59 protein-coding genes and 1 tRNA gene (2 of these 60 only partly in view) are annotated in these 56,107 nt (G+C 65.1%); 37 read left to right on the top strand and 23 right to left on the bottom strand.

What is annotated here, in order from left to right; genetic code table 11:
- Positions 1–1,051: the 5' portion of an acyltransferase family protein gene (locus A9D12_RS13400; RefSeq protein ID WP_068352666.1), read on the bottom strand. Its footprint begins 872 nt before the window's first position; the window shows 1,051 of its 1,923 coding nt (coding positions 1–1,051); it begins with the start codon at positions 1,049–1,051; its stop codon lies off the left edge, out of view.
- A gap of 3 nt (positions 1,052–1,054) precedes the next feature.
- Entirely contained in the window at positions 1,055–1,789 is a 735-nt protein-coding gene (radC, locus tag A9D12_RS13395) for a RadC family protein (protein ID WP_068354548.1), read from the bottom strand.
- Positions 1,790–1,863: 74 nt separating this feature from the next.
- On the opposite strand from radC, the gene A9D12_RS13390 reads away from it, so the two are divergent.
- The 8 genes from A9D12_RS13390 to A9D12_RS13355 all read left to right on the top strand — a co-directional run bounded on the left by A9D12_RS13390 (position 1,864) and on the right by A9D12_RS13355 (position 8,551).
- On the top strand, positions 1,864–5,064 hold the full coding sequence (locus A9D12_RS13390) for an intermembrane phospholipid transport protein YdbH family protein (RefSeq protein WP_068352664.1): 3,201 nt from the start codon (positions 1,864–1,866) through the stop codon (positions 5,062–5,064).
- 125 nt (positions 5,065–5,189) lie between these two features.
- Positions 5,190–5,363 (top strand): YnbE family lipoprotein, encoded by a 174-nt coding sequence (locus tag A9D12_RS13385; RefSeq protein ID WP_068354545.1) that lies wholly within the window; start codon positions 5,190–5,192, stop codon positions 5,361–5,363.
- A gap of 28 nt (positions 5,364–5,391) precedes the next feature.
- The gene (locus tag A9D12_RS13380) at positions 5,392–5,778 is read left to right on the top strand and encodes a YdbL family probable chaperone protein (protein WP_082925565.1); all 387 of its coding nucleotides are present in this window, start codon (positions 5,392–5,394) and stop codon (positions 5,776–5,778) included.
- A 160-nt stretch (positions 5,779–5,938) separates the two neighbouring features.
- A complete protein-coding gene (locus tag A9D12_RS13375; protein ID WP_068352663.1) occupies positions 5,939–6,286 on the top strand; it encodes an AtpZ/AtpI family protein in 348 nt (115 codons plus the stop codon).
- Between the two features lie 103 nt (positions 6,287–6,389).
- Positions 6,390–7,151, top strand: coding sequence for a F0F1 ATP synthase subunit A (locus A9D12_RS13370; protein WP_068354540.1), 762 nt, complete (start codon positions 6,390–6,392; stop codon positions 7,149–7,151).
- A 62-nt stretch (positions 7,152–7,213) separates the two neighbouring features.
- Complete coding sequence (locus tag A9D12_RS13365; RefSeq protein ID WP_068352662.1) at positions 7,214–7,438, top strand: F0F1 ATP synthase subunit C; 225 nt, start codon at positions 7,214–7,216, stop codon at positions 7,436–7,438.
- An 89-nt stretch (positions 7,439–7,527) separates the two neighbouring features.
- Positions 7,528–8,022: a F0F1 ATP synthase subunit B family protein gene (locus tag A9D12_RS13360; protein WP_068352660.1), complete on the top strand. Its 495-nt coding sequence runs from the start codon at positions 7,528–7,530 to the stop codon at positions 8,020–8,022.
- Complete coding sequence (locus tag A9D12_RS13355; RefSeq protein WP_068352656.1) at positions 8,015–8,551, top strand: F0F1 ATP synthase subunit B family protein; 537 nt, start codon at positions 8,015–8,017, stop codon at positions 8,549–8,551. The genes A9D12_RS13360 and A9D12_RS13355 overlap by 8 nt, the downstream gene beginning before the upstream one ends.
- 65 nt (positions 8,552–8,616) lie before the next feature.
- Here the strand turns inward: A9D12_RS13355 and A9D12_RS13350 are convergent, their stop codons facing one another.
- The 6 genes from A9D12_RS13350 to aroA all read right to left on the bottom strand — a co-directional run bounded on the left by A9D12_RS13350 (position 8,617) and on the right by aroA (position 14,764).
- Positions 8,617–9,597 (bottom strand): NADPH:quinone oxidoreductase family protein, encoded by a 981-nt coding sequence (locus A9D12_RS13350; protein WP_068352654.1) that lies wholly within the window; start codon positions 9,595–9,597, stop codon positions 8,617–8,619.
- A gap of 4 nt (positions 9,598–9,601) precedes the next feature.
- The gene (gene gloB, locus A9D12_RS13345) at positions 9,602–10,357 is read right to left on the bottom strand and encodes a hydroxyacylglutathione hydrolase (protein ID WP_068352652.1); all 756 of its coding nucleotides are present in this window, start codon (positions 10,355–10,357) and stop codon (positions 9,602–9,604) included.
- Positions 10,358–10,471: 114 nt separating this feature from the next.
- Entirely contained in the window at positions 10,472–12,166 is a 1,695-nt protein-coding gene (rpsA, locus tag A9D12_RS13340) for a 30S ribosomal protein S1 (protein WP_418251564.1), read from the bottom strand.
- Between the two features lie 392 nt (positions 12,167–12,558).
- The gene (locus A9D12_RS13335; RefSeq protein WP_068354537.1) at positions 12,559–13,185 is read right to left on the bottom strand and encodes a (d)CMP kinase; all 627 of its coding nucleotides are present in this window, start codon (positions 13,183–13,185) and stop codon (positions 12,559–12,561) included.
- On the bottom strand, positions 13,182–13,445 hold the full coding sequence (locus A9D12_RS13330; RefSeq protein WP_068352648.1) for a CBU_0592 family membrane protein: 264 nt from the start codon (positions 13,443–13,445) through the stop codon (positions 13,182–13,184). Before A9D12_RS13330 ends, A9D12_RS13335 begins: the two co-directional genes overlap by 4 nt.
- Positions 13,442–14,764 carry a 3-phosphoshikimate 1-carboxyvinyltransferase gene (gene aroA / locus A9D12_RS13325; RefSeq protein WP_068352646.1) on the bottom strand — a complete coding sequence of 441 codons (1,323 nt, stop codon included), beginning with the start codon at positions 14,762–14,764 and terminating at the stop codon, positions 13,442–13,444. Before aroA ends, A9D12_RS13330 begins: the two co-directional genes overlap by 4 nt.
- A gap of 173 nt (positions 14,765–14,937) precedes the next feature.
- On the opposite strand from aroA, the gene A9D12_RS13320 reads away from it, so the two are divergent.
- From A9D12_RS13320 to A9D12_RS13270, 11 genes are all read left to right on the top strand, one after another.
- A complete protein-coding gene (locus tag A9D12_RS13320) occupies positions 14,938–15,282 on the top strand; it encodes a TIGR02300 family protein (protein ID WP_068352641.1) in 345 nt (114 codons plus the stop codon).
- Between the two features lie 89 nt (positions 15,283–15,371).
- Positions 15,372–15,447: transfer RNA gene (locus tag A9D12_RS13315), tRNA-Ala, on the top strand.
- Between the two features lie 132 nt (positions 15,448–15,579).
- The gene (gene ffh, locus A9D12_RS13310) at positions 15,580–17,052 is read left to right on the top strand and encodes a signal recognition particle protein (protein ID WP_068352640.1); all 1,473 of its coding nucleotides are present in this window, start codon (positions 15,580–15,582) and stop codon (positions 17,050–17,052) included.
- A gap of 55 nt (positions 17,053–17,107) precedes the next feature.
- Complete coding sequence (rpsP, locus tag A9D12_RS13305) at positions 17,108–17,551, top strand: 30S ribosomal protein S16 (protein WP_068352638.1); 444 nt, start codon at positions 17,108–17,110, stop codon at positions 17,549–17,551.
- Positions 17,552–17,554: 3 nt separating this feature from the next.
- Positions 17,555–18,058 (top strand): ribosome maturation factor RimM, encoded by a 504-nt coding sequence (rimM, locus tag A9D12_RS13300; RefSeq protein ID WP_068352636.1) that lies wholly within the window; start codon positions 17,555–17,557, stop codon positions 18,056–18,058.
- A 76-nt stretch (positions 18,059–18,134) separates the two neighbouring features.
- On the top strand, positions 18,135–18,440 hold the full coding sequence (locus A9D12_RS13295) for a hypothetical protein (protein ID WP_068352635.1): 306 nt from the start codon (positions 18,135–18,137) through the stop codon (positions 18,438–18,440).
- A complete protein-coding gene (gene trmD, locus A9D12_RS13290; protein ID WP_068352633.1) occupies positions 18,441–19,202 on the top strand; it encodes a tRNA (guanosine(37)-N1)-methyltransferase TrmD in 762 nt (253 codons plus the stop codon).
- Positions 19,180–19,548 carry a 50S ribosomal protein L19 gene (rplS, locus tag A9D12_RS13285; protein WP_068352629.1) on the top strand — a complete coding sequence of 123 codons (369 nt, stop codon included), beginning with the start codon at positions 19,180–19,182 and terminating at the stop codon, positions 19,546–19,548. The genes trmD and rplS overlap by 23 nt, the downstream gene beginning before the upstream one ends.
- A 158-nt stretch (positions 19,549–19,706) precedes the next feature.
- Entirely contained in the window at positions 19,707–22,010 is a 2,304-nt protein-coding gene (locus A9D12_RS13280) for a S9 family peptidase (protein WP_068352628.1), read from the top strand.
- 85 nt (positions 22,011–22,095) lie between these two features.
- The gene (locus A9D12_RS13275) at positions 22,096–23,121 is read left to right on the top strand and encodes an aspartate-semialdehyde dehydrogenase (protein WP_068352627.1); all 1,026 of its coding nucleotides are present in this window, start codon (positions 22,096–22,098) and stop codon (positions 23,119–23,121) included.
- 83 nt (positions 23,122–23,204) lie between these two features.
- Positions 23,205–23,777 carry a hypothetical protein gene (locus tag A9D12_RS13270; protein WP_068352625.1) on the top strand — a complete coding sequence of 191 codons (573 nt, stop codon included), beginning with the start codon at positions 23,205–23,207 and terminating at the stop codon, positions 23,775–23,777.
- A 3-nt stretch (positions 23,778–23,780) separates the two neighbouring features.
- On the opposite strand, the gene A9D12_RS14775 is transcribed toward A9D12_RS13270, so the two are convergent.
- On the bottom strand, positions 23,781–23,996 hold the full coding sequence (locus tag A9D12_RS14775; protein WP_156522889.1) for a hypothetical protein: 216 nt from the start codon (positions 23,994–23,996) through the stop codon (positions 23,781–23,783).
- Between the two features lie 38 nt (positions 23,997–24,034).
- On the opposite strand from A9D12_RS14775, the gene A9D12_RS13265 reads away from it, so the two are divergent.
- From A9D12_RS13265 to rimK, 5 genes are all read left to right on the top strand, one after another.
- Positions 24,035–24,796 carry an alpha/beta fold hydrolase gene (locus tag A9D12_RS13265; RefSeq protein WP_068352623.1) on the top strand — a complete coding sequence of 254 codons (762 nt, stop codon included), beginning with the start codon at positions 24,035–24,037 and terminating at the stop codon, positions 24,794–24,796.
- Positions 24,797–24,862: 66 nt separating this feature from the next.
- Positions 24,863–26,737 carry a M2 family metallopeptidase gene (locus tag A9D12_RS13260; RefSeq protein WP_068352620.1) on the top strand — a complete coding sequence of 625 codons (1,875 nt, stop codon included), beginning with the start codon at positions 24,863–24,865 and terminating at the stop codon, positions 26,735–26,737.
- A gap of 63 nt (positions 26,738–26,800) precedes the next feature.
- Complete coding sequence (locus A9D12_RS13255; protein WP_197489828.1) at positions 26,801–27,274, top strand: YbjN domain-containing protein; 474 nt, start codon at positions 26,801–26,803, stop codon at positions 27,272–27,274.
- A 16-nt stretch (positions 27,275–27,290) separates the two neighbouring features.
- Entirely contained in the window at positions 27,291–27,746 is a 456-nt protein-coding gene (locus A9D12_RS13250) for an ATP-dependent zinc protease family protein (RefSeq protein WP_068352616.1), read from the top strand.
- A 24-nt stretch (positions 27,747–27,770) separates the two neighbouring features.
- A complete protein-coding gene (rimK, locus tag A9D12_RS13245; protein WP_068352615.1) occupies positions 27,771–28,676 on the top strand; it encodes a 30S ribosomal protein S6--L-glutamate ligase in 906 nt (301 codons plus the stop codon).
- A gap of 125 nt (positions 28,677–28,801) precedes the next feature.
- On the opposite strand, the gene A9D12_RS13240 is transcribed toward rimK, so the two are convergent.
- The 5 genes from A9D12_RS13240 to rpsF form a co-directional block, all read right to left on the bottom strand.
- The gene (locus A9D12_RS13240) at positions 28,802–29,560 is read right to left on the bottom strand and encodes an SDR family NAD(P)-dependent oxidoreductase (protein WP_068352614.1); all 759 of its coding nucleotides are present in this window, start codon (positions 29,558–29,560) and stop codon (positions 28,802–28,804) included.
- Entirely contained in the window at positions 29,557–30,993 is a 1,437-nt protein-coding gene (locus A9D12_RS13235; RefSeq protein ID WP_068352612.1) for an AMP nucleosidase, read from the bottom strand. Before A9D12_RS13235 ends, A9D12_RS13240 begins: the two co-directional genes overlap by 4 nt.
- A 175-nt stretch (positions 30,994–31,168) precedes the next feature.
- Entirely contained in the window at positions 31,169–31,774 is a 606-nt protein-coding gene (gene rplI / locus A9D12_RS13230) for a 50S ribosomal protein L9 (protein WP_068352610.1), read from the bottom strand.
- An 11-nt stretch (positions 31,775–31,785) separates the two neighbouring features.
- On the bottom strand, positions 31,786–32,010 hold the full coding sequence (gene rpsR, locus A9D12_RS13225) for a 30S ribosomal protein S18 (protein ID WP_017665523.1): 225 nt from the start codon (positions 32,008–32,010) through the stop codon (positions 31,786–31,788).
- On the bottom strand, positions 32,010–32,375 hold the full coding sequence (gene rpsF / locus A9D12_RS13220; protein WP_068352603.1) for a 30S ribosomal protein S6: 366 nt from the start codon (positions 32,373–32,375) through the stop codon (positions 32,010–32,012). Before rpsF ends, rpsR begins: the two co-directional genes overlap by 1 nt.
- Positions 32,376–32,589: 214 nt before the next feature.
- Between rpsF and A9D12_RS13215 the strand changes: the two genes are divergently transcribed.
- From A9D12_RS13215 to A9D12_RS13205, 3 genes are all read left to right on the top strand, one after another.
- Positions 32,590–33,537 carry a DUF808 domain-containing protein gene (locus A9D12_RS13215; RefSeq protein WP_068352595.1) on the top strand — a complete coding sequence of 316 codons (948 nt, stop codon included), beginning with the start codon at positions 32,590–32,592 and terminating at the stop codon, positions 33,535–33,537.
- A gap of 10 nt (positions 33,538–33,547) precedes the next feature.
- Positions 33,548–34,204, top strand: coding sequence for a glutathione S-transferase family protein (locus A9D12_RS13210; RefSeq protein ID WP_068352593.1), 657 nt, complete (start codon positions 33,548–33,550; stop codon positions 34,202–34,204).
- A gap of 102 nt (positions 34,205–34,306) precedes the next feature.
- The gene (locus A9D12_RS13205) at positions 34,307–35,089 is read left to right on the top strand and encodes a transglutaminase-like domain-containing protein (RefSeq protein ID WP_068352589.1); all 783 of its coding nucleotides are present in this window, start codon (positions 34,307–34,309) and stop codon (positions 35,087–35,089) included.
- Between the two features lie 27 nt (positions 35,090–35,116).
- Here A9D12_RS13205 and A9D12_RS13200 read toward each other — a convergent pair whose 3' ends face one another.
- Complete coding sequence (locus tag A9D12_RS13200; protein ID WP_068352587.1) at positions 35,117–37,444, bottom strand: putative bifunctional diguanylate cyclase/phosphodiesterase; 2,328 nt, start codon at positions 37,442–37,444, stop codon at positions 35,117–35,119.
- Positions 37,441–38,010, bottom strand: coding sequence for a cupredoxin domain-containing protein (locus A9D12_RS13195; RefSeq protein WP_156522888.1), 570 nt, complete (start codon positions 38,008–38,010; stop codon positions 37,441–37,443). Before A9D12_RS13195 ends, A9D12_RS13200 begins: the two co-directional genes overlap by 4 nt.
- 176 nt (positions 38,011–38,186) lie before the next feature.
- On the opposite strand from A9D12_RS13195, the gene A9D12_RS13190 reads away from it, so the two are divergent.
- Complete coding sequence (locus tag A9D12_RS13190) at positions 38,187–39,197, top strand: DUF3034 family protein (RefSeq protein WP_231889635.1); 1,011 nt, start codon at positions 38,187–38,189, stop codon at positions 39,195–39,197.
- 24 nt (positions 39,198–39,221) lie between these two features.
- Positions 39,222–39,758: a group I truncated hemoglobin gene (locus tag A9D12_RS13185; RefSeq protein WP_156522887.1), complete on the top strand. Its 537-nt coding sequence runs from the start codon at positions 39,222–39,224 to the stop codon at positions 39,756–39,758.
- Here A9D12_RS13185 and A9D12_RS13180 read toward each other — a convergent pair.
- Both A9D12_RS13180 and A9D12_RS13175 read right to left on the bottom strand, forming a co-directional pair.
- Positions 39,755–40,033, bottom strand: coding sequence for a hypothetical protein (locus tag A9D12_RS13180; RefSeq protein WP_068352582.1), 279 nt, complete (start codon positions 40,031–40,033; stop codon positions 39,755–39,757). The genes A9D12_RS13185 and A9D12_RS13180 overlap by 4 nt on opposite strands.
- Positions 40,030–41,460 (bottom strand): glutamate ligase domain-containing protein, encoded by a 1,431-nt coding sequence (locus tag A9D12_RS13175; RefSeq protein WP_068352580.1) that lies wholly within the window; start codon positions 41,458–41,460, stop codon positions 40,030–40,032. The genes A9D12_RS13180 and A9D12_RS13175 overlap by 4 nt, the downstream gene beginning before the upstream one ends.
- Positions 41,461–41,516: 56 nt before the next feature.
- Here A9D12_RS13175 and A9D12_RS13170 point away from each other — a divergent pair, with 56 nt between their 5' ends.
- The 6 genes from A9D12_RS13170 (at position 41,517) to A9D12_RS13145 (ending at position 46,863) form a co-directional block, all read left to right on the top strand.
- Complete coding sequence (locus tag A9D12_RS13170) at positions 41,517–42,347, top strand: LD-carboxypeptidase (RefSeq protein WP_068352578.1); 831 nt, start codon at positions 41,517–41,519, stop codon at positions 42,345–42,347.
- A gap of 37 nt (positions 42,348–42,384) precedes the next feature.
- On the top strand, positions 42,385–43,323 hold the full coding sequence (gene fabD / locus A9D12_RS13165; protein ID WP_068352574.1) for an ACP S-malonyltransferase: 939 nt from the start codon (positions 42,385–42,387) through the stop codon (positions 43,321–43,323).
- The gene (gene fabG / locus A9D12_RS13160) at positions 43,323–44,084 is read left to right on the top strand and encodes a 3-oxoacyl-[acyl-carrier-protein] reductase (protein WP_068354530.1); all 762 of its coding nucleotides are present in this window, start codon (positions 43,323–43,325) and stop codon (positions 44,082–44,084) included. Before fabD ends, fabG begins: the two co-directional genes overlap by 1 nt.
- A gap of 173 nt (positions 44,085–44,257) precedes the next feature.
- The gene (gene dnaN / locus A9D12_RS13155; RefSeq protein WP_068352573.1) at positions 44,258–45,385 is read left to right on the top strand and encodes a DNA polymerase III subunit beta; all 1,128 of its coding nucleotides are present in this window, start codon (positions 44,258–44,260) and stop codon (positions 45,383–45,385) included.
- The gene (locus A9D12_RS13150; protein WP_156522886.1) at positions 45,382–45,744 is read left to right on the top strand and encodes a hypothetical protein; all 363 of its coding nucleotides are present in this window, start codon (positions 45,382–45,384) and stop codon (positions 45,742–45,744) included. The genes dnaN and A9D12_RS13150 overlap by 4 nt, the downstream gene beginning before the upstream one ends.
- A gap of 36 nt (positions 45,745–45,780) precedes the next feature.
- Positions 45,781–46,863, top strand: coding sequence for a DUF2855 family protein (locus A9D12_RS13145; protein WP_068352569.1), 1,083 nt, complete (start codon positions 45,781–45,783; stop codon positions 46,861–46,863).
- A 24-nt stretch (positions 46,864–46,887) separates the two neighbouring features.
- Here the strand turns inward: A9D12_RS13145 and A9D12_RS13140 are convergent, their stop codons facing one another.
- The 5 genes from A9D12_RS13140 to A9D12_RS13120 form a co-directional block, all read right to left on the bottom strand.
- A complete protein-coding gene (locus tag A9D12_RS13140) occupies positions 46,888–48,654 on the bottom strand; it encodes an N-acyl-D-amino-acid deacylase family protein (protein ID WP_068352567.1) in 1,767 nt (588 codons plus the stop codon).
- Between the two features lie 84 nt (positions 48,655–48,738).
- On the bottom strand, positions 48,739–49,323 hold the full coding sequence (locus tag A9D12_RS13135; RefSeq protein WP_068352565.1) for a DUF1989 domain-containing protein: 585 nt from the start codon (positions 49,321–49,323) through the stop codon (positions 48,739–48,741).
- Positions 49,320–50,018: a guanitoxin biosynthesis heme-dependent pre-guanitoxin N-hydroxylase GntA gene (gntA, locus tag A9D12_RS13130; protein WP_231889634.1), complete on the bottom strand. Its 699-nt coding sequence runs from the start codon at positions 50,016–50,018 to the stop codon at positions 49,320–49,322. The genes A9D12_RS13135 and gntA overlap by 4 nt, the downstream gene beginning before the upstream one ends.
- A 130-nt stretch (positions 50,019–50,148) precedes the next feature.
- The gene (locus tag A9D12_RS13125) at positions 50,149–51,021 is read right to left on the bottom strand and encodes an alpha/beta fold hydrolase (protein WP_231889633.1); all 873 of its coding nucleotides are present in this window, start codon (positions 51,019–51,021) and stop codon (positions 50,149–50,151) included.
- Between the two features lie 133 nt (positions 51,022–51,154).
- The gene (locus A9D12_RS13120; protein ID WP_068352555.1) at positions 51,155–52,849 is read right to left on the bottom strand and encodes a PHA/PHB synthase family protein; all 1,695 of its coding nucleotides are present in this window, start codon (positions 52,847–52,849) and stop codon (positions 51,155–51,157) included.
- Positions 52,850–53,052: 203 nt separating this feature from the next.
- Between A9D12_RS13120 and A9D12_RS13115 the strand changes: the two genes are divergently transcribed.
- On the top strand, positions 53,053–55,776 hold the full coding sequence (locus A9D12_RS13115) for an EAL domain-containing protein (RefSeq protein ID WP_068352552.1): 2,724 nt from the start codon (positions 53,053–53,055) through the stop codon (positions 55,774–55,776).
- A 131-nt stretch (positions 55,777–55,907) separates the two neighbouring features.
- On the top strand, positions 55,908–56,107 hold the start of the coding sequence (locus A9D12_RS13110; protein WP_231889632.1) for a sensor domain-containing protein. It continues 1,996 nt past the right edge of the window; 200 of the gene's 2,196 nt are visible here — the first part of the coding sequence; its start codon is at positions 55,908–55,910; its stop codon lies off the right edge, out of view.

Genomic DNA, 56,107 nt, shown 5'->3' with positions numbered 1-56,107 from the left:
TCAAGGGCGCGCCGCGTTTGAGAACCTTGCGGCGGCGCACCGGCTGCTCGATCCAGCGATAGGACGCGGCGCCAAGCCCGACCGCCACCACGATCAGCGCGCCGCGCGCGGCAACCGGCAGACCGCCAAACCACAGGTAATCGCCCAGCGCCAGCAGCGGCTGATGCCACAGGTAAGTGCCGAAAGAGACAAGCCCGAGGCCGGCCACCCCGCGCAGTCCCAGCATCCGGCCCGCCAGCGTTCCGCGATGCGCGTGGCGGATCACCAGCACTGCCCCCAGCGTCGGCAGCAGGAACCACGCGCCGGCCGCCGGGGTGCCGGGGCCGATCAGGCCAAAGCCTGCCGCAATCAGCGCCAGACCCAGCGCTGCGATGAGCCCGTGCGGATGCCGCGGCAGCGGGACGAGCGCGCACAGCGCGCCAAGACCAAGCTCCCACATCCGCGTCGGCAGCAGATAGAACGCCCCCAGCGGCCAGCGCGGTGCGTGCCACACTGCCAGCGCGAAACTCGCCAGAGTGATTGCCGCAACCGCCACCACTACGGCGCGCCGCCGCCACCGGAACAGCGCCAGCATCAACACCGGGAACACCAGATAGAACTGTTCTTCCACCCCCAGCGTCCATGTGTGGATCAGCGGCGCATATCCCGCCGCAGTCGCGAAATAATCGACATCGCGGGCGAACAGCAGATTCGGCCCGAACAGCGCGGCCGCCACAAGGCTCTTGGAAAACTGGACGAACTCATTGGGCGTAAGGATCGCCCAGGCGGCGATTGCCGTCACCCACAGCATCACCGCAAGCGCCGGGACGATCCGGCGGATGCGGCGCTGCCAGAATTGCCTAAGGCCGAAGCGCCCCGCCGCAAGCTCGCCCGCAATGATCGCAGTGATCAGATAGCCGCTGATGACGAAGAAGATGTCGACCCCGGCAAACCCGCCCGGCAACCACGCGGGCAAGGCGTGGCCGATCACCACCGAGGCAATCGCGACGGCGCGCAGCCCGTCGATCTCGGGGCGATGATCCAGCCGCGCGGGGCTGGCAAGCCGTGTCATGGGTCAGATCAGTCCCTTGGCGCGCAGGCTGGTGTGGCCTTCGCGTCCGATGATCACATGATCGTGGACCGTCACGCCCATGTGCCGCCCGGCTTCGGCGATGCGCTGGGTGATCTGGATATCGGCGCGACTGGGTTCGGGCGAGCCGCTGGGATGGTTGTGGACCAGGATCATCGCGGTCGCGCCCACGTCCAGCGCACGGCGGATCACTTCGCGCGGATGGATCGCGGCCTCGTCTATGCTGCCGTCGCCGACGTGGTGATCCTCGATCAGGCGGTTTCTGGTGTCGAGATAGAGCACCCGCACGCGTTCAACCGTCAGATGCGCCATGTCGGTGGTGAGATAATCGATCAGTGCCTGCCAACTGGCGAGCACGGGCTTGCCGATAATCTCGCCCCGCGCCATGCGCCGCGCGGCCAGAGCGACCGCCCGCAATCCGGCGGCGGAATTCTCGCCCACGCCCTTGGTGCGTTGCAGCGCCTTGGGATCGGCATTGAGCACGCCGGCAAGGCTGCCGTATTGTGCCAGCAACGCTTTGGCGATCGGCTTGGTGTTGCCGCGCGGGATCGCTGCGAACAGGAGGTATTCGAGCACTTCGTAATCGGCCAGCGCCTCGGCCCCGCCGGTCAACAACCGGGTGCGCAACCGCGCGCGGTGGCCTTCGCCGGCGGCCTTGCCCGCATCCCAATCGGGCACGGCATCATCGAGGAAATCGAAACGGTCTTCAGCTTCCGGCAAGGCGACCTCCGGGAAAGCATTGGCAAAGCACACTCATTGCCTTTGGTCGATGATGCGCGCAAGTGGCGGAGACGATGGGCCCGAGAGATGGCGAGGACTTGGAAGTGTCGCATGGCGGCAATGCGCCCGGCACACGCCGCTGGCGCCGCCGTGTCATGCTCGGGCTGTCGGGTGTCGCACTGATGGCGGTCGCAGGCGCGTGGATCAGCCGCGAACGAATCGCGGGCGATGCGATCGACGATTATCTTGGCGCCCGCGGCGTGCCCGCAGCCTACCGTATCGTCAGCCTGACACCTTCGCGCCAAGTGATCGAAAATCTCGTGGTGGGCGATCCAGCGCGCCCCGATCTGACCGTGCGCCGGATGGTGATCGATATCGGCGTGGGCTGGCAGGGGCCGCATGTGCGCCGGGTGACAGTCGATGGCGCGCGCGCCTTTGCGACGCTGCAGGGCGGGGTGTTCAGCCTCGGCAAGCTCGATCCGCTGCTGTTCACCGGCAGCGATGCAGCGCCCGCTCTGCCGGCACTCGATGTCGTAATCCGCGATGCCCGCGCTCTGGTCGAAAGCGATTACGGCCGGGTCGGGATCAAGCTGGAAGGGGCGGGGCGGCTCGACGATGGCTTTGCCGGAACGCTTGCGGCGAGCGCGCCGGGGATCGGCACGGCGGCCTGCCGCGCGGGGAATGCAACGCTTTATGGCACGTTGACGACGGAGGGCGGCGCGCCGTCGCTCGATGGGCCGCTGCGCCTTGCCGACCTTGCCTGCGGGGGCGCACGGCTGGCGCGCGCGGATGTGGGGACCAGGCTTCGCATCGGTCCCGATCTTGCCGCCGCCGATGCCGATTTCGCGGTGCGCGCAAGCGGCGCGCAGGTTGCCGGCGTGCGCGCGGCAGGGATCGGCGGAAACGCGCAACTCGGCTGGTCGCAAGGGCGGATCGCGCTGGGCCACGAACTCGCGCTGACCGGGATCGCCGCCTCGCAAGGCCGCCTTGCCCGGCTCGCGCTAGATGGCAACTGGCGCGGCGCGCAGGACGGATCGAGCGGGCAGTGGGAGGGCGGTTTTCGCGCCGCCGGATTGGCGCCGGCGAGCGACTTTTCGGCCAGCCTCGCCGCGCTCGAACGCTCGGCCGGCGGCACGCTTGCCGCCCCGCTGCTGGCGCGTGCGCGCACCGCCTTGTCGAGCGCGCTGACCGGCAGCAGCCTGCGCGGCGAGGCGATCATTCGTCACAAGGGTAGCTCTGCCTCGCTGGTGGTGCCGCAAGCCACCCTGTCGAGCCGCCGCGGCGTGCGGGTGCTCGCGCTGTCGCGCCTCAATGCGGCATGGGAAGGCGGCGCGGTCCGCGGGCTTGGTGGCAGCCTGGTGGCAGGCGGGGAAGGGCTGCCCGCGATCAACGGCCGGATTGCGCAAAGCCGCGGCGGGGGATGGACCGCGCGGCTGAGCATGGCCGATTACGCCGCCGGGCCCAATCGCCTCGCAATTCCGCGCCTGACGCTGACCGCAGCGCCCGATGGCGCGATCCGCTTTGCCGGGCAGGCCGCGGCGAGCGGGGTGCTGCCCGGCGGGATGGTGCGCGATCTCGCCTTGCCGCTGGAAGGGCGCTGGTCGCACGATGCGGGCCTGATGCTGGGGACGCGCTGCACCCCGATCCGTTTTGCGCAATTGTCGCTGTCGGGGCTGACGCTGGCGAATGATGCAATCACGCTGTGCCCCGAAGGGCGCGGCCCGATGCTCGCTTACGATTCCGGCCTGCGGCTTGCCGCGCGCAGCGATGCGGTGGAGCTGAACGGCACGCTGGGCGACAGCCCGGCAAGCCTGTCCGCGCGCAGCCTCAGCCTGCGCTATCCTGCGCCCTTCATGCTGGCCGATGTTGCCGCACGGATCGGCACCGGCGACAGCGAGGTGCGGATCTCCGCCGCAAGCCTGACCGGCCGGCTCGGCGCAGTGCCGCAAGGCAGTTTCACCGGCGGCACCGCGCGGCTGGCAGCAGTGCCGTTCGATCTCGATACCATCGCGGGCGGCTGGCGCTTTGCCAATGGCGCCTTGCGAATCGACGATGCCGCCTTCACGTTGTCTGACCGGCCGGCCGAAGGCGAAGCGCGGTTCAAGCCGCTTGCCGCGGATGCTGCGCAGCTGACGCTCGCCGATGGCCGGATCACCGCCGATGCCTTGCTGCGCCACCGCGAATCAGGCCGGCTGGTGGCCGAGGTCGCGATTCGCCACACGCTCGCATCATCCACCGGCGGCGCGCAGCTGACCGTCCCCGGCCTGTTGTTCGACCGCCGCCTGCAGCCCGAGGATCTGTCGGACCTTGCCAAGGGCGTGATCGCCTTTGCCGATGGCACGGTCTCGGGCGAGGGGCGGATCGACTGGGCGGACGGCGCAATCACCAGCAGCGGACGCTTCGCCAGCGACGGGTTCGATTTTGCCGCCGCCTTCGGCCCGGTGCGCGGGGTCAAGGGGACGGTGGTGTTCACCGATCTGCTCAACCTCACCACCGCGCCCGACCAGCGACTTACGATCGGCGCAATCAACCCGGGGATCGAGGTGCTCGACGGCACTGTCCAGTTCGAGCTCGCCGACCGCAACCGATTGACGCTGGAGGATGCGCGCTTCCCCTTCATGGGCGGCACGCTGACGATGCGGCCCTTGGTAATGGATTTCAGCCGCCCGGAAGAGCGCCGCTACGTGTTCGATATCGAAGGGCTCGATGCCGCGACCTTCGTGGCGCAGATGGAGCTTGCCAATCTGTCGGCGACCGGGGTGTTCGACGGGACCGTGCCGATCGTGTTCGATGCCAATGGCAACGGCCGGATCGAAGGCGGGCTGCTGACCGCGCGGCCCGGCGGGGGCAATATCGCCTATCTGGGCGATCTGGCGTATGAGAATCTCGGCGCGATGGGCAATTATGCCTTTTCCGCGCTCCGATCGCTCGACTACCGCGAAATGAACGTGACGCTGGGCGGGGATCTGGCCGGGGAGATCGTCACCAGCTTCAATTTCGACGGCATCCGGCAGGGTGCGGGCACCAGCCAGAACTTCATCACCCGCCGCCTTGCCAAGTTGCCGATCCAGTTCCGGATCAACGTCCGCTCGCAGAATTTCAGCCAGCTGGCGATGATCGCGCGCGGGCTGGGCGGGGCGGAAACCTGGCTCGACCTGTTCGAGGACAGCCAGGTGCGCAGCCAGGTCGAAAAATTGAAAGCCGCGCGCGAACGCGCCCGCGCCGATGCCGCTGCGCCGGCCACGCCCGATCCCAATGCACCCGATGTGCCGTGAACGCGCCGGCACCTTCTCATTCAACCTTCAGAAAGCGATGCTCTGCCATGCCACCAGTCAAATTGACCCCGACCCCCGGCAATGCGAAGACCCGCACAGGTCCGATCGCGCAAAGGGGGAACAGGGTGAAGGCAATCGCTGCATTGGCCGGATTGGCGCTGCTTGCCGGGTGCATCAATGTGACCGCCCCCGACAAGCCGATCGTGATCCAGCTCGATATCAACATCAGGGCCGATGTGGTGCTGGCGTTGGCCGAGGATGCGGCGAACACGATCGAGGACAATCCCGACATCTTCTGATGATGCGCCGGGGACAGGAGTAGGCAAGATGCACAAGACCGCAATGATCGCCCTGACCGGGCTGGCCGCAATCGGGATCGCAGCGGGGCCGGTGCTGGCACAGCAGCAGCGCGACCCCGCCTATGCCGCCGCGCGCGCCGCCGCGCAGGTGGGCGAACAGCCCGATGGTTACCTCGGGATCGTCGGCATCGCGACGCCCGCGCTGCAACGGCTGGTCGACGACATCAATATCAAGCGCCGCGCGACCTATGCCGAACGCGCCAAGGAAAAGAAGCAGACGCTCGAAGCCTATGCGCTGACCGCGGGCTGCGAACTCATCATGCGCACCGAGCCGGGCGAAAAATACCGTGCCCCCGACGGCACGTGGCAGACCCGCACCGGCGCCGCGCCGACCCGCGATCCGCGCTGCCCCTGATCGCCGCGCGGAGCGGGGCGAACGGTGCAAAACAATTCGCACCTGCACAAAACTCTGGGCCGCGTGATGTTGACACCAAACTGCCCCCCTTCTAAGGGGGCGGCGCCCTCGGCGGGCACCTTGTTGCATGTGGCCTGTCCTTGCGTTTAAGGACCAAGCCATGAGTGACGAGAAACCTGCCCGAGAACCCATTCACGAGGATGCGCGGATCGACGCGCTCGAAGCGCGGCTTGCAGTCGCACGCGAGCGCGAAGAGCAACGCAGCCGGTCGCAGGTGAAGGGTGTCGATGCGAATTATCGCAGCGGCAACCGCGCCTTGGCCAGCCTTCTTGGGGGGATTATCGGCGGTCTGGTGATCGGCTTTGCGGTTGACGCATTGTTCGACATTGCGCCCTGGGGCCTGTTGGCAGGGTTGTTCCTCGGAACGGCTTCGGCTTTCAGAACCATTGTTCAGAGCGCGAAAACGCGCCCCGAAGATGCGGCCAGGAGCGATGTCGAGGGGGGTTAGACCCCTTCCAGACCCCCTCCAGACCCGCCTTTCCGGGCGTGTTTCACGTGAAACATTTGAGGATCTTTCGATCGTGGCAGCCGAAGAAGGCAAGGTCGATCCGATGAAGCAGTTCACAATCGAGCCCATCGCGGGCGCCGATTGGCAACTGGCCGACGGATTTGGCATCGCGTTCACCAATTCCGCGCTGTGGATGGCGGTGACCGCTCTCCTGGTGACCCTGTTCGTCGCCGGGGGCATGAAGCGTTCGCTCGTCCCGGGCCGCTGGCAGATGGCGGTCGAAACGATGACCGGGTTCATCGATGACCTGCTCGAAGCCAATGTCGGCAAGGCAGGGCGCAAGTATGTGCCTTATATCTTCACGCTGTTCATGTTCATCCTGTTCGGCAACCTGCTGGGGTTGGTGCCGCTCGGGCTGATCCCGCACGTGCATGCCTTCACCTTCACCAGCCACTTCACCGCCACCGGTGTGCTGGCGATCATGAGCTTCGCGATCGTGCTGATCGTCGGCTTCTGGAAGCATGGTTTCCACTTCTTCTCGCTGTTCTGGCCCTCGAACACGCCGGTGTTTCTGGCAGCGCCGATCAGCCTGATCGAACTCGTGTCCTTCATGGTCCGGCCCTTCAGCCTCGCGCTGCGTCTGTTCGTCGCGATGATGGCCGGGCACGTGCTGCTTAAGGTGCTGGCGAGCTTCGTGATCGCCGGCGGCAGCGCGGGCGCGGGCCTCGGTGTGCTGGTCGGCGTGCCGAGCTTCATCCTGATGGTCGCGATCAGCGCGCTTGAAATCCTCGTTGCAGGCATTCAGGCCTACGTCTTCGCACTGCTTACGTCGCTGTACATCAACGACGCGGAAAACCTTCACTGAGAGCTTCGCGGCTTTCTTCACTACCATCGACAACAATCAGAATTTGAACGGAGTTTAATACCATGGACGCACAAGCTGCAGCTCTTCTCGGTGCCGGTCTCGCGGCGATTGGCGCTGGCCTTGCCGCGCTCGGCGTGGGCAACGTGTTCGCCTCGTTCCTCGAAGGCGCGCTGCGCAATCCGGGTGCTGCCGACGGCCAGCAGGGTCGCCTGTTCATCGGCTTCGCGGCTGCCGAACTTCTCGGCCTGCTGGCCTTCGTGATCGCCGTTCTGCTGATCTTCAACTAAGAAGATCGTACGCCTGCCGGGCAGCGCGGGGGAGTGTTCCCTGCATGTCCGGCAGGTGGGCTCAATGGCGTTCCGGCTAAAGGTTTATCATGCCTCAGATCGAACAAATCTCGGAATTCCTGACCAGTCAGGTGTTCTGGCTGCTGGTGTTCTTCGGCCTCACCTTCGTGGTGGTCGGCCTTGGAATGGTGCCCAAGATCCTCGGCACGGTCGAGATGCGTGACGGCCAGATCGCCGGCGACCTCGCCGCAGCCCAGGCTGCGCGCGACGCTGCCAACAGCGACGAAGACGCCTGGCGCAGCCGCGAAAACGCCAACCGGGCCGCGGCCCAGGGTGTGATCGGGGAAGCCAAGGCCAAGGCAGCAGCGGCCAACGCGGCCAAGCTTGCCGAGGTGCAGGCGCGTCTCGATGCGCGTCTCGCCGAAGCCGAAGCAGGCATCGCTGCGGCCCGCAACAGCGCGATGGCCGAAATCGAAGGCGTTGCCGCCGAAGCCGCACGTGACATCGTCGCGCGCGTGGCCGGCGCCGATGTCGAACCCGCCGCCGCTCAGGCTGCGGTCAAGGAGGTCATGGCGCATGGCTGATATTGTGACCCTGCTTGCTGCGGCCGGTGCCGAAGCGGCGCATGCCGAGCCGAGTGTTTTCGGGATCGACACCTACCAGTGGGTCGCGCTCGCGATGAGCGTGCTGCTCGCCGTGTTCGTGTGGAAGAAGGTTCCCGGGATCATCACCGGCGGGCTCGACAACAAGATCGCGGCAATCCGCGCCGCGCTCGATGAAGCCAAGACGCTCCGCGCCGAAGCCGAAGGCCTGCGCGCGGAATATGCCGCCAAGATCGCTTCGGCCGAGAAAGACGCAGAAGCGATGCTGGCCGGAGCGCGCAACGAGGCCGAAGCGATCCTCGCCAAGGCCGAAGCTGACAGCGATGCGATGGTCGCGCGCCGCCAGAAGATGGCCGAAGACAAGATCGCCGCCGCCGAACGCGCTGCGGTGGCCGAGGTCAAGGCTCGCGCGGTGACCGCTGCGGCGGCCGCGTCCAAGGTGCTGATCGCCCGCTCGCATGACAGCGCTGCCGATCGCCGCCTGGCGGATGAGGTGATCGCCTCGCTCTGATCGGTTCAGATCATCCGACGTACTCAAGAGGGCGGCCTTTCGGGGCCGCCCTTTTTGTTTGCGGATCACGCGCCCGGCACCAGCACGACTTTGCCCACCAGTTCGCGATTGGCCATCGCGCCGAACGCTTCGCGCCAGCGCGAGAGGGGCAGGGTGCGATCGATGGCAGGAGCGATCGCGCCGCTCTCTGCCAATCGGGCAATCGCACGCTGGATCACGCGCCCGCGTTCGGGCAGCCGGCGCGCATACTCGCCCGCGCGAAGGCCGATGATGCTGAACCCCTTGATCAGCGGAATATTGGTGGACACCTCGGCGATCCGCCCGCTGGTGAAACCGACCACGATCAGCTTGCCCGCAAAAGCAACACAGCGGGTCGATTCGTCGAACACATCCCCGCCGACCGGATCGAACACGATGTCCGCAAGCGCGCCGCCGGTGAGATCGGCAACCTGTTCGCGAAATCTTCCCGCTGCTTCGATGACGGCATCAGCCCCGGTCAGCGCGGCGATCCGTTCCGATTTGGCAAGCGATCCGGTCGTCGCGATCACTCTGGCGCCCAAGGCGCGGGCGAGATCGCAGGCCGCCAGACCTACGCCCCCACTTGCCCCGTGGACCAGCACCCATTGGCCTTCCTGCAAAGCGCCCAGTTCGACGAGGCCGGTGAACGCGGTCGAATAGGCGGCACCCAGCGCCGCTGCGGCGGGAAAGTCCATGCCTGCAGGCATTGGCGACAGCTTGCCCGCAGGGACGCTCGCACATTCGGCAAAGGCGCCGGTCTTGTTGCCGCCCATCACGCGGTCACCGGGGGCAAAGCCGCTGTCCGCGTCGGCTTCGATCACCTCACCGGCAAATTCGAGTCCGGAGGTGAAGGGCGCTTGCGGTTTGAACTGATAATCCCCGCGGGTCATCAACAGGTCGGGGAAATTGAGCGATGCGGCGCGCACACGAACCAGAACCTCGCCCGGAGCGCGGGCCGGGGTGGGAATGTCGGCGAGGCTGACGCCTGACAGATCCCCCGACAGATGATCGACCCTCAGCGCCTGCATCGCGTCAGAAACTGTCCTTGGCAGCGCGCAGCGCGGCGAAGGTCTCCTCCGGGGTGTTCCCGCCCCACCGCGCCATCAGCGAAGGCTCATCGGCGCGCAGGAAAGGATTGGTCGCCAGCTCGCGTTCGAGCGTGGTGGGCACGGTCCATTCGCCATTCGCGCGCTTGGCTGCGATATCCGCCGCGTAGGCCTGCAATGCGGCGTTATCGGGATCGGCGTGAAGCGCGAACTTCGCATTCGATGCGGTGTATTCGTGGGCGCAATAAAGCTGCGTTTCGGGCGGGAGCGCCTTGATCCGCGAGAGGCTTGCCCAGAATTGTGCAGGCTCGCCTTCGAACATCCGTCCGCAGCCCAGCGCGAACACTGAATCGCCGACGAAGGCGATGCCCGCGCCGGGAAGGTGGAAGGCGATGTGGCCGTTGGTGTGGCCCGACACGTCGATCACGCGCGCTTCGGCTGCGCCGATTGTCGCGGTGTCGCCGTGGACCACAACCCGGTCGACAGGAAAGCGGCCCTGAACCTCGGCGGGTGCGGTGATCGTGCAGTCGGTCGCGGCCTTGATCGCCGCGTTGCCGCCCGCGTGATCGGGGTGCCAGTGCGTGTTCCAGACTTGCGTGATCCGCCAGCCTTTCAGTTCGGCCTGGCGCAGATACTCGCCGCCATCGGGCGTATCGATTGCCACGGTTTCATGGCTGTCCGTGTCATGGACAAGATAGCCGTAATTGTCGCTGAGGCAGGGGAACTGGTGAACATGGATCATGCCTGCGATCCTACCCACGCTGCTTCCAATAGGAAAGGCCCGCCTGCACGGGGCAGGCGGGCCTTCCTGTCTGGTCGGCGGCGCTCACCGGGAAGGCGAGCGCCCCGCCGATCCTTATTCGCTACCCTTCTTGAGCGCGGCGCCAAGGATGTCGCCGAGCGAGGCGCCCGAATCCGACGAACCGAACTGTGCAACCGCTTCCTTTTCTTCGGCGATCTGACGCGCCTTGATCGAGAAGTTGGGCTTCTTCGAACGGTCGAAGCCGATCACCATCGCGTCGAGCTTGCTGCCGACCTGGAAACGGTCAGGACGCTGCTCGTCACGGTCGCGGCCGAGATCCGAACGCTTGATGAAGCCGGTCGCGCCGTCTTCGCCAACCTGCACTTCGAGGCCGCCATCGCGGACTTCGAGCACGGTGACGGTGACGGTCTGGTTCTTGCGAAGCGAACCGCCGCTGGTCGCGCCTTCAGCCGAAGGTGCACCCTTTTCGAGCTGCTTCATGCCGAGGCTGATGCGCTCCTTGTCGACATCGACATCGAGCACGATCGCCTTGACCATTTCGCCCTTGCGGTGAAGCGCCAGCGCGTCCTCGCCCGAGATGCCCCAGGCGATGTCCGACATGTGGACCATGCCGTCGACGTCGCCATCGAGACCGATGAACAGGCCGAACTCGGTGGCGTTCTTGACTTCGCCTTCGACTTCGGTGCCGACCGGGTGCTTCTCGGCGAACTCGTCCCACGGATTGCGCTGGGCCTGCTTCAAACCGAGGCTGATGCGGCGCTTGTCGCTGTCGACTTCGAGCACCATCACGTCGACTTCCTGCGAGGTCGAGACGATCTTGCCCGGGTGGACGTTCTTCTTGGTCCAGCTCATTTCGCTGACGTGGACGAGGCCTTCGATGCCTGCTTCCAGTTCGACGAAGGCGCCGTATTCGGTGATGTTGGTCACCTGGCCCGTCAGCTTCATGCCGACCGGGTACTTGGCGGCAACGCCATCCCACGGATCGCTTTCAAGCTGCTTCATGCCAAGGCTGATGCGCTGCGTTTCGGCGTTGATGCGGACGATCTGCACCTTCACGGTGTCGCCGATGGCGATCACTTCGCTGGGGTGGTTGACGCGCTTGTAGCTCATGTCGGTGACATGCAGCAGGCCGTCGATGCCGCCGAGGTCGACGAACGCACCGTAGTCGGTGATGTTCTTGACGACGCCGTCGATCACCTGGCCTTCGACCAGATCGTTGATCAGTTCGCTGCGCTGTTCGGCGCGGGTTTCTTCGAGAACCGCACGGCGCGAGACCACGATGTTGCCGCGGCGACGATCCATCTTGAGGATCTGGAAGGGCTGCGGCACGTCCATCAGCGGGGTGACGTCGCGCACGGGGCGGATGTCGACTTGGCTGCCGGGGAGGAACGCGACGGCGCCGTCGAGGTCGACGGTGAAGCCGCCCTTGACGCGGCCGAAGATGCGGCCTTCGACGCGCTTGCCTTCGCCGAATTCGTTTTCGAGCTTGTCCCAAGCAGCTTCGCGGCGGGCGCGGTCACGCGACAGCATGGCTTCGCCGTCGGCGTTTTCGACGCGGTCAACGAAGACTTCGACTTCGCCGCCAACGGTCAGGCCGTGGTCGTCTTCGCCGCGCGAGAATTCCTTGAGGGAGATGCGGCCTTCGCTCTTGAGGCCGACGTCGATCACGGCAAAGCCGTTTTCGATCGCGGTGACGGTGCCCTTGACGACGCGGCCTTCGAAGCCTTCGTCGCCGGCGCCGCCGAGCTGTTCGTTGAGGAGCGCTTCGAAATCAGCGCGGGTGGGCATTTGACTTGCCATAGTGGAACGAGGTCCTGTTTCGTTGTGCTACCGGCCGCCGGTTTTTCCGGGGTCTTTCACCGCTTCCCGTGCACGATTGCGCAGGCTGGCGGGGCAAGAGGCAGACTTCTGCGCGCAGCCCCATGCTGACGTGCAGGTTCTTTCAAACCATGATGATCGGATTGAACCGGGCGCGCCTAGGCGAAAGCGGGGCAAAAGGCAAGGCATTTCGCCCTTTGCGCCCTTCGGTGCGCGCTGTGTTGGAGACACATGAGACAGTGTCCTGAACAGGAAAAGTCTTCCGCCAAACGGGTGCCGTCAAATGGCGCGCAAACGGGGCGGGGGCAGGGGCATTGTTCACGGGCGCAAGTGTTGCGCCATATTAGCGGGTAGGAAAGCAATCAGTGCGCAGCCGCTCGCGCCTCTACCGCTTTGATCGCGGCCTCGATCGCCGCTTCGCGTGCGAAATGGGTGGTGTCGAGCACGAGCGCGTCAGGCGCAGCCTTGAGCGGGGCATCGGCGCGGCCCATGTCGCGCGCATCGCGCGCCGCGATATCGCGTTCGATATCGGCCAGCGCCACATCGAGCCCGCGGCCCGTCATCTCCAGCCAGCGCCGGTGCGCGCGCGCGGCGACGCTGGCGGTTATGTAGAGCTTCACCTCGGCCTCGGGCGCGATCACGGTGCCGATATCGCGCCCGTCGAGCACCGCGCCGCCCGGTTGCAGCGCAAAGGCGCGCTGGCGCTGATAGAGCGCCTCGCGCACTTCGGGATGCACCGACACGCGGCTGGCATAACCGCCCGCTGCCTCGGTGCGCAGGCTGTCGTCATTGAGCAGGGCAGGGGGAAAATTGCACGCGGCAAGTGCGGTTGCCGGATCGTCCGGATTGCCGCCGGCCAGCTCCACCTGGCGCCCGACCGCGCGGTAAAGCAGGCCGGTATCGAGCAGCGGCAGCCCGAAATGCGCCGCAAGCGCCTTGGCGATGGTGCCCTTGCCGCTCGCAGTGGGGCCATCGACCGCGATGATCACGTCGCATCCTTCCCGCGCGTCAGCCACGCGCGCACCAGCCCGGTCAGTGCAATCGCCGCCCAGAAGAATTCGAGCACAAGGCTGGCCCAGTTGGTGTGGTAGATCAGCGATACCGTCAGCAACGCCGCGCCCAAAAGGTTGGTGCTGTGCAGCACATAGGGATTGGTCTGCTTGGCCAGCGTCAGATAGGCATAGGCGGCAATGATGCACGCGGTGCCGGCAAAGCCGACGAGGCTGGGCCAGTCCATCGGGATGGTCATGCCGCGGATGCCTCGGCCATCAGGCCCATGAAGGTGGGGAAGCTGGTGTTGATCGGGCTGGTGTCGTCGATGCTTACGCCGCTGCGGCTGACGAGGCCTGCCACCGCCATGCTCATCGCGATGCGGTGGTCGAGGCGGGTCGCAACATCTGCGCCCGCCGGCGTGCCGGACAGCGGCTCGCCGCCGGTGCCATGGATCGTCAGGCCGTCGTCGTGTTCCTCGACCCGCGCGCCTGCCAGCGTCAACGCGGCGGCCATCGCGGCGAGCCGATCGCTTTCCTTGACGCGCAGTTCTTCGAGGCCCGTGGTTCGCGTAGTGCCTTGGGCAAGTGCGGCGGCAACGAACAGCACCGGAAACTCGTCGATCATCGCAGGCGCGATGGCCGGATCGACATCGATCCCGGTCAGCGGCGCATGGCGCACGCGCAGGTCCGCCACCGGCTCCCCGCCAACCTCGCGCGGGTTCACTTCCGCAATATCCGCGCCCATCTGGCGCAGCACCTGCAGCAATCCTGCGCGGGTGGGGTTGAGGCCGACATTGAGGATCGTGAGGTCGCTGCCCGGAACGATGCTGGCCGCGACCATGAAGAAGGCCGCCGACGACGGATCACCCGGCACCACCACGTCCATCGGCTTGAGGTCGGCCTCGCCGTGGATCGCGATCACGGTTTCGCCGCCTTCCTCGCCCACTTCGAGTTTTGCGCCGAAACCGGTGAGCATCCGCTCGGTATGATCGCGGGTCGCGACCGGCTCGATCACGCGGGTGATGCCGGGCGTGTTGAGCCCGGCCAGCAGCACCGCGCTTTTGACCTGCGCGCTGGCGACGGGGAGGCGGTAGGTGATCGGCACGGCGGGGCTGGCACCGCGCAGCATGAGGGGCAGGGTGCCGCCCGCGCTCGCCTCGAATGATGCGCCCATCAACGACAAGGGATCGATCACGCGCTTCATCGGACGGCCCGAAAGGCTGGCGTCGCCGGTGAAGGTGGCGGTGATCGCGTGGCTCGCAACCAGACCCATGAGCAACCGTGTCGACGTGCCCGAATTGCCCATGTCGAGCGCCTGAGCGGGTTCGAGCAGGCTGCCCACACCGACCCCGTCGACCACCCACGTCCCGTCGCCTTCGCGCGCGATCTGCGCGCCGAACGCCCGCATCGCCGCGGCGGTTGCGAGCACGTCTTCGCCCTCGAGCAATCCGGTGATCCGGCTGCGTCCGACCGCAAGGCCGGCAAACATCAGCGATCGGTGGCTGATCGACTTGTCGCCCGGCACGCGGATCGTGCCGCGCAAGGGGCCGGCGGCTGCAAAAGTGTGGCTCGTCATAAGGCGCCGGTCTTTGACAGCGCCCCGCGCTTCTGGCAAGGCGCGCCGCGTTTGACCGCCGGGCTCTTGATAAAGCGCTTGCCGGAACCCAAGTTTTGCGATCAATCCGCCCACCGATTTGCAGCTGTTCGGCCCGCCCTGCCTTGAGGGCTGGCCCTGATTGAGGAATAACAATGGCCAAGCCCGAATGGGGTACTAAGCGTACCTGCCCGAAGTGCGGGGAACGTTTCTACGATCTCGGCAAGGACAACCCGGTCGCCTGCATCGAATGCGGCGAAACCTGGTCGCCCGAACCCGTGCTCAAGTCCAAGCAGCCGATTCCCTTCGAGGAAGTGCAGAAGAAGGCCGATGTCGATGCCGACGCCGATCTGGGCGGCGATGACGCGATCGACGATCTGGAAGACATCGAGGACATCGACGAGGACGACGATTCGCCCGACAACGACGTCGACCTCGGCGGCGACGACGATCTGGGCGTTGCCACCGGCACCGGTGACGACGACGGTGACGAAAACTGATTTTTTTGCTTGCAAGCGGGAGGAGGCCCTTCTAATGGCCGCCTCCCGCAGGCAGAGCACAACGCTCTGCTTCGCATGATGACTGGCTCGGGGCCTTAGCTCAGCTGGGAGAGCGCAACACTGGCAGTGTTGAGGTCAGCGGTTCGATCCCGCTAGGCTCCACCAGTCATCCTGATCAAAGTCGGAATACGCAGCCCCTCGGGGGCGCTGTTTCGCAACGCTGGCCGACGAGGTTTCGTCCGCCGGCGTTTTTCGCATTTTTCGGGCGCTGCGGTGTCCGGCAGGAGACGCAAGGCGATGTTCGACACGCTGTCAGACCGGTTGGGAGGGGTCTTCGATCGCCTCAAGGGCCGCGGCGCGCTGCGCGAGCAGGATGTGCGCGATGCGATGCGCGAAGTCCGGATCGCACTGCTCGAAGCCGACGTTGCGCTCCCCGTTGCCCGCCGTTTCATCGATGCCGTCACCGAAAAGGCGATCGGTCAGGATGTATTGCGCTCGGTTACGCCGGGGCAGATGGTCATCAAGATCGTCCATGACGAGCTGGTCGAAACGCTCGGCGGGGTAGAGGTCGAAGGCCTTCGTCTCGATGCCAAGCCGCCGGTCGTGATCATGATGGTCGGCCTGCAGGGCTCGGGCAAGACCACGACCACCGCCAAGCTGGCGAAACTGATCCGCGAACGTCATGGCAAGAAGGCGCTGATGGCGTCGCTCGACGTCAATCGCCCGGCTGCGCAGGAGCAGCTGGCGGTGCTGGGCGGTCAGGTCGACGTGGCGACGCTACCGATCGTGGCAGGCCAGCAGCCGGTCGACATTGCGCGCCGGGCGATGGAAGCCGCGCGTCTCCAGAATTTCGACGTGCTGCTGCTCGACACCGCGGGCCGCCTGCATGTCGACGACGCGCTGATGGCCGAGATGAAGGCTGTTGCCGGCGTGTCGGCCCCCAACGAAGTGCTGCTGGTGGTCGATTCGCTCACCGGGCAGGACGCGGTCAACGTTGCGCAGTCCTTCACCAGCGAAGTGCCGCTGACCGGCGTGGTCCTCACCCGCATGGACGGCGACGCCAGAGGCGGCGCGGCGCTGTCAATGCGTGCCGTGACGGGCAAGCCGATCAAGTTTGCCGGCACCGGCGAAAAGCTCGACGCGATCGAGCCCTTCCGCCCCGGATCGGTCGCCGACCGCATCCTCGGCATGGGCGACGTTGTCAGCCTGGTCGAACGCGCGGCCGCGACGATCAAGGAAGAGGACGCCGAAAAGCTCGCGCGCAACCTCGAAAAGGGGAAGTTCGACCTCAACGACCTCGCCATGCAGTTGAAGCAGATGCGCAACATGGGCGGCCTCGGCATGCTCGCGGGCATGATGCCGGGCATGAAGAAAGCCAAGGCGGCGATGGCTTCGTCCGGGATGGACGACAAGGTGCTGGTTCACATGGAAGCGATCATCGGCTCGATGACCGCCAAGGAACGCGCCAATCCCGATCTGATGAACGCCAAGCGCAAGAAGCGCGTTGCGGCGGGCAGCGGAACCGACGTGCAGACGGTCAACAAGGTGCTCAAGATGCACCAGGAAATGGCCCGCGCGATGAAGCAAATCAAGAAGATGGGCGGGCTCAAGGGCTTGGCTGCAATGCTCGGCGGCGGTGGCGGCATGGGCGGCGCGGGCGGTCCGATGGGGGGAATGCCAGGCCTTGGCGGCCCCGGCGGCTTCCCCGGATTGGGCGGCACCGGCGGCGGTCTTCCGCCCGGGCTTCCTGGCTTGCCCCGCAAGAAATAGTTTTCGATCAATCGTTTCAGTTCAAAAATTCAATTCACTCGAAAGGTAACATCACATGTCGATTTCCATCCGGCTTTCGCGCGGCGGTGCCAAGAAGCGTCCCTACTACCGCATCGTCGTCGCCAACAGCCGCAGCCCGCGCGACGGCAAGTATCTTGAGCAGATCGGGACCTATAACCCCGTTCTCGCCAAGGACAGCCCCGAGCGCGTCAAGTTGATCGAAGACCGCGCGCGTTACTGGCTCGGCGTCGGCGCGCAGCCGACCGACCGTGTTGCCCGTTTCCTCGATGCGGCCGGCATCAAGGAGCGCGCCGCCCGCAACAACCCCAAGAAGGGCGAGCAGGGCGAAAAGGCCAAGGAGCGTGCTGAAGAGCGTGCTGCCAAGATCGCCGAAGCCGAAGAAGCCAAGCGCGCGGCTGAAGAAGAAGCCAAGGCTGCTGCGGCCGCTCCGGCTGCCGAAGAAGCGCCCGCTGCCGGCGACGAACAGGCCGAAGGCTAAGCCATGAGCCCCGCGCCCGTCACCCTTGCCGCGATTGCCGGCGCACACGGGGTGGCGGGCGAGGTGCGTCTGAAGCTGTTCGGCGAAGGCATCGCGACGCTCGCCAGCCAGAAAAGCTTCAATGACGGCGCATTGACGCTATTGAAAATCCGCGAGGACGGGAAGGGCGGGGCGGTTGCCCGGCTTGCACAAAGCACCTCGCGCGCGGATGCCGAAAAACTGCGCGGCACGGTGCTGACCGTCCCGCGCGATGCGCTGCCGCCGCTGGGCGAAGGCGAATTCTACCACGCCGATCTGCTCGGCCTGCCGGTCGTCACCGACGCGGGCGAAGCGGTGGGCAGCGTGCTCGCGATCGAGAACTTCGGCGCAACCGACATCATCGAAATCACCCGCGATCCGGTTCCCGAAAAGGGGCCGAAAACCTTCATGGTCCCGATGACGCCCGCGGCGGTAATCGAATGGGACGACAGTCGTCTGGTCATCAACGCCGATTTCAACGAAAGTTGACGCGTCGAACGTTGCCACCGCCATCGCCGCCGCTGCGTTGGCACTGTTTTCGGCGCGGGGAGGGAAGGGGATTGCGATGCTGGTAATGTTTGGCATCATCGCTCTCGGCATTTATGCAATCGCGGCGATGCTGTCCGGTTTCCTTGCCAATTTTGTTTTCAGACACAGCACGCCTGTCCGGCGCGCAGCCTATTCGGCGGCGGCGCTGGGGATCCTGTTGACGATTCCGGCAGTGGTTGCGGTGATCGATGCGGGCAACGGGGTCGTGTCGGTCATTTCATTGCTGGTGGGCACTGCCATCTTTGCCGCGCTCGCCTTCCCCTTTGCCTTGGTCGTGACGCGGCGTGGCCAAGTCAATGCCGATCCCGGAACCTTCGACTGAATGACCTTCGCCGCCACCATCCTCACGCTCTATCCCGAGATGTTTCCCGGGCCGCTGGGCGCATCCATTGCAGGCCGCGCGCTGGCGGACGGCAAATGGGGGTGCGAAACGATCCAGATCCGCGACTTCGCCACCGACAAGCACCGCACGGTCGACGATACGCCCGCTGGCGGCGGGGCGGGGATGGTGCTCAAATGCGATGTGCTGGCGCGCGCACTGGACAGCGCACAGCTTGCCGGACGCCCTGTCCTCGCGATGACCCCGCGCGGGCGGCCGATCACGCAGCAGCGTATCCGCGAACTTGCCGCCGGCCCCGGCGTCGTCATCCTGTGCGGCCGGTTCGAAGGCTTTGACGAACGCCTGTTCGACGCCCGGCCCGAGATCGAGCAGGTCAGCCTTGCCGACATCGTTCTGTCGGGCGGCGAGATGGCCGCGCTGACCATCCTTGATGCTTGCATTCGCCTCATTCCCGGCGTAATGGGCGCCGCTTCCAGCGGGACCGAGGAGTCGTACGAAAACGGCCTTCTCGAATATCCGCACTACACCCGGCCCCAGGAATGGGACGGGCGCACGATCCCTGAAGTGTTGCGATCGGGGGATCATGCGAAGATCGCGGCTTGGCGCAAGGCAAGAAGCGAGGAAGACACACGGTTACGCAGGCCGGACTTGTGGGAGCGCCATGAGGGCGCTCGGGTCCAACCTGCCTCTGGCGCGCAGCGAAAGACAAGGAACGCAGGCCATGAACCTGATCCAGCAGATTGAAGCCGAAGAAATCGCCAAGTCCGGCAAGGACATCCCCGAATTCCGCGCAGGCGACACCGTCCGCGTCGGCGTGAAGGTGAAGGAAGGCAACCGTGAGCGTGTTCAGAACTACGAAGGCGTCGTGATCGCCCGTTCGAACCGCGGCATGGGTTCCAACTTCACCGTGCGCAAGATGAGCTTCGGTGAAGGCGTCGAGCGCGTTTTCCCGCTTTATTCGCCGATCGTCGAAAGCATCACCGTGGTGCGCCGCGGCGTGGTGCGCCGTGCGAAGCTCTATTACCTGCGCGGCCGCACCGGCAAGAGCGCACGTATCGTCGAGCGCAAGGCACCTGCGCCCAAGGCGTAAGGCTTTTTCGGATTCCGAAACACGAAGGGCGGTGCCGCAAGGCGCCGCCCTTTTCGTTTGCGCAAGCCGCGCTCTGTGCTTGCCATTCGTCCGCGCGGTTGCGAGGAACGCTGGCCAGTCGCTCTTCCGGCGGCACGATATCACGAGGTGAGCTTTGAATGCGTTCGGTTCTTGCTGCGGTTGCCCTGTGTCTCACCACCTGCCTCACGGCCCCCGTGCTGGCGGAGACGCCCATCATGGCTGAGGCTGCGCCTGCGCTGACCTTCGAGCGCGTCTTCGCCTCCCCCGGGCTCGACGGGCCAGCCCCGCGGCAGGTCAAGCTGTCGCCCGACGGACGCTTTCTCACGCTGCTGCGCAACCGCGCCGACGATCGCGACCGCTATGACCTGTGGGGCTATGACATTGCCACCCGTGAATGGCGGATGCTGGTCGATTCCGAAAAGCTCGGCTCGGGCCGCGAATTGTCTGAGGATGAAAAAATGCAGCGCGAACGCGCGCGGGTCGCGGGGCTGAAGGGCATCATCAGCTACCAGTGGGCGAGCGACGGCAAGGGGGTTCTGGTGCCGCTCGACGGCGATCTGTTCCTCGCGCGGCTCGATGGCAGCGTCACGCAGCTGACCGATACCGAGGGCACCGAGCTCAATCCGAAATTGTCGCCCAAGGGGGCTTCGGTCAGCTTTGTGCGCGATCGGCGGCTGTGGGTCGGGCCCGTGGGCGGTGAGGCCAGGCCGATCACGCCCGCGGGCGAGGCCGAGACGATCCGCTGGGGCGAGGCCGAATTCGTCGCGCAGGAGGAGATGCACCGCACCGCCGGCTATTGGTGGAGCCCCGATGACACGCGCATCGTCGTCCAGCGTACCGACGAGACGGGCGTGGGCATCGTCACTCGCGCGGCGATCGGGGCCAAGGGCACCAAGGTCTTCGACCAGCGCTACCCGGCGGCGGGCACCGACAATGCCATTGTCGAACTTTTCGTGATGAACCCCGACGGAACGAACAGCGTCAAGGTCGATCTCGCCAGCCACCAGGACGCCGCCTATTACAATCCCCAAAACCCGAACGACATCTATGTCGCGCGGGTCGATTGGGCGCCCGATGGCAGGCTCTACGTTCAGCGCCAGAACCGCGCGCAGACATGGCTGGACATGCTGCGGGTCGATCCGGCCACCGGGGCAACCGAGGTGGTCGTGCAGGAAGAGCACGCGGGCGCGGCCAAGGGCGTCGGCTACTGGATCAACCTGTCTGACAATTACAAGTTTCTCGCTGACGGGTCGCTGCTGTGGTGGAGCGAGCGTGACGGGTTCGGCCACTTCTACCGCTACCGCGCGCAGGACGGCTGGGCGAGCTACCAGCAACTCACCAGCGGCAACTGGGTGGTCACCGGGCTTGTCGGTGTGGACGAGGCGGCCGGGCTGGTGTTCCTGACCGCGACGAGCGAGGAGAGCGCGCTCGAACAGCATGTCTACAGCTTCGATCTGGCCGATCCGCGCGGCAGTTTCAAACGGATCACCGAGCCCGGCTTCACCCACGGTGCGACGATGGACAGCCGCGGGCAGGCACTGTTCATCACCCGTTCGTCCGCCAACCAGCCGCCGCAAAGCTATCTGGCCTCCCCCACCGGAGAACGGCTGACCTGGGTCGAGGAGAATGCGGTTACGGGCAGCCACCCTTACGCGCCGTTCCTTGCCGGGCACACCGCCCCCGAATTCGGTACAATCCCTGCCGAGGACGGCACCCCGCTGCACTGGATGATGCTCAAGCCCAAGATGAAGAAGGGCAAGCGTTACCCCGTCTTCTTCAGCCATTATGGCGGGCCGGGGCCGCAGATGGTGACCAAGGGCTGGGGCGGGGCGCTGGCACAGTCGATCGTCGACAAGGGCTATATCTATTTCGTGCTCGACAACCGCGGCTCGGCTAATCGCGGGGTCGATTTCGAGCAACCGCTCTACCGCGCGATGGGCAGCGCTGAAGTGCGCGACCAGAAGGCTGGCGCGCTGTTCCTGAAGGGTCTCGATTTCGTCGATCCCGCCAAGATCGCGATCTATGGCTGGTCCTATGGCGGCTACATGACGCTCAAACAGCTCGAAGCCGATCCCGGCCTCTATGCCGCGGGGATTTCGGGCGCGCCGGTGACGCGGTGGGAGCTTTACGACACCCACTACACCGAACGCTACATGGGCGACCCGCGCGAAGTGCCGCAAGCCTACGAAAAAGCCAGCGCGATTCCCGAGGCGACGAAGATCGCCGATCCGCTGCTGCTGATCCACGGCATGGCGGACGACAACGTGGTATTCGAAAACGCATCCGAACTCATCAGCGTGCTTCAGGAAAGCAACACGCCGTTCGAGATGATGCTCTATCCCGGCTACACCCACCGCGTGTCCGGCCCCAAGATCGGCCCGCACGTCTGGAACAGCATTTTCCGCTTCCTCGAAGCCCACGGCGTGACCCCGCCCGAATAGGTATAGGTCTGCACAGGCACCAATCTGCTTGCGCATGGGCCAGTGCGCGCTATCTCGCGTCTGCGAATTACAAGGAGAATGCCAAGTGGGTTACCGGGTGGCAGTGGTCGGCGCGACCGGCAATGTCGGGCGCGAGATGATGCAGGTCCTCGCCGAGCGCGAGTTTCCGTGTGACGAGGTGGCCGCGGTCGCCTCGCCGCGGTCGACCGGCACCGAGGTCGAGTTCGGCGACACGGGCAAGATGCTCAAGTGCAAGAACATCGAGCATTTCGACTTTGCCGGCTGGGACATCGCGCTGTTCGCCGCAGGCTCGGGTCCGGCCAAGGAATATGCTCCCAAGGCGGCGGCTGCGGGCTGCATCGTGATCGACAATTCTTCGCTCTACCGGATGGACCCGGACGTGCCGCTGATCGTGCCGGAGGTAAACCCCGATGCGATCGACGGTTACACCGCGAAGAACATCATCGCCAACCCCAACTGCTCGACCGCGCAGCTGGTCGTCGCGCTAAAGCCGTTGCATGATGCCGCCGGGATCAAGCGCGTGGTCGTCTCGACCTACCAGTCGGTGTCCGGCGCGGGCAAGGCGGGGATGGACGAGCTGTTCCAGCAGAGCCGCGCGATCTTTGTCGGCGATCCGGTCGAGCCTGCCAAGTTCACCAAGCAGATCGCTTTCAACGTGATCCCTCACATCGACACCTTCCTCGACGACGGCTCGACCAAGGAAGAGTGGAAGATGGTGGTCGAAACCAAGAAGATCCTCGACCCGAAGATCAAGCTGACCGCGACCTGCGTGCGCGTGCCGGTGTTCGTGGGCCACTCCGAGGCGGTGAATATCGAGTTCGAGAACGAGCTTTCCGCCGAAGCCGCGATGGACATCCTGCGTGAAGCGCCCGGCGTGATGCTGATCGACAAGCGCGAGGACGGTGGATACGTCACCCCGATCGAATGCGTCGGCGATGCGGCCACCTTCGTCAGCCGCGTGCGCGAAGACCCGACGGTCGAGAACGGCCTGACGATGTGGGTGGTTTCGGACAATCTGCGCAAAGGCGCTGCACTGAACGCGGTGCAGATTGCCGAACTGCTCGGACGGCGGCACCTGAAGAAGGGTTAAGCCGCTGGCCCGTTGGCCCCTGTCAACGTGCCTATAGTGATGAGCGGGCAGGGCGGTTTGCCAGTGCAGGAGGGAGCGCAGATATGATCCAACTGTGGCGTTTGATGGCAGTCGCGGCGGCTTTGGCTATCGCGGGCTGCGACAGCGGGGATGTGCCCAACCCGGCGGACAAGCGCGCTCCCGAGAGCCAGAGCGCGCCGCTGTCCGACAACGCGGTCGAACTGCGCGCCGACGGCGTGGCCGCGGCATCCGAAAGCTTCTACTTCGCTGCCGGGCAGACCGAAGTCGAAGCCGCGCTGGTCAAGGCGCTCGGGCCGGTGCAGCGCAGCGGCGAAAATCCCGAATGCGGGGCAGGCCCGATCACTTTTACCGATTTTGCCGGCGGGCTCACCGCGCATTTCCAGGAGGGCCGACTGGTCGGCTGGAACTGGCACGCGCCGCGCGACGGCGATGCTGCGAGCAAGGGCGTGATCCGCCTGCCGGGCGCGGTGCAGGTTGGCACGGCACGCAGCGAGGTCGAAGCGGCGCGAGGTTTTGCCAAGGTCGAAGCCAGCACGCTGGGCGAGGAATTCGCGCTCGGCCCCAAGATCGGCGGGTTCATTGCGGGCGACAAGGTCGAGATGCTTTACGCCGGGACGCAGTGCTTCTTTCGCTGATCGCTATTCCGACAGAGCCGCCGGGCCAACACGCGCGCAAAGGCGGCGCATCGGTAGCGCAAGCTGCGCGGCGGCGCGCTTGATCCGCATCAGCAGATAGCCATTGTCGGCAAAGGCGATCATCGCCGCCCGCCTCCACGTAGCAGACAGGCACGCCAACGGACTGATCCAGATTTCCGCCGAGGCGAGCCGATCGCCATGTGCGACGCGGACGAGCATGCTGGAACTGTGCCGCGAACCGGGCTAGCAGCCCCGGCATGACAAGCGAAATCCAGCATTTGGGCAGCTTCGACGGCACCAGCCTTGCGATCCACATCGAAGGGGAGGGGCGGCCAGTCATCCTGCTTCACGGTCTGTTTTCTTCCGCGACGATGAACTGGATCAAGTGGGGCCACGGCGCGGCGCTGGCCGCGGCGGGGATGCGGGCGATCATGCCCGATCTGCGGGTGCACGGGCAAAGCGCCGCGCCGCACGATCCGGCTGCATACCCCCGGGGCGTGCTGGTGCGCGATGCGGCGGCGGTGGCCGATCATTTCGGTCTTGCACCCGGCGAATACGACCTCGTCGGCTTTTCACTGGGCGCGCGCACCGCGATCCATGCGACCGCGCACGGGATCCTCGAGCCGCGCCGCCTGGCGATCTGCGGCATGGGCGTGGCGGGGCTCGACGGCTGGCAGCGCCGTGCCGATCATTTCAAGCGCGTGATCGATGAATTCGACACGATCAAGCCGGGCGATCCTGCCTATACCGCGCGCACCTTCCTCAAGTCGCAAGGGGTCGACCGGATCGCCGCGCGCCTGCTGCTCGATGCGATGGGCGATTTCGACCTCGCGATGCTGGCCAATATCACGATGCCGGCGGCCGTGATCTGCGGCGCGGATGACCACGACAATGGCTCGGCCCCCGATCTTGCCGCGCGGCTGCCCGATGCGCGCTATATCGAAGTGCCCGGCAACCACATGAATTCCGTGACCAAGCCCGAATTCGGCAAGGCAATCGTCGATTTTCTCGCAACTTGATTCAGGTGCGGCACAGGTTCACACGCTACTTCCGAGACGCCTTTCCGACTGACAGGATCTGATCTGATGAAACTTCTTCCCAAGCTTCTCATGCCTTCGCTGGCCGCACTGGCCGCGGCGAGCATTGCCGTGCCGGCGAGCGCGCAGACCGCCGCGCCTGCCGCTGCGCCCGCGCCGGCTGCCACCGATCTGCCATTCCCGCTGACCGCCGAAGGCGCCAGGCAATTTGTCGCTTCCGCTGAAAAGGACCTGTTCGATTACACCGTCGAAGCCAGTCAGGTGAACTGGGTCAACAGCACCTACATCACCGAAGACACCGACGCGATGGCCGCGCGCATCAATGCGGTCGGCACCGAGAAGAGCGTGAAATACGCACTGCTTTCGGCGCGCTATGCCGAAGTCCCCGGGCTCGATGCCGATGTCGTGCGCAAGCTCAACATCATGCGCAACGGCCTCGTCCTGCCCGCGCCGACCACGCCCGGCGCCGCGACCGAGCTGAACGAGATCGCAACCCGGCTCAACAGCCTCTACGGCAAGGGCAAGGGCACGCTGAACGGTAAGCCGATCAACGGCAGCGATATCGAAGCCGAGATGGGCAACCCCGAACGCACGCCGGCCGAACTCAAGGAAATGTGGGAAAGCTGGCACGACAATGTCGGTGCGCCGATGAAGGACGATTACGCCAAGATGGTGGGCATCGCCAACGACGGCGCCAAGGAACTTGGCTTCGACAATGTCGGCGCGATGTGGCGTTCGGGCTATGACATGAGCCCGGAAGAATTCACCGCGATGACCGAGCGCCTGTGGACCGAAACCAAGCCTCTCTATGTCGCGCTGCACACCTACGTCCGCGCGCAATTGAACAAGAAGTACGGCGATGCCGTGCAGCCGCGCACCGGGCCGATCCGCGCCGATCTGCTGGGCAACATGTGGGCGCAGGAATGGGGCAACATCTACCCGCTGGTCGCGCCTCCGGGTTCGGGCGACGTCGGCTATGACATCGGCGAGCTTTTGGAAAAGCAGGGCAAGGGCCCGGTCGACATGGTCAAGATCGGGGAGGGTTTCTATTCCTCGCTCGGCTTCGAACCATTGCCCGAAACCTTCTGGACGCGCAGCCAGTTCGTGAAGCCCGCCGACCGCGAAGTGGTGTGCCACGCGAGCGCTTGGGATATCGACAACAAGGACGATATCCGGATCAAGATGTGCATCAAGGTGAACGCGGGCGACTTCGTCACGATCCACCACGAACTGGGCCACAACTATTACCAGCGCGCCTACAAGGAACAGCCCTATGCCTATCTGAACGGCGCGAATGATGGCTTCCACGAAGCGATCGGCGATTTCATCGCGCTGTCGATCACGCCCGAATATCTGGTCCAGATCGGCCTGCTCGACCGCGCCAATGTGCCGAGCGCCGACAAGGACACCGGCCTCCTGCTGCGCCAGGCGATGGACAAGGTTGCGTTCCTGCCCTTCGGCCTGCTGGTCGACAAGTGGCGCTGGGGCGTGTTCGACGGCTCGATCACCCCGGACACCTACAATTCGGCATGGGTCAAGCTGAAGCGCGATTATCAGGGCATCGTCCCGCCGGGCGACCGTCCGGCCGATGCCTTCGATCCGGGCGGCAAGTATCACATTCCGGGCAACACGCCCTATGCGCGCTACTTCCTCGCCCGGATCCTGCAGTTCCAGTTCTACAAGGCGGCGTGCGATTCGGCCGGCTGGAAGGGGCCGCTGCACCGCTGCTCGTTCTATGGCGACAAACAGGTCGGCGAAAAGCTGGGTGCGATGCTCGAGATGGGGGCATCCAAGCCCTGGCCCGACGCGCTCGAAGCGTTCACCGGTACCCGCGAAATGAGCGCCAAGCCCATGCTTGAGTACTTCGCCCCGCTGATGAAGTGGCTGAAGGAACAGAACAAGCGTGAAAAGGCCGGCTGGTAAGCGGCCGGATCCGCCCGCCCCGTTCGCGCGGGGCGGGCGCATGTCTTTGGGGGGAATTATATGATGAAGCGACTGATCCTTGTGGGGGCGGCGGCATTGTCTTGTGCCGGGGGTGCTCAGGCGCAGACCGTGACCGCGCAAAACCCGCAAGGGATGCTCAACGCGATCACCGCGGCGGGATATGAGGCGACATTGTCGACCGACAGCGCGGGCGATCCGATGATCGATACCGAGCTGGGCGGTTACCGCGTCAATGTGCTGTTCTATGGTTGCGACGAAACTTCGCACACCGGCTGCGATTCGGTGCAGCTTTCGACCGGCTTCGATCGCAAGACCCCGATGGACCCCGCGCGTGCGCTCCATATCGCGCGCGAATGGCGGTTTCTCGCCGTTTCGCTCGACGATGAGGGTGATCCCTATCTGCGCTGGGACATCATGACCGGAAGCGGCATCCCGCAATCGGTGTTCATGACTGCGCTGCGCCGCTATGGCGAGACGCTCGGGGATGCCGGCGAAATCATCTTCGAAGACGAATAGGCCGGCACATCCAGCAATGGCCCGGCGGGCGGAAATGTTGCAGGTCGGCTGGCGCGAACTCGTCGACCTTCCCGAATTGGGTCTTGCCGGGATACCCGCCAAGATCGACACCGGCGCGCGCACGTCCTCGCTCCACGCGCATGAGGTCGAGGATTTCCAGCGTGATGGCGAACGCTTCGTGCGCTTTGCCGTCGACTGGGGCGGCACGCGGCATTTCTGCGAGGCGATCCACGTCGATGTGCGCGGGATCACCTCGTCGAACGGCGACCGCCAGACGCGCTTTGTCATCAAGACGCCGCTTCGCATCGGCAATCTCACCTTCCGGGCCGAGATCAGTCTGGCGGACCGCTCGCAGATGCAGTTTCCGATGCTGATCGGGCGCACCGCGCTCAGGCGGCGGATGGTGGTGGATAGCGGTTATTCATGGCTGCAATCGCCCGGGAATGCGGATATGGGGCCGGGCCGCCGGTAGTGTGCCGGGCTTGAAAGGGTGTTCATGAAAATCGCGATGCTGGCGCGCAATGCCAATCTCTATTCGCACCGGCGCTTGAAGGAAGCCGCCGAGGCGCGGGGGCATACGCTCGATATCCTGAACACCTTGCGGTGCACGGTGCATATCGCCAGCCACCGCCCGCAGGTGTTCTACAATGGCGAAGCCGTGGCCGCCTATGACGCGGTGATCCCCCGGATCGGGGCGTCGATCACCAACTATGGTCTTGCAATCCTTCGCCAATTCGAGATGCGCGGCGTGTGGTCGCTGAACGAGAGCGTCGCGATCGGGCGCAGCCGGGACAAGCTTCGCAGCCTCCAGATCCTTGCCAAGCACGGGCTGGGCCTGCCGCTCACCGCCTATGCCAACGACCCCAAAGCCGCCGAGGAGATCATCAAGGCGGTCAAGGGGCCGCCCGTGGTCATCAAGCTGATCGAGGGGACGCAAGGGATCGGCGTCGTGCTGGCCGAGACGATGTCGAGCGCCAAGTCGGTGATCGAGGCGTTTCGCGGGGCCAACGTCAACATCCTCGTGCAGGAGTTCATCAAGGAAGCCGGCGGCACCGACATCCGCGCACTGGTGGTCGGCGGCAAGGTGGTCGCCGCGATGCAACGCACTGGCGCGCCTGACGAATTCCGTTCCAACCTGCACCGCGGCGGGTCGGCCAAGGTGATCAAGATCACCCCCGAAGAGCGCTCCACCGCGGTGCGTGCGGCCAAGCACATGGGGCTGAACGTCTGCGGGGTCGACATGCTGCGCTCGAACCACGGGCCGGTGATCATGGAGGTCAATTCCTCCCCCGGTCTCGAAGGCATCGAAAGCGCGACCGGCAAGGATATTGCCGGGATGATCATCGACTTCACCACCGCCAATGCCAAAGGCGGGGCGAACCGGACCAAGGGCAAGGGCTGAAACCTGCCCATGTGCGCAACTTGCGCCAATGTTTCACGTGAAACCCTGCCGCAAGCAGGGGTCAAAACCGGGCTGGAGGGGGTCTGGACAGGGTCAAGACCCGGGCAAAACCGCGCAGGCGGGGGTCAGGCGTTGCGCGCCATCAGCCCGCCATCGACCGGGATAACCGCGCCGGTGATATAGCTTGCCGCTGGCAGCACCAGCGACAGCGTGACATGCGCGACCTCCTCTGGCGTGCCATAGCGGCCGAGCGCGGTGCGCCGCCGCGCGAAGATCGCCTTGTGATCCTCGGCCACGCCGTCCGTCATCGCGGTGCGGATCGGGCCGGGGCAGATGCAGTTGACCGTGATCCCGTCGCACCCGAGATCGACCGCGAGCCCGCGGGTAAGGCCGACAACGCCGCTTTTCGCCGCGACATAGGGCGTATCGCCCGGGGTTGCGCCCAGGCCTTCGGTCGAGGCGATGTTGACGATCCGGCCTGCATCGCTCTGGCGCAGCCACGGCAGACAGGCGCGCACCATCCGCTGGTGCGCGGTCAGCATCACGCCGAGCGCGCGGTGCCACACGTCTTCGTAATCGGGCGCATCGAGCGCGGCGAAGCTCGACACCCCGGCATTGTTCACCAGAATGTCGATCCGCCCGAAATCCTCCGCAATCTGCGCCGCCACGCGGGGAATCGCATCGCCATCGGCCACATCGAGCGCATAGGCCCGCGCGCCTGCGCCGCATTCCGCCGCCACCGCTTTGGCCGCGACGAAATCGCGGTCGACCACCGCGACCATTGCGCCCTCGGCCGCAAACAGCAGCGCGGTCGCACGCCCCATCCCGCTGCCCGCACCGGTGACGATGGCCACCCGGCCCGCGATGGAGCGCGAACGCGTCACCGGAAGGGCGGCTCGTTGAAGGCGCGCAGTTTGCGGCTGTGCAGCCGGTCGCCTTCGTCGCGCAGCATCGCGCAGGCGACGATCCCCATCTGCAAGTGCGCGGCGATGGCTTCCTCGTAGAACTTGTTGGCCTGCCCCGGCAGCTTGATCTCGCCATGCAGCGGCTTGTCCGAGACGCACAGCAGCGTCCCGTAAGGCACGCGGAAGCGGTAGCCCTGCGTGGCGATGGTCGCGCTTTCCATGTCGATCGCGATCGCTCGGCTTTGCGAGAACCGCTTGGCCGAGGAGGAGTAGCGCAGCTCCCAGTTGCGGTCGTCGGTGGTCACCACCGTCCCGGTCCGCATCCGTGCCTTGAGGTTCGCGCCTTGCACGCCCGCGACCTGCTCGGCAGCCTCGGCCATCGCCTGCTGCACTTCGGCAATCGGCGGGATCGGCACTTCGGGCGGCAGGACGGGGTCGAGCACGTGGTCATCGCGCAGGTAAGCATGCGCGAGCACGAAATCGCCGATCTTCTGGGTCGAACGCAGGCCGCCGCAGTGGCCGATCATCAGCCATGCATGCGGGCGCAGCACCGCGAGATGATCGCAGATCGTCTTGGCGTTCGACGGGCCGACGCCGATATTGACCAGCGTGATCCCGCGGCCATCCTCGCGCACGAGGTGATAGGCGGGCATCTGGTGCCGCCGCCAAGCGGTGTCGTTGAGCTGATCCTGCGCGTGCTGGGTCGGTTCACGGATGTCGAGCCCGGCCGCCCCGGTCAGCGCGACGTAGCCATCCTTGCCGATATGCGCCGCGCCCCAGTTCACGAATTCATCGACATAGCGGTGATAGTTGGTGAACAGGATGAAGTCCTGAAAATCGCTGACTTCACTGCCCGTGTAATGCTTGAGCCGGGCGAGCGAATAATCGGTGCGCAGGCCGTCGAACAGCGACAGCGGGATATCGGCCATGCTGTCGATCTCGATCCCGTCGGCGAGTTCATCCCCGATCAGCGCGAGATCGGTCGAGGGGAAATGCGCCGCGATCGCCTGCGGCGAAATGCCGACCATCGCCGCCCCTGCCGCGCCGTCGAGCACATAGGGGAAGGGAATTTCCTGCCGCGAGCGCGAGACGCTGACCTCGACATCATATTCGTCCGCGATCAGCGAAAGCTGTTCGGTCAGATATTGCGCGAACAGATCGGGGCGCGTCACGGTGGTGATATAGGTGCCGGGCATTTCCAGCCGGCCGAAGGCGCGGGGGCGGTCCTGGCCCTTGCCGATGCCGTTGTAACGCAAGGTCAGCTGCGGATAGGCATAGCTGCCATCGGTGCGCTTTGCCGCGGCGGGGACCGTGCCGCTGGTGCCGAACGCGATTACATCGTCGCGCAAGGTGCGCACCGCATCGTCATAATGCTGCTGGAGCGCGGCGAGTATCCCGGGAATGTCGATCATGGCAGTTGTCTCTGCTCCTATGTTGTTATGATTATGTGGCACCATTTCTTGCGCGGGACACCGCGCTTGGCAAGGCGGGGTCTTCAAGAAGCATGGCCCGTTTACAAGAAGGGCGCGAAGATCATGGTGATCTTCGCGCCCTGCATGTGTTTGTGAGCCTGAAAGGCTGCGAGACTTAGTCGTCCTCGCCGTCGTCCATCAGTTCGGCGGGGATTTCGCCCGGCTCGAGGCTGGTGTCGATGCGGGTGGCTTCGGCCTGCTCTTCGATTTCGCGCTGTTCGTCGTCGAACATCGCCTTGAGCACGTCGACGCCTTCGCTCTGCAGCTTGGCTTCGTCGTCCGAACGCGCGACATTGGCCTTCACCGTCACGCGCACTTCGGGGTGCAGGGCGATGGTGACGTCGTGCATGCCGATGGTCTTGATCGGCGCGCCGAGAATGACCATGCGCTTGTCAACGTCGTGGCCCTGATCGGCGAGGCCCGACACGATGTCGCGCACGCTGACCGAACCGTAAAGCTGACCGGCGTTCGAAGCGGCGCGGATCAGCACCACTTCTGCACCGGCAACCTTTTCGCCGGTCTTTTCGGCGTCGGTGCGACGTTCGGCGTTTTCCTTCTCGAGGCGCTCGCGGTTGGCTTCGAAGACCTTCTTGTTGGCTTCGTTCGCGCGCAGGGCCTTCTTCTGCGGGAGCAGGAAGTTGCGGGCGTAACCGTCCTTCACGGTGACGACGTCACCGATCGAGCCGAGCTTTTCGATCCGTTCGAGGAGAATGATATCCATGTCTCTTTCTCCTACTTCACGATGAACGGCAGCAGGCCGATCTGGCGGGCGCGCTTGATCGCCTGGGCCAGTTCACGCTGCTTCTTCGCCGAAACGGCGGTGATGCGCGAAGGCACGATCTTGCCACGCTCGGACATGAAGCCCTGCAGCAGGCGCACGTCCTTGTAATCGATCTTGGGGGCATCCTTGGCCGCGAACGGGCAGGACTTGCGGCGACGGAAAAACGGGCGGGCCATCAGTCACGCTCCTCACGGGTTTCGCGGCGCTTACGCTCGCGTTCGTTCTTGCGCATCATCACGCTCGGGCCATCTTCGTGCTCGTCGACGCGGATGGTCATGTAGCGGATGACGTCTTCGTTGATGCGGGTCTGACGCTCGAGCTCGGCAATCACCGAACCGGGGGCATCGATGTTGAGCAGCACGAAATGCGCCTTGCGGTTACGCTCGATCTTGTAGGCGAGCGACTTCAGGCCCCAGGTTTCGGTCTTGACGACCTTGCCGTTGCCGGCTTCGACGATTTCGGTGGCTTGCGCCGCAAGCGCATCAACCTGAGCCTGGCTCAGATCCTGACGCGCAAGAAAGACGTGCTCATACAGAGCCATCTTGCGTCCTTTCACTCTATGCCGATCGCTGGCTTGTCTGCGCAGGCTTGCGCAGGGCCCCTCCGGCTTTCTTCGATCAATCGCACAGGCGGTTCCCATGCGAAGGCCGCGCCCTTACAGGGTTCGGGGGCGAATGCAAGTCTTGTGCGCAAGGAACAGGACGGGCAGGCGCGCGCTTTGGCTTATGCGAATCGCATCAAGGGGGATTATTACCGTGCCGACAGGACTGGTTGCGCTGCTCGACGACATTTCGGTGATCGCCAAGGCATCGGCGGCGTCGATCGACGATATCGCGGTCGCCGCAGGACGCGCAGGCACCAAGACCGCGGGCGTCGTGATCGACGATGCGGCGGTCACGCCGAGCTATGTCACTGGGCTTTCCCCGGCGCGCGAGCTGCCGATCATCTGGAAGATCACCAAGGGCAGCCTCAAGAACAAGCTGGTCTTCCTGCTGCCTGCCGCGCTGCTGTTGTCCGAATTTCTGCCGCAGGCGATCGTCTGGCTGCTGCTGCTGGGCGGGTCGTTCCTGGCCTATGAAGGCGCGGAAAAGGTGATGGAGAAGCTGGGCTTCGGCAAGCACGGCGAAACGCTCGAGGACGAGATCACGGATCCGGTCGCCTTCGAGAACGAGCGCGTGGGCGGGGCGATCCGCACCGATTTCATCCTCTCGGCCGAAATCATGGCGATCGCATTGGCCGAGGTTGCCAGCGAATCGCTGGTGATGCGCGGTGCGGTGCTGGCGCTGGTGGCGGTGGTCGTGACCATCGCGGTCTATGGCGCGGTCGGGCTGATCGTGAAGCTGGACGATATCGGGCTTCACCTCACCAAGAAGGCAAGTTCGGCGGCGCAGGCCTTCGGGCGGTTCCTGCTGCGCTTCGTGCCCAAGCTGCTGGTGACACTGTCGATCGTCGGCACGGTCGCGATGCTGTGGGTGGGCGGTCACATCGTGGTCGACAGCCTGCACAAGCTGGGCTGGGACGGGCTCTACGATCCGATCCACGGGGCCGAGGTTGCGGTTGCCGGAATGACGGGCGCGGCAGGCGGGGTCGCCGGCTGGCTGACCGCGACCGCGCTGTCGGCGGTGGTAGGGCTGATCCTTGGCGCGATCATCGCTTTCGTGGTCCACAAGGTGTTCAAGATCGGCGCGGACAAGGCGCATTGAGCGCCCGCCCATGACCAAGCCGATCCTCTACACCTGCGCAGGGTCGCGCGGGCTGCGCGCGACTTGGGCGGCGGAGGAGGCGGGGGCCGAGATCGATCTGCGCATCCTCCCGTTCCCGCCGCGCTATCTTGCGCCCGAATATCTCGCGCTGAACCCGCTCGGCACGGTGCCGCTGCTGATCGATGGCGAGGACAGGCTGACCGAAAGCTGCGCGATCGCGCATTACCTCGCCACGCGCGCCGGGCCGAGCCTACTGGCGATCGCGCCGGGCGAGGCGGATTATGCCGCCTATCTCGATTACACCTATCATGCGGATGCGACGATCACCTTCCCGCAGACGGTCTATATGCGCTTCTGCCTGTTCGAAAAGGACAAGGGGTTGCAGGAGGCGGGGCAGGCTTACGCCAAGTGGTTCCACAAGCGGCTGGTGAAGATCGAACAGCGCCTTGCCACGCGCGAATTCCTGTGCGCCGACCGCTTCACCGTGGCGGATATCTGCATCGGTTATGCGCTGATCCTTGCCGCCAGCGTCGGGCTGGACGAGGGCGTGCCCGGCAGCCTCAAGGCCTACCGCGAGCGGCTTACCGCACGCCCCGCCTACCAGCGCGCGGTCGCACGCGAGGAAGCGGGCCGCAAGGCGCTGGCCGACGAGCCCCGCGAAGGCTGAGGATTGCGCAGCCCGCGCGGCTTGGCAAATGCGCCTGTCGTCCCCAGTTAACGCCCAGTTGTCGCACCTGGGCGCACGACCTTATGCGAACGGACACACATCTTGCGCCTTCAGATCAACGTTCAACTTGATTACAACCTGTCGCGCGCCTGCGACCTGCTGCTTCAGATCGAAGCCGCCGCGATCCCCGAGCAGATCATCGAACACTCCGAATTGCTGCTGTCGCCGTGCGAGCACCTTGCCCGCGTGCCTGCGCAGGATAATATCGGCGAGCGGATCTGGCTGCGCACCGAAGGACAATTCACCGCCGATTATCGCGCGATCGTGCGGATCGAGCGGATCTTGCGCGATCCGGCAGTGCTGCCCGCGATCCCGCCGCACCGCCTGCCGGGCGAGACCGTGCAATATCTGCTGCCGTCGCGCTATTGCGCCTCGAACCAGTTTACCGATTTCGTCGACAGCAACTTCGGCCGCTTCCAGGGCGGCGCGCGGCTGGCGGCGATCCGTGACTGGGTGGCGCGGCACCTGTCCTATGTCCCGGGGTCGAGCAATTCGGACACGACCGCGATCGACACCTTCCACGGGCGCGAAGGCGTCTGCCGCGATTATGCGCACCTGCTGATCACGCTGGCGCGCGCCGGAGAAATCCCCGCGCGCTTCGCCAGCGTCTATGCCCCCGGCGTCACCCCGCCCGATTTCCACGCGGTGGCCGAGGTGTTCCTCGGCGGCGAATGGCATCTGGTCGACGCGACCGGGATGGCGACCGAAGGCGAGATGGCCAAGATTGGCATCGGCCGCGACAGCGGCGATGTCGCGTTCCTGACCGCATTTGGCCCGCTCTATTTCAACAGCCAGAAGGTCAGCGTCACCCAGCTTCCCGACTGAGCGGGGCAGGGCGATTGCCGCGGGCGCTCAGCCTGCCAACTGCCGCTGATAACCTGCGCCTTCGCGCAGCAATCCGAACACCGCATCGGCTTCGACCGGGCGCGAGAACAGATAGCCCTGGATGTTCTGGCAACCTTCGCGTTCGAGCACTTCGAACTGCGCGACATCCTCGACGCCTTCGGCCAGCGTTTCCATGCCCAGCGCTTCGGCTAGCATCGTGATCGCGCGGATCATCGCGTGGCCGCTGGTGCTCGTGCCCAGATCCTCGATGAAGCTGCGGTCGATCTTGACTTTGTCGAACGGGAAGGAGCGCAGGTAGCTCAACGAGGAATAACCCGTCCCGAAATCGTCGAGCGCAATCCGCACCCCGATGTTGCGCAGCGAATGCAGGGTCGTCAGCGTGGTTTCGACATCGGCGATGAAGATGCTTTCGGTGATTTCCAGTTCGAGCCGGTGCGCGGGCAATCCGCTCGACGAAAGCGCCGACATCACGGTCGATGCGATCCCGCCGGCGGCGAATTGCTTGGCACTGACATTGACTGCGACAGTGACATCGGAGGGCCACTTGCTGGCAAGCCGGCAGGCCTCGCGCATCACCCATTCGCCGATCGGGATGATCAGTCCGGTTTCCTCGGCCAGCGGGATGAATTCGGCCGGATTGATCCGCCCGCGCACAGGATGGTTCCAGCGGATCAGCGCCTCGAACCCGGTCAGCCGGCGTTCTGCAAGATTGTAGAGCGGCTGGAAATTGAGCGTGAAGCCGCCGTCCTTGATCGCGGCGCGCAGATCGAGCTCCATCTGGCGGCGGCGACGGGCCGCTTCGTCAAGCGCAGGCTCGAAGAAATGGTAGGTCGCCTTGCCTTCGTGCTTCGCCCGGTACAGCGCCAGATCGGCATGCTTCATCAACGTGGCGCCGTCATTGCTGTCACCCGGCGCGATCGCGATGCCGATGCTCGCGCCCGATTGCGCCGCCTGTCCGTTGATCATGATTGGCCGGTCGAAGCAGTTCTGCAACCGGTCGGCGATCGTTTCGATGGGTGTTTTTGGGTCGATATTGTCGATCAGGATCGCGAATTCATCGCCGCCCAGCCGGGCGATCAGCGCATCGGGCAGGTCTTCGCGCAGGTGATCGGCGATGATCCGCAACAAGGCGTCGCCCGCCGGATGGCCCAGCGAATCGTTGACCATCTTGAAATCGTCGAGATCGACATAGGCCACCATCACGCGTTCATCCCCGCGCCGCCGTGCGAGCGTGTTGCCGAGCTGCTCGGTGAACAGCTTGCGGTTGGGCAGACCGGTCAACCCGTCATGCAGGCCGACATGGATGATCTGTCTTTCGCGTTCGTCGATCGCGGCAACCATCTGGTTGAAGCTTTCGGCCAGCCGGCCAACCTCGTCGTCGGTGACGATATCGAGGCTGATTTCGCGGCCTTCGCTGATTGCGCGGGTCGCCTCGTCGAGCTGTTCGAGCGGTTCGGTTACCGAACGCGCAATCCGCCAGCCCATCGCCAGCACCAGTGCGATCCCCGCCGCCGCGAGCGCGCCGAGCAGCAGCTTGAGGTGGCCAAATGCGGCCAAGCTTTGTGCCAAGGGATGTCGCAGCACCAGCCGCGGGCTGATCCCCTCCTGCAAAACGGCCAGGTCCGAGACGTGGACCAGCGTGCGCTCGCCGCCAAGCTCGCGCTCGAACACGGTGTCCGCGCGCGCGGTGCGCAGCCAGCGCTGCTGCCGCGAATTTTCGACCACCTGCGCCCCAAGCGCGATCGGGGCGAGTTCGACCAGCCGGTCAAGCTCGGCGCGGTCGAAGGGCTGGGCGATTACCAGCCAGCCGATCAGGTCGGGCGCTTCGATCGGGGCGGCAGCCGCCAATGCAAGACCGCGGCCCGAACGGATGATCCCGCGGGTCTTGCCCGCGTCGAGCTTCGTCCAGAGCGTGTGCGGCGCAGGAATCCCCGCAGCATCGGCGGTCAGCACCTCGCCTTCGAGCGTGAGGACGAATGCCATGTCGCTGCCCGCGCGGTCCTTGAGGCTCGTGAGCGCGCTCGCAATGGTGGGCGCATCGCCCGTCGCGACCGCCTCGCGGAAGCCGAAATCGTGGGCGAGGACGCCTGCCTCATCGCTCATCTGGCGCGCGCGTGCGGCGAGGATCTCGTCGAACACGCGCGCATTGGCGGCCATGTCGCGCGCCGCGCTGTCTTCGCCGAAATTGGCGAGCGCACCGGCTGCAAGCATCACCACCACGCCCAGCACCGCGGCAAACAGCGCGGCAAACAGCAGCGCGATGCGCGCCCGCAGCGATCCGATCCGCAGGTTGGCCAACCGCGACAACAGCGCGCGTGGAAATGCCGTGCTCATCGCAATGCGACCGCCAGCTTGTGGTTCTGCGCGCCGCCCGTGATCGTGATCGCCGACCGCTTTTCGCCCGTGGGCGTGCGCAGCATCGGATGCCACACGGTCAGGCTGGCGCTGCCGCCTGCCATCCCGGTCAGCGTGGCATAGCCGTTGTGATCGGTCTTGGCGGCAAAGGGCGTGTCGGTGACGCGGATATAGCCGCGCATGTCATCGTGGATATTGCAGCCCAGTTTGATGCTGCCCGCAACATTGAAGGTCTGGGTGCGGGTCTGGTCACGGCCATAAAGGTCGATCGCGAACCGCGCCGGCTTGGAAAAGCTGTAGATCGAATGGCGCACGTTATCGAGATTGGGGAAGGCGACCGTGCTGCCTTTCGCAACGATCAGCGTGCCGGGCACGAACTGGCGGTTCTTCTGCGCCATTCCCATCTTCCACGGGAACCGGATCGCGCCGCCGCTCGCGTTTGCCGGGCGCAGTTCGACCACTGCATCGCGCAGCGGCATTCCGCTCGCATCGACCACCTGCACACGCAGGCTGGCGGGTGGAGCGGCGGCCACGGCGAATGCCAAAAATGTGCTGCCACCGCCCAAAAGCGCAATGGCGAAAAGGGTTAATCGTGAACGCAGGCTATGGGTCATTGCAGAGCCCGCTAAGTCAGAGGCGTTAACAAATTCTGCCTGCGAGGTTTAAATTTTGGAAACCGTTTAACCCTAGGCGCCGGACGATGTTTTTGCTTAGCGCCAGTATGTCCTGCGCCGTTCTGATCGCCGACGCCAATGCTCCTTTCATCGCCTATCGGCCCGTGCTGGATGCCCGGATCGAGCAGGTCGTGGTTAATGACGAACCTGCTGTGCCAGCCATGCGCGAACCCGGCGTGAAGGCGTCCCCCCCGGCAATCGCACCGCTTGATCGGGCCGCTAACAGGCTCGCTGCGCCGCGCCTGGCGGATGGGCTGCAGCGCCCCGTTCGTGGCAGCAAGCTGCTGCTCACCAACGGCGTCACCACGGTCGAGGGATCTTCGGGCGGCGGACTGGCGCGCTGGGCGACGATTGCCGGACGGCAGACGGGCCGCGGCGTGGGCCTTTCGGCGCACGTCACCGCCATCGAACTGCCCGATTTCGGTTGGCGGTCCTACGGCGCGGCGCTGGGCATCGGCGACCGGATCGAGGTTACAATCGCGCGCGCCGATTTCGATACCCGCGATGCCGGCGCGGCGCTCGGCATCGGGCAGGGCTACACGTTCAATCTCGACACTTACGGAGCCAAGCTGCGGATCGCGGGCGATCTTGTCTATGGCGCAGCGTGGCTGCCGCAGATCGCGCTGGGTATCGAACACAAGCGCAGCCGCGACGGCGCACTGGTGCGCGCGCTGGGCGCGGCCGATGACAGCGGCACCGATATTACGCTGAGCGCGACCAAACTGCTGCTCGCGCGCAGTCTGCTGGCGAATGCGACGCTGCGATACACCAGGGCGAACGAACTTGGCCTGCTCGGCTTCGGATCGGGCACCGCAGATCATGCGCTGCAATTCGAAGGTTCGCTCGGCTACCAATTGTCGCGCCGGATGGTCGTCGGCGCCGAATACCGCACCAAGCCCGACAATCTCGGGCTGGGGGAGGATGACTGGATCGATCTGTTCGCCGCCTATGCGCTGACCGATCATCTCACGATGACCGCGGCTTATGTCGACCTTGGCGCTGTCGCCACCTTCTCGGGCCAGCGCGGCGGGTTCGTCTCCGCGCAGGTCGCCTTTTGATCCCCTATTGCCGGAGCCTTGCCGATGCTGCTCGCCGCCACTGCCACCGCTGCCCTGATGCTGATGCAACAGGCGCCCGCCGAAGCCACCGACTGGGATGCCGAATTCGGCGTGACGGTGAAGGAGCGCGATCCTGTGACCGGCGAAATCCCGGCCGAACCCTATGCGCAGTCCAATGCCAATGCCGGAGCCAACCCCTATGAAAGCGCGCGGCTTGCCGCATCGTTCGGCGGGCGCGAAGGGATTGCGCGGATCGCGGCGCGCACGGTCGATCTGTCGCAGGCCGATCCGCGCATTGCCGCGATCTTCGCCGCGCACGATATGGTCCGGCTGAAGCGCACCTTGTCCGAACAGTTCTGCTACCTGCTCAATGCCGGGTGCGATTACACCGGGCGCGACATGAAGACCGCGCACCCCGACATGGGTGTCACCCGCGGGGACATGAACGCGCTGGTCGAAAACCTTCAGGCTGCGATGCGCGAGGCGAACGTGCCCTTCGCCGCGCAGAACCGTCTGCTCGCCAAGCTTGCCCCGATGTCGCGCGACGTGATCGAACGCTAGGCGCGCGGTCCGTCCAGATCATGGCCGCAGCGTGTGCAGACGCGGTTGGGCCAGAACACCACGAAAGGGCCGCGGAAAAAGGCATTCTTGCCGCAGCGCGGGCAGTTGAATTTCAACATCGGCGCGTTCGCCAAGATCAGCATCACGATCGCTGCGGCAAAGGCGAGCGTCGAATGGCCCACGAAACGATCGGCCACCACCACCATCAGCACCGCCAACACCGTCACGGCAGCCATACGCCACGCGTGGCGGCGCGCGCGGGCATAAAGCGTCACGCGAGGCGCGCCAGCAGCGACCGGGCAAATTCGCTCAAGGTGTCGTCGCGCGCGCCCATCACCGCGATCCGGTCGCCCGGCCGGGCGAGGGCGACGATGCGGTTGCCGCAATCTTCGCGCGAGGCGATATGCTCGGCGGTGCCGCCGTGCTGCGCGATCAGTGCGCTGATCCGCTCGCTGCCGATGCTGCGATCGACCGTGCCGCCGAAATAGACCGGATTGCACAGGATCGTGATATCCTCCGGCCCCAGTTCGCGTGCGAAAGTGCCGGCAAGTTCCTCACCCATCTGGCGCAAGGGGCCATAGCCGTGCGGCTGGAAGAACGCGATCACGCGGCCCGGCGTTGCTTTCAGCGTGCGCAGGGTGGCGGCGCATTTTTCCGGGTTGTGGCCAAAATCGTCGATCACGGTGATCCCCGCAGGCGACGTGCCGACCACATCGAACCGGCGCGCAAGGCCGGCAAAGCCGTGCAGCGCGCGCACCGCCTCGCCCACCGCAATGCCCGCAGCACTCGCGGCGGCGATCGCGGCGAGCGCGTTCGACAGGTTATGCATCCCCGGCATCGGCAGCGCGAGCGCGAAGGTTTCGCCTGTGCGGTTGTCGATCACCTGCGCTGCGATTCCGGTTGCGGTCATCGCGATCGAATCCGGCGCCGCCGAAATATCCGCCGATGTTTGCTGCAAACCGTAAGTCACGGCAGCGCGGGCGCGCGCGGCAAGTCCTGCGGCTTCGGCACTATCGAGATTGATCACCGCGGTATCCGAGGCCGCGACGTAATTGCCGAACAATTCGCGCAGTTCCTCGATGCTCTTGTGGTCGAGGCTGACATTGAGCAGCACGCCCACGCTGGGGCGATAGAGCGCGATCGAGCCGTCGCTTTCGTCGACCTCGCTGACGAACGCACCCGGCGCGCCGCCGATCCGCGCGCTGGCAAAGGGATTAGCGGGCGAGACGAAGTTCTTCATAACCGCGCCGTTCATCACCGTGGGATCGCGCCCCGCCTCGGCCATGATCCAGCCGATCATTCCGGTTACGGTCGATTTGCCCGATGTCCCGCCAACCGCAACCGAGGTTTCGGCGGCGTTGAACAGCCGCGAGAGCAGTTCGGCGCGGCTCAATCTCTCGCAGCCCAAGGCACGCGCGCGGGCAACCTCGGGCACGCTATCCTCGATCGCGGCCGATGCGATAAGCACCTGATCGGGCGAGGTCACGCCGCTGCCGTCCTGCGGAAACAGCGCAAAGCCATTCGCTTCCATCCAGGCGAATTTCTCGGGCGTGCGCCCCTGGTCGCGGCTGCGATCCGATCCTGCGACCGGGTGGCCGAGGCCGTGGGCGATCTGGGCAAGGGGCAGCATTCCGGACCCGCCGATGCCGCAAAAGAACAGGGGCCGCGCGGCCAGCGACCCGGTTTCGGCTGCGTTATCCATATGCCGCGTGGTTATTGGCTTGCGCGCCCCCTGACAAGCGCCATAGGCTGCATGGCATGACGAATATCGCGATCTGCGCGCCGGCCACCCCGATCACCCGCGAACAGAGCGATGCGCTCGAAGCCTTGGTGGCGGCCGAATTTCCGGGCCACCGCGTCACGTTCCATGACCAGTGTTTCGAACGCGCGGGCCATTTTGCGGGCGATGATCTGCGGCGGCTGTCGGCGCTGCTCGAATGTGCCAACGATCCTGCCTTCGATGTCGTGTGGTTCGCCAAGGGCGGTTATGGTTCGAACCGCATCGCCGAGGCCGCGACCGCGCAGATGAACGCCGCCGCGCGGACCAAGACCTATATCGGCTTTTCCGACTGCGGCTATCTGCTTGCCGCGCTTTACCGCGCGCGGATCGGGCAGAGCGTGCATGGCTCGATGCCGGTCAGCGCGCGGTCGGAAGGCGGACGGACGGCGATCCGGCGGGTGCTCGGCTGGCTCGAAGGCGACACCAGCGGGGTCGAGCCGAGCATCGATGGCACCACCCCGGTCGCCGCCTTCAACCTGATGACGCTGGCGATGATCGCGGGCACGCCGATGATGCCGGATCTTACCGGCCACGTGCTGATGGTCGAGGAAGTGGCCGAATACATGTATTCGGTCGACCGGTTGTTCTTCCACCTTGCCGGAAGCCTGCCGCGGATCGCCGGCCTCAGGCTGGGAAGCATTACCGACGTGCCCGAAAACTACGTCGAATTCGGGCAAGGCGAGGAAGATATCGCGCGGTTCTGGTGCGACCGGATGGGGGTGCCCTATCTTGGCCGGGCGCTGATCGGGCACACCTCTGCCAACAGGGTTGTGCCCTTCGGCCTTGCCAGTCCGCCCGCGCGGACGTAACGGCGCGCCCCAAAATAATCACATGACGGGATCGACAATGCGCGCGTTCATTTTTCCGGGGCAGGGTAGCCAGAAGGTCGGCATGGGTGCCGATCTGGCCGAGGCAAGCGCGGCAGCGCGCGAGGTGTTCGAAGAGGTCGACGACGCGCTGCGCCAGCACCTTTCGGCGCTGATGCGCGAAGGGCCCGAAGACCGCCTGACGCTGACCGAAAATGCGCAGCCTGCGATCATGGCCAATGCCATCGCCACCTTGCGCGTTCTGGAGCGCGATTTCGGGATCAAGCTGCTCGAACACGCCAATTGCGTCGCAGGCCATTCGCTGGGCGAATATACTGCACTGGCCGCGATCGACGCCTTCAGCCTCGCCGATACCGCGTTGCTCTTGAAGCTGCGCGGATGGTCGATGCAGGCCGCGGTGCCGGTGGGCGAGGGCACGATGGCGGTGCTGCTCGGCGCCGATGTCGCGCAGGCCAAGGCGCTGGCGGAGGCAGCGGCGCAAGGTGATGTGTGCGAGATCGCCAACGACAATGATCCCTCGCAGGTCGTGCTCTCGGGCCACACCGCCGCGATCGAGCGTGCGGTCGCGCTGGCCAAGGAGCACGGCATCAAGCGCGCGATGATCCTCAACGTGTCGGCCCCCTTCCACTCTTCGCTGATGGCGCCCGCTGCTGCGCGGATGGAGCGCGCGCTTGCCGAAACGCCGCCGGCTGCGCTGAAACTGCCGATCTATGCCAATGTTACTGCCGCTGCCGTGACCGACGCGGACGAGGAACGCGGGCTGCTGGTCGAGCAGATCACGGGCCGCGTGCGCTGGCGCGAAAGCGTGCTTGCCATGCGCGCCGATGGGGTCGAAAGCTTCGTCGAACTGGGCGGAAAGGTCGTCGGCCCGATGGTCGGGCGGATCGACAAGGAAGCCGAGGTGAAAAGCCTCGTCACGATGGCTGACCTTGAAGCCTTTGCGAAGGAGATCGCATGATGTTTGCGTTGAACGGGATGACCGCGCTGGTGACGGGCGCGAGCGGCGGGATCGGTTCGGCGATCGCCCACGCGCTCGCATCGCAGGGCGCGCGCCTCGCGCTGTCGGGATCGAATGCGGCGAAGCTGCGTGCCTTCCGCGACGAATTGAACGAAGCCTACCCGCACGATCACGAAGGTCATGTCGAGATCACCTGCGATCTGGGGAATGCAACGCAGGTCGAGGAGCTGATCCCGGCGATGATGGACACGCTCGGGCGGATGGACATTCTCGTCAACAATGCGGGGATCACCCGCGACAATCTGGGTATGCGGATGAAGGACGAGGAATGGGATCAGGTGATCCGCATCAACCTCGAAGCCAGCTTCCGCCTGATGCGCGCTGCGGCCAAGCCGATGATGAAGGCGCGGTTCGGCCGGATCATCAACATCACCAGCGTGGTCGGCAGCACGGGCAATCCGGGCCAGATGAACTATTGCGCGGCCAAGGCGGGCCTGACCGGCATGACCAAGGCGTTCGCGCAGGAAGTTGCCAGCCGCGGGATCACCGCCAATTGCGTCGCGCCGGGTTTCATCCGCACCGCGATGACCACCGCGCTCGATGACAAGCAGCAAGCCGCGATCAATGGCCGGATCCCGATGGGCCGGATGGGCGAGGGCGGCGAAGTCGCCGCTGCGGTCGCCTTCCTCGCCAGCCGCGAGGCGGCTTACGTGACGGGCGAAACGCTGCACGTGAACGGCGGGATGGCGATGCTGGGGTGATGCGGGGGGCGGGCGCGCGTTTTCTGCACGCCCTTATCCCCAACGGAGTCGCCCTGCGCACAGGCCCCTGCTTGCCCGCCGCGCTCCTCGCGCTAAGGTTTTCGGGACTTTCCGGCGCTTGAGGGCGATTCCTTCGTCCCTTGCGTCACATACAGGACCGATAGGGACAAGCGATGAAGGCCACGATCGAACGCGCGACGCTGCTGCGGTGCCTCTCCCACGTTCAATCCGTGGTGGAGCGGCGCAACACCATCCCGATCCTTTCCAACGTGCTGATCGATGCCGATGTCGATGGCAGCGTGCGGGTGATGGCGACCGACCTCGATCTGCAGGTGATCGAAACGATGACCGCATCCTCGGTCGATCAGCCGGGCGCGATCACCGTGTCGGCGCACCTCTTGTTCGACATCGCGCGAAAGCTGCCCGACGGCAGCCAGGTCAGCCTCACCACCAGCGACAACCGGCTCGAGGTCAAGGCGGGCCGTTCGAACTTCAAACTGCCGACGCTGCCGCGCGACGATTTCCCGGTGATCGTCGAAGGCGACCTGCCGACCAGCTTCGAAATCCCTGCGCGGATGCTCGCCGAACTGATCGACCGCACGCGCTTTGCGATCTCGACCGAAGAAACGCGTTACTACCTCAACGGCATCTTCCTCCACGTCACGGACGAGGACGAGCCGCTGCTGAAAGCGGCCGCGACCGACGGCCACCGCCTCGCGCGCTTCACCCTGCCGCGCCCCGAAGGCGCTGCGGGCATGCCCGACGTGATCGTGCCGCGCAAAGCCGTGGGCGAGCTGCGCAAGCTGCTCGACGAGGCGATCGATGCCAATGTGCTGATCGATCTTTCCGCCAGCAAGATCCGCTTCACGCTGGGCGGCGAAGGCGGCGTCGTGCTCACCTCGAAGCTGATCGACGGAACCTTCCCCGATTACAGCCGCGTGATCCCGACCGCGAACGACAAGCTGCTCAAGGTCGATCCCAAGCTGTTCTTCTCGGGCGTGGACCGCGTCGCGACGATTGCCACCGAAAAGACCCGTGCGGTCAAGATCGGCCTCGATAACGACCGCGTGACGCTGTCGGTCACTTCGCCCGACAACGGCACCGCGGCCGAAGAAATCGCTGCCGAATACCGCGCCGAAGGCCTCGAAATCGGTTTCAATGCCAATTATCTCAAGGACATCCTCGGCCAGATCGACAGCGACATGGTGGAACTGCACCTTGCCGATGCCGGTGCACCGACGCTGATCCGCGAAAGTGACACGGCGCGCGCGCTCTATGTGCTGATGCCGATGCGGGTTTGACCGGGATGCGCAGGGCCCTTTGCCTCGCCGCGTCCGCGGGCCTGCTGGCGGTACACCCGGCTGCGGCCAGCGCGGCCACCGCAGGAGAGAACCTCGATTGCGCGATGTGGGCGGCCTATCGCATCAACGATGCACAGGATGACGCAGAGCGCAATGCCCTCATGATTGCAATGGCGCTGTTCGTCGGGCTTTACGAGGGCCAGACCGGGAAGAACGTCGACGAGGCGATGGTCGCTCGAGCCAGGGAACTGGACGAGTCGCAATTCGATGTTCTGGAAGAGCCTTGCTCCGCACGATTGGACAGCTTCGCCGATCGCCTGGAGGCGCTCGGAAGGAGGCTCGGCGCTTCCGGTCATTGATGCTGCTGCCTCGCTGCGGCCGAGAGGAGAAAGGCGATGGACGCCATCAAAGTGCATGTCCGCAGGGGCGCGCTAACCGATGCCGCGCTGGCCGAAGTGCCGCTTGGCCCGCTGGGCGATGGCGAGGTGCGGCTTCAGATCGAGAGCTTCTCGGTCACCGCCAACAATGTCACCTATGCGGTGGTGGGCGATGGCTTCCGCTATTGGGATTTCTTCCCCGCGCCCGATGGCATGGGGATCGTGCCGATGTGGGGCCATGCGCGGGTGATCGAGAGCCGCCATCCCGACATTGCAGTGGGCGAGCGGGTCTATGGCTATCTGCCCATGGCGAGCCACTTGGATGTGCTGCCCGGACGGGTGAGCGCCGGGGGCTTCTCCGACATGGCCGAACATCGCCAGCCGATGAGCCCGGTCTACAACAGCTACACCCGGCTTGCCGCTGATCCCGAGCACGATCCGGCGCGCGAGGCGGAGCGGATGATTTACGGCCCGCTGTTCCGCACCGGATTCCTGATCGAATATTTCCTGCGTGGGCAGGACTGGTTCGGGGCCGAGCAGCTGGTGGTCACCAGCGCTTCCTCAAAGACCGCGATGGGGCTGGCGAGCGTCGCGCGGCAGAACTCGCCGCGGATCCAGCGGATCGGGCTGACCTCGAAAGGCAATGTCGGCTTCGTCGAGGCGAGCGGGCTTTACGATTCTGTTGTCGCCTATGACGATCTGGGGCGTGTGCCCGTCCTGCGCAGCGTCGCCGTGGACTTCGCCGGGAACGCCGAGCTGCTGGCGAACATCCATCGCCATTTCGAGGACGCGCTCGCGCATTCGGCGCTGGTCGGTGCGACCCATATCGAGGCACGCTCGGTGTTCGGAAAGAACGATCCGCTGCCCGGCCCCAAGCCGCAGCTGTTCTTCGCGCCCGACCACGCGGTCGCCTTCTTCAAGATGCACGGGGCAGAGGAGGGCGGCAAGATGGTCGCGGCCGCCTGGCGCGAGTTCCTCAAGGCCGCCGAGGGCACCATCGCGATCGAGCGCCACAAGGGTCTCGAAGCCGCACGCGACGTGTTCACCGCGATGGCGGCCGGGCAGATCGACCCGGCCAAGGGGATCGTGATCGAGCCCTAGGCCGGTCGGCGCGCGGGCGGGGGATCACTCCGCCGCTTCGGCCAGCTCGACCCGCTGCGGCCCGCGGATCAGCCCGCCCGGCGTTTCGCCCGTCCACGTGCCGTCACGGAAGGTGACGACGCCGTTCTTGATCGTCGCGACATAGCCTTCGGCCTTCTGCAGCAGCCGCTTGCCGCCTGCGGGAAGATCGAATGCCATCCACGGCTTGCCGAGCTTCAGCCTGTCCATGTCGATGATGTTGAGATCGGCAAGATAGCCCGGCGCGATCACGCCGCGGTCCTCCAGCCCGTAAAGTACGGCGGTGTCGCGGCACTGGCGCTTGATCGCCTGCTCAAGCCCGATCCGCTCGCCGCGGCGGCGGCTCTTTACCCAGTGTTCGAGCATGAAGGTGGGCGAGGCGGCATCGCAGATCGTCCCGCAATGCGCGCCGCCGTCCGACAGCGAATTGACCGTGTCGTCGGCATGCTGGAGCGGAACGAGGAAATCGAGATTGCCATCGGCGTAATTGAGGATCGGCAGGTAGATGAACCCCTTGGCGTCATCGCGGCACAGCAGATCATAGGCGTATTCCTGCGGTGCGACCCCGGCAGCCTCGGCGCGGGCGTTGATGCTGGCATCGACCGCCGGTTCGTAATCGAAATCGGGGTCCATTTCGAATTGCAGAGACCAGCCCATGCTGATCGCCATCACCACGCCGCCGATGTCCTTGGGCGCGTCGGTGTAGTCGTTAGGCTCGGCGAGCATTTGCGCTTTGAACGCTGGATCGAGCAGCTTTGCGCGCTGCTGCTCCCATGGCAGATCGGCAATCGCCATCCAGCTCGGGCGGAAGCGGAAGGGGTGTACGGTGCCCTGCCATGCCATCACGATCCCGTTCCCGCGCAGCGCGATCTGCGCGACGATATTGGCGCCATTGTCGTTTTCGGCGCGCATCTGCGCGATCTGTTCGTCGAGCGGAAGTTCCTTGGCGATCGATTGCAGCGCGGCAAAAGTGACGGGGATGCGCGCCTCGCGGCTCAGTTGGCCCATCCAGGCAAATTCGTTCCACTCGCGCTTGAGGTCGCTCGCCATCTCGAACACCGCATGCCCGCCCGCCGCAGTTGCGCGGCCCATCGCATGGCCGATCGCGATCAGTTCCTCGGGCGTCGCGGTGGTGCCGGGGACGAGTTCGCCGTCGATCGACTTGTGCAGCACCGTGCGCGAAGTCGAGAAGCCCAGCGCGCCGGCGCGCACGCCTTCCTCGACGATCGCGCTCATCGCCGCGATGTCTTCCGGCGTGGGCACGGCGCCGGGCTGCTCGCGCTCACCCAGCACATAGGCGCGCACCGCGCCGTGGGGGACATGGGTGCCGATATCGACTGTGCGAGGGAGCTTTTCCAAAGCGTCAAGATATTCGGGGAAGGTCTCCCAGTCCCACGTCATCCCTTCGGCGAGCGCGGTGCCGGGAATATCCTCGACGCCTTCCATCAGGCTGATCAGCCATTCGTGGCGGTCGGGCTTGGCCGGGGCAAAGCCGACACCGCAATTGCCCATCACCACGGTGGTAACCCCGTGCCAGCTCGACGGGGCCATTTCCCGATCCCACGTCGCCTGCCCGTCATAATGCGTGTGGATGTCGACGAAGCCGGGGGTGACGACCATTCCGCCCGCGTCGATCTCGTCAGCGGCGCTACCGGTGATCTGGCCCACGGCTGCGATCAGCCCGTCTTTCACCGCGACATCGCCCACAAAGCCGGGCGCGCCGGTGCCGTCGACGATCCTGCCGCCGCGGATGATCAGATCGTAATGCGCCATTGCCTCTCTCCCTCAAGGGGCGAGGATGTCGCAATCGGCGGTGCCTGTCCAGCGCGGCGCAGTCCCTCAGGCTTAGCGGATTTGTCAGTCGTCGGAGACGATGAAATCGATCGGCTTGAAGCTGCCGCCGTTCGAGGCATAGGCCGAACACGCGGTCAGTCCGATCAAAAGATCGCACTGCGCGCGCATCCGGATCGTGTCGCCTGCACGGCTGAGCGGGGGCAGCACTTCGATCTTGCCGGTGGGCGATACGGGCACGTTCATGAAGATATTGAACGCGGTCGGGATCTGGTCGGGGCCGATGCCATAGGGGGCAAGTGCCGCAGCCAGATTGCCGAAACAGCCGCGGTGCACCGGCTTGTCGGGATAGAAATGCGTGAAGGTATCGTGCGAACACGGGGTCAGCAGGAAATCGTGCCGCCCGACATCGTCATGCTCGATTTCGAGCATCTTGCGCGACCTGTTCGACCACAGGAACGCGCCCGTGGTGAGCAGGATCGTCTCCTCGTAATCGAAGGTGCGCCCGTTCGAGATCACCTCGCCGGTGTCGCCCAGCGCATAGGCGACCATGTCGCTGACCTGCGTGCCTTCGGGATCGATCACGGTCAAAGATTGGCCCGCCAGCAGCGGAAAGGCGATGCCGGAACGCGGCGGGATGCGGGTGGTCATGCTGTGCGCGGGTCCTTGAAAGGGCATTGCCAGTCGTCGTTGACGGCGCGGCCGCTGTATTGCCGCGCTTCGCTGACATCGCCGTGGCGCGCGAGCATCGGGTTGATCGATCCGTCGAGCTTCACATCGCGCGCGAGGATCGCGCTGCGCAGTTTCTCATAGCGCTGTTCAGCGCGCAGCCGTTCGAACTGGTCGTGGAGGTTGAACACCATCGTCGGATATTGCGCACGGCGGGCCGCGCGCGAGGCGTTGGGGTGCATGCCCACAACGAAATAAGCCTGTCCGCCGAAACTCAGCGAGAAATGCGGATCGCCCGGATCGCTGCTGATCCCTTCGCCGGGTTGATAGCCGTGCCAGTCGTCCTTGTCGGAAAGCGACTGGATGCGTTCCCACAAGGCAGCCTCGAAGGCGCGCTCGTCGAGATCGTCGGGGCCCGAGAACACCACGGCAAGACTGCGCAGCCCATCGCCGTTTTCGGCATAGGCCTGGCTCCATTCGGTCAGCGCGGCGTGGATCGCCAGATCGTCCCACGAACTGGTGATCGACAGCGCGGGAAAAATTTCGAGCATTCCCGAATTCATCGCCGATTTCGCGCCGACACAGGGAAAATCACGATCGGCGATGTGCGCGTGAAGGCTCTCCTCAAGCGCCTCGCGATCGATGATGGCGGGCAGCGGTTTGACAGATGTAAGCAAGGGCATCCCGCCATAAAGCAAGGAATTTTCGCAATGTTCCGGGTCCGTGCCGGCAATCGGCAGCTTCGGGACGAAGCGGTTCTTACACGCGTCCGGCCTTGCGGCAGGTGACGCCGATCCCGGCGCGCGCTCAGGCCGCAGCGCGTTTCGCCTGCCGTGCGCGTTCCTTTGCCGTATCGGGCGCATCCAGAAATTCGCGGATCGCCGCGACGCTTTCATCGGCATGGGTCAGCAGGAACAGGTGCCCGCCGCCGGCAAAGGTTACCAGCCGCGAATTGGGGATCATCGCCTTCAGGATCTTGCCATTGGCCAGCGGGACGATCTGGTCGTCCTCACCCATCATGATCAGGGTTTCCTTTTTCATGAAAGGCAGCGCGGGAAGGCTGGTCCAGCCCATCATGCACATCAGCTGATAGACATAGCCGCGCGGAGAAGGGGGCTTCAGGCGGCTGATATGGTTCGCCTTGTGATCGGTGCCGCCGCTTGCGGTCAGGCCGCCGTAGAGCGTCTTGAAATGCTTCGCCATGAAGTCGGGATCAACATAGCGGCGCGGATCGGCCATCTTGGTGAAGGCGGCCGGATTGCCCGGCACCATCAGGATGCCCGGCGTGGTCGCGATCAGCGTCAACCGCCGGGTCATGCGCGGATGTTGCAGCGCAAAGTGCTGCGCCATCGCGCCGCCCCACGACACGCCCATCACATCGACCCGGTCGAGGCCGTAACGTGCGAGCAGCTGCGAGGCCGTCCAGCTCATGATGAAGGGGTTGTAGGGGACCACCGGATCGGGCGATTCGCCGGTGCCGGGCATGTCGAACATGATGAAGCCGCGTTCGGGCATCGCAGCGGCGAGCGGAGCGACCGCTTCGATATTCGCGCCGATGCCGTTGAAGAACAGGACGGGCAGATGATCGGACGGCATATCGAGCCGCCACGCGGCAATCCGTAGCGTCCGGCCGCCCACTTGCTCCATCGTCACGACCGCGCCGTCCATGGGATTGCTCACCAATTCTTGTCCTTTCTGCGCCCCCGGAAAAAGGGGCGGGTTGGGCGCGCACGCCGATCCCTTAGCGCGCGCGCCCACAAGCTTGTGCCGGCCCGGCGATCGTTGCCGAACGCCGTGGCCGCGGGCGGGTGTATCAGACTTCTTCGACGACGTAGAGTCCCGGTGCCGCTTCCATCGCGGGATAGGCTGCGCTCCCGAGACTGGCGGGGGCTGCGGTCTTCTCGCCCGAGCGTTTCTGCAGCCATTCGGTCCACAGCGGCCACCAGCTGCCCTTGACCTCTTCGACGCCTGCCAGCCAGTCATCGGCGGTGGCGGGCAGCTTGCCCTTTTTCGACTGGACGAAATACTTCGCCTTCGGATTGCCCGGCGGGTTGAGGATCGCCTGCATGTGCCCGCTTTGCGAAAGCACGTAAGTCACATCCTTCGATCCGAACAATTGCGTCGAACGATAGGTCGCCTTCCACGGGGTGATGTGATCGGTGACCCCGCCGAGGATGAACAGGTCGGCGGTGACCTTCGACAGATCGATCTTGTGCCCGGCCATCTCGACCTCGCCCTGCTTGGTGAAGGCAAGCGTTTCGAACAGCGTCAGGAAATCGCCCATCAGGCTTGAGGACAGGTTGGTCGCGTCCGCATTCCAGAACAGCACGTCGAATGCCGGCGGGTCTTGCCCCAGCAGGTAGTTGTTGATGACATAGTTCCAGATCAGGTCGTTGGGCCGCAGCCAGGCAAAGCCGCGCGCCAGATCGTCGGCCTTGATCACCCCGGCTTTCATCGCGCGCTGCCGGGCCAGCTGCATCCCGTTTTCGCTGACCAGTGAACCGGCTTCGATATCGGTCGGCTTGGGGTGCAGCACGCACACCATCAATGTCAGCGCGCCGAGGATGGGATTGTTGGTGGCGGCAAGCTTCGATGCCAGCACCGCGGCGGTCTGTCCGCCCGAGCATCCCGCCGACACGTTGACCTTTTTCGACCCGGTAATGTCGGCGACCACCGCAAGCGCCTTTTCGCAGGCGGCGATGTAATCGTCCATGCCCCAGTGGCCCATCTCCTTGGTCGGGTTGCGCCATGAGATCACGAAGGACTGGATACCGTTCTCGACCTGCCACTTGATCACCGATTTGTCGGGCGACAGGTCGTTGATGTACATCTTGTTGATCTGCGGCGGGATCGTCAGCTGCGGGACCGCGTAAACCGTGTCGGTGGCGGGGGCATATTGCACCAGCTCCATGATCTCGTCGCGATAGATGACATTGCCTTTCGAACAGGCGACGTTCTTGCCGACGGTAAACGGCCGCTTGTCGACCTGGCTGACCATGCCCTTGTTGTGGACCATGTCGTTATACGCGTTCTGCAGCCCCTTGATGAGGCTGAGCCCGCCCGAATTGATGATCTGCTTTTGCGCGGTCGGATTGCCCACGAGGGAATTGGTGGGGGCAAGCCCGTCGAGAATGATGTTGGCGATGAAGTTCGCGCGGTTGCGTTCAAGCTCGTCTAGCTCAAGCTCTTCGAGCCAGTTCTTCATGCCCTTCTGCACGGCGAGGTAATATTGCGCGCCAGCCCGGAAGAACGGGTTGTAAGCCCAAGCGGGGTCCATGAACCGCTTGTCCTTGGGATCGGGGGCGAGATCGCTCTTTCCAGTCATGATCTTGACCATGTCCTGTGCGATCGCGGTGCTGTGGCGCACCAGCCGCGCCGGATCGGACGCGGTTTCGCGCAGCAGCAATGCGACCGCGCTGACGAAATCCTCGCGCGCGACGCCGATCAGCGGGCCCAGCGCATTGGTGGACTGCGCGGCTTCGTTTTCGAGCTTTACCTTGGCTGCCATTTCGATCGATCCCCTTGTCCCGCCCGTTCGCCCGCGCTGCTTTGCACAGTCGCTGTTGCGATACGGGGCATTGCAACAAGGTGTGCAGGCTTGGCGGGCAAGTTGCAAGCATCGGCTTGGGCTGGCGGGCTGGGCTGCAAAGATGAAAGAATTGGCGCTGCCGGTTAACGATTTCATCAGCGATTCGCGGGCATGCCGCCGCGATGGCTGGGGAACCGATCCGGAAGCTTGCGACGCCCGATCCGCGCGCCCGCGATGGGTCGCGCGGTGAGCGGTCGCTTGCCCGGACCGATCCCGCACAAGGACCCCACGGCACCGATGGCCGCGCCCGCGATACACGCCGCGGGCCGCATCGCCTTCGCACCGATGCCGGTAGCGCCGCGCAGGAGGTTGCCGACAGATCAGCCGGAGAGCAGGATTTCTATCTCCCGCGCGAGGCGGGCGGCATGACGCTGTTTCTGGTGGCCGCCTTCGTGCTGGCAGCGCTGGTGTTTCAGGGATTGCCTTCGCCGGTAACGCTGGGCCTTGCGCTGGCATCAGCCGCGCTGTTCGCCTGCGGCTCGCTGTTTGCCGTGACCGAGCGCCGCCCCGAGACGGGGGCTGCGGCAAGGTTGGCGATCGTGTTTTTCGGCATCATCCTGCCGATGGCCTGCGCGGGCCTCGCGCTGGCGTTATGGGTCGCAGAAGGGTTGCCCTGGCAATGGGCGATCGCCACCCTGGTTTGCATTAATGCTGCCGCAGCCGCGCTGTTCGACATGCGGATCGTCTCGCTGTTCATCGGCAAGATCGCCGGTTGGGCAGGGTTTGCAATACTGGCGCCAAGCGGTGTCACCTATGCCGCCATTATTGCCGCGGCGCTGACGCTGTTGCTGATCGCGCGGCTCGAATGGAAGGCCGCGCAGCGCCGCCGCCTCGCCCGCGAAGCGCGCGAACGTGTCGCCGCGCGCGCCGAGGATATCCTGCGCAGCTTCGAGGAGACGGGGCAGGGCTGGTTCTGGGAAACCGACCGGCGCGGGCTGATCACCTATATCTCGCCCAAGGCTGCCGCCGTGCTGGGGCGCCGCGCCGAAGATGTCGTGGGTGGCCCGCTCGCACAGATCGTCGACCCTTCCCAGAGCGCGGCTGACGCGGAACGCACGCTTGCTTTCCACCTGTCGGCACGCTCGGCCTTCCACGATGTCGAGGTGCGCGCGGCGACCACGGGAGAGGAACGCTGGTGGGCGCTCGCGGGCCGTCCGGTCTATGATGGCTACAAGAATTTCTGCGGCTTTCGCGGGCACGGCACCGATCTCACCGAAAAGCGCCGCAGCGAGCAGCAGGTATCGCGCCTTGCGCATTACGATTCGCTCACCGGGCTCGCCAACCGCGTCCAGATGAGCAAGGCGCTCGAACAGATCCTCGCAGCGCCCAGCGCGCGCGAACGATCCTGCGCGGTGCTGATGCTCGATCTCGACCGGTTCAAGCAGGTCAACGATACGCTGGGGCACCCGGCTGGCGATGCGCTATTGAAACAGGTGGCGCAGCGTCTGGAGCGCGCGATCGGCCAGCAGGGGCGCTGCGGGCGTTTGGGCGGCGATGAATTCCAGGTGATCGTGCCCGGTCATCAGGATCGCAGCACGCTGGCCCAACTGGCGCAGGAAATCATCGCTGCACTTTCGCAGCCCTACGCGGTTCAGGGCACGAACGTGGTGATCGGCGCATCGGTGGGAATTGCACTGGCGCCGGAGCACGGGGCGAGCAGCGAGGAGCTGATCCGCAATGTTGACCTGGCACTTTATGCCGCCAAGGATGCGGGGCGCGGAGTATCGCGCTTCTATGCCGCCGATCTGCACGCAGCGGTCGAAGAACGCGCCGAGCTTGAACAGGACCTGCGTGAAGCGATCGCCAAGGGCGAATTCCAGCTGTTCTACCAGCCTGTGGTGTTTGCCGCGAACGAGAAGATCGTCGGCTTCGAGGCGCTGATGCGCTGGCATCATCCCAAGCGCGGATGGATCAGCCCGAGCAAGTTCGTGCCGATTGCCGAAGACACCGGCCTGATCGACCGGATCGGGCAATGGGTGCTGCGCACCGCGTGCGAGGATCTGGCCCGCTGGCCGCGATCGGTGCGCTGCGCGGTCAATGTCTCGGCGTTGCAATTCGCCAACCCCGACCTGCCCAATATCGTCGCCAACGCGCTGGCGCACAGCGGGGTCGCGCCGTCGCGGCTCGAACTGGAAATCACCGAAAGCGTGTTCCTCAACGACAACGCCGGCACCGATGCGATGTTCAAGGCGTTGAAGCGCGTGGGCGTGCGCCTCGCGCTCGACGATTTCGGCACGGGCTATTCCTCATTGGGCTATCTGAAGAAGGCGCCGTTCGACAAGATCAAGATCGACCGCAGCTTCGTGCAGGGCGCGACCGAGGAGGGCAGCCGCAACGGCGCGATCATCGCTTCGATCACCAGCCTCGCCGAAGCATTGCATATGGATACCACCGCCGAAGGGGTGGAGACGCTCGACGAGCTTGAACTGGTGCGCCTGCTGGGGTGCAGCCATGTCCAGGGACATATCTATTTCAAACCGATGAGCGCAGCCGAAGCCGCATTGCTGGTGGCAGGCGATCTGGTGGCGGAGGCCGAAGGGCCGCAGTCGGTGCGCGCAAAGCGCCAGAATCTGCTGCGGCGGGTGGTTGTGGTTCACAACGGCAACCGCCTAAATGCCACGGTGCGCAACGTCTCCGAAAGCGGCGCGATGGTCGAAGGCCTGTGGAACGTGCCCGCGGGCAGCGTCTTGCGCGTCGAATTCGGCGCGGACACATCGATCACGGCGCAGGTGCGCTGGTCGCGCGAAAACCGCGTCGGGATCGAATTCCACCAGCCCCTGCAACGCCGTGCAGATGGCGGGTTTCCGGTTTTCAAGCCGGCGACGCAGGCCGCGCCGATCGGATAATCGCGGCATATTTTGCCTTGTGGATGCCGATCGCCTTAGCAGAAAAATAACCACCCCGCTTTAGTCCCTGTCAAACAACGTCCGGCGCAGCGGCCTCGACTGCGCGCGGTGTCTGAAGGATTATCAGCGGGATGTCCCTGAAGGGTCTGTTGTCTTCTCGTCACGGCGGCGCATCGCCCGCGCGTGCGCAGCCCCGTCCGGCGTCGGCCGGCGCAGCGCCGGGCATGTCCGATGGCGAGCGGTTGGCGATGCTGGACGAGCTGGAACAATCCGGCCTCGGCTGGTTCTGGGCGAGCGATGCACACGGCCACCTCACCTATTTGTCGCCGAC

Origin of the sequence: Erythrobacter neustonensis (assembly GCF_001663175.1) — a bacterium.
GTDB lineage: Bacteria > Pseudomonadota > Alphaproteobacteria > Sphingomonadales > Sphingomonadaceae > Erythrobacter > Erythrobacter neustonensis.
The sequence above is the reverse complement of the archived record's forward strand: the minus strand, read 5'-3'. Positions and strand labels throughout refer to the sequence as shown.

Coding starts and splice junctions, on each gene's coding strand:
- A9D12_RS13390 (WP_068352664.1), top strand. CDS start 1,864: ATGGGCCCGAGAGATGGCGAGGACTTGGAAGTGTCGCATGGCGGCAAT.
- A9D12_RS13380 (WP_082925565.1), top strand. CDS start 5,392: ATGCACAAGACCGCAATGATCGCCCTGACCGGGCTGGCCGCAATCGGG.
- A9D12_RS13375 (WP_068352663.1), top strand. CDS start 5,939: ATGAGTGACGAGAAACCTGCCCGAGAACCCATTCACGAGGATGCGCGG.
- A9D12_RS13370 (WP_068354540.1), top strand. CDS start 6,390: ATGAAGCAGTTCACAATCGAGCCCATCGCGGGCGCCGATTGGCAACTG.
- A9D12_RS13365 (WP_068352662.1), top strand. CDS start 7,214: ATGGACGCACAAGCTGCAGCTCTTCTCGGTGCCGGTCTCGCGGCGATT.
- A9D12_RS13360 (WP_068352660.1), top strand. CDS start 7,528: ATGCCTCAGATCGAACAAATCTCGGAATTCCTGACCAGTCAGGTGTTC.
- A9D12_RS13355 (WP_068352656.1), top strand. CDS start 8,015: ATGGCTGATATTGTGACCCTGCTTGCTGCGGCCGGTGCCGAAGCGGCG.
- A9D12_RS13350 (WP_068352654.1), bottom strand. CDS start 9,597: ATGCAGGCGCTGAGGGTCGATCATCTGTCGGGGGATCTGTCAGGCGTC.
- gloB (WP_068352652.1), bottom strand. CDS start 10,357: ATGATCCATGTTCACCAGTTCCCCTGCCTCAGCGACAATTACGGCTAT.
- rpsA (WP_418251564.1), bottom strand. CDS start 12,166: ATGCCCACCCGCGCTGATTTCGAAGCGCTCCTCAACGAACAGCTCGGC.
- A9D12_RS13330 (WP_068352648.1), bottom strand. CDS start 13,445: ATGACCATCCCGATGGACTGGCCCAGCCTCGTCGGCTTTGCCGGCACC.
- aroA (WP_068352646.1), bottom strand. CDS start 14,764: ATGACGAGCCACACTTTTGCAGCCGCCGGCCCCTTGCGCGGCACGATC.
- A9D12_RS13320 (WP_068352641.1), top strand. CDS start 14,938: ATGGCCAAGCCCGAATGGGGTACTAAGCGTACCTGCCCGAAGTGCGGG.
- ffh (WP_068352640.1), top strand. CDS start 15,580: ATGTTCGACACGCTGTCAGACCGGTTGGGAGGGGTCTTCGATCGCCTC.
- rpsP (WP_068352638.1), top strand. CDS start 17,108: ATGTCGATTTCCATCCGGCTTTCGCGCGGCGGTGCCAAGAAGCGTCCC.
- rimM (WP_068352636.1), top strand. CDS start 17,555: ATGAGCCCCGCGCCCGTCACCCTTGCCGCGATTGCCGGCGCACACGGG.
- A9D12_RS13295 (WP_068352635.1), top strand. CDS start 18,135: ATGCTGGTAATGTTTGGCATCATCGCTCTCGGCATTTATGCAATCGCG.
- trmD (WP_068352633.1), top strand. CDS start 18,441: ATGACCTTCGCCGCCACCATCCTCACGCTCTATCCCGAGATGTTTCCC.
- rplS (WP_068352629.1), top strand. CDS start 19,180: ATGAACCTGATCCAGCAGATTGAAGCCGAAGAAATCGCCAAGTCCGGC.
- A9D12_RS13280 (WP_068352628.1), top strand. CDS start 19,707: ATGCGTTCGGTTCTTGCTGCGGTTGCCCTGTGTCTCACCACCTGCCTC.
- A9D12_RS13270 (WP_068352625.1), top strand. CDS start 23,205: ATGATCCAACTGTGGCGTTTGATGGCAGTCGCGGCGGCTTTGGCTATC.
- A9D12_RS14775 (WP_156522889.1), bottom strand. CDS start 23,996: ATGCTCGTCCGCGTCGCACATGGCGATCGGCTCGCCTCGGCGGAAATC.
- A9D12_RS13265 (WP_068352623.1), top strand. CDS start 24,035: ATGACAAGCGAAATCCAGCATTTGGGCAGCTTCGACGGCACCAGCCTT.
- A9D12_RS13260 (WP_068352620.1), top strand. CDS start 24,863: ATGAAACTTCTTCCCAAGCTTCTCATGCCTTCGCTGGCCGCACTGGCC.
- A9D12_RS13255 (WP_197489828.1), top strand. CDS start 26,801: ATGAAGCGACTGATCCTTGTGGGGGCGGCGGCATTGTCTTGTGCCGGG.
- A9D12_RS13250 (WP_068352616.1), top strand. CDS start 27,291: ATGGCCCGGCGGGCGGAAATGTTGCAGGTCGGCTGGCGCGAACTCGTC.
- rimK (WP_068352615.1), top strand. CDS start 27,771: ATGAAAATCGCGATGCTGGCGCGCAATGCCAATCTCTATTCGCACCGG.
- A9D12_RS13235 (WP_068352612.1), bottom strand. CDS start 30,993: ATGATCGACATTCCCGGGATACTCGCCGCGCTCCAGCAGCATTATGAC.
- rplI (WP_068352610.1), bottom strand. CDS start 31,774: ATGGATATCATTCTCCTCGAACGGATCGAAAAGCTCGGCTCGATCGGT.
- rpsR (WP_017665523.1), bottom strand. CDS start 32,010: ATGGCCCGCCCGTTTTTCCGTCGCCGCAAGTCCTGCCCGTTCGCGGCC.
- rpsF (WP_068352603.1), bottom strand. CDS start 32,375: ATGGCTCTGTATGAGCACGTCTTTCTTGCGCGTCAGGATCTGAGCCAG.
- A9D12_RS13210 (WP_068352593.1), top strand. CDS start 33,548: ATGACCAAGCCGATCCTCTACACCTGCGCAGGGTCGCGCGGGCTGCGC.
- A9D12_RS13200 (WP_068352587.1), bottom strand. CDS start 37,444: ATGAGCACGGCATTTCCACGCGCGCTGTTGTCGCGGTTGGCCAACCTG.
- A9D12_RS13190 (WP_231889635.1), top strand. CDS start 38,187: ATGTCCTGCGCCGTTCTGATCGCCGACGCCAATGCTCCTTTCATCGCC.
- A9D12_RS13185 (WP_156522887.1), top strand. CDS start 39,222: ATGCTGCTCGCCGCCACTGCCACCGCTGCCCTGATGCTGATGCAACAG.
- A9D12_RS13175 (WP_068352580.1), bottom strand. CDS start 41,460: ATGGATAACGCAGCCGAAACCGGGTCGCTGGCCGCGCGGCCCCTGTTC.
- A9D12_RS13170 (WP_068352578.1), top strand. CDS start 41,517: ATGACGAATATCGCGATCTGCGCGCCGGCCACCCCGATCACCCGCGAA.
- fabD (WP_068352574.1), top strand. CDS start 42,385: ATGCGCGCGTTCATTTTTCCGGGGCAGGGTAGCCAGAAGGTCGGCATG.
- fabG (WP_068354530.1), top strand. CDS start 43,323: ATGTTTGCGTTGAACGGGATGACCGCGCTGGTGACGGGCGCGAGCGGC.
- dnaN (WP_068352573.1), top strand. CDS start 44,258: ATGAAGGCCACGATCGAACGCGCGACGCTGCTGCGGTGCCTCTCCCAC.
- A9D12_RS13145 (WP_068352569.1), top strand. CDS start 45,781: ATGGACGCCATCAAAGTGCATGTCCGCAGGGGCGCGCTAACCGATGCC.
- A9D12_RS13140 (WP_068352567.1), bottom strand. CDS start 48,654: ATGGCGCATTACGATCTGATCATCCGCGGCGGCAGGATCGTCGACGGC.
- A9D12_RS13135 (WP_068352565.1), bottom strand. CDS start 49,323: ATGACCACCCGCATCCCGCCGCGTTCCGGCATCGCCTTTCCGCTGCTG.
- A9D12_RS13120 (WP_068352555.1), bottom strand. CDS start 52,849: ATGGCAGCCAAGGTAAAGCTCGAAAACGAAGCCGCGCAGTCCACCAAT.
- A9D12_RS13115 (WP_068352552.1), top strand. CDS start 53,053: ATGGCTGGGGAACCGATCCGGAAGCTTGCGACGCCCGATCCGCGCGCC.